Raw genomic sequence first — 57,671 nt, 5'->3', positions numbered from 1 at the left:
TGATGCTGTCACTGGCCGGTATCCCAATGACATTAGGCTTTATCGGTAAGTTCTTTGTCGTGGCAATGGGTGTGAGCGCCAACTTATGGTGGTTGACCGGTGCTGTAGTATTGGGTAGCGCCATCGGCCTGTATTACTATCTGCGCGTGACTGTCAGCTTGTATCTGAGTGCGCCGGAAACCCTGGTTCGTGATACACCAAGCAACTGGGCATTGACTGCCGGTGGTGTGGTAGTGCTGATTTCCGCGATTTTGGTACTGGTGCTGGGTATCTATCCGCAACCGCTGATTTCGCTGGTTCAGTTGGCACAACCGCTGATGTAATACGGTGTTAAGTCGATAATTCCAACCCCCTGTCAGCAACCCTGGCAGGGGGTTTTGTTTTATAAGGTATTTAAGATTATTCAAGGCGGCGTAGGGCGAAGCACTGAGGGGAAGAGCTATTTTATTCGGTTATTGTTATGGCCGATTATTTCACTCTATTTTTAAGGATATTTATGAAACTATCATGTTTTCCCTCGCCCACAGTTCTTGTTAGCTCCTCTAATAAAAAACTGACCGCTATAACTCAATCACCAAAGCATCCTGCTGAAATAAAGTCATCCAAAAGCAAGCAACTCCAACAAACAGATTTCAACTGTTTTGAAGAACAGAACTTAAAAAATATTATTTCCGAATTGGAGAAAACATTTAACTACAACGATAGCTATGACAAACATTTCCCTATTTATCTGCAACTCTGGAATGAAATAAATAAAAGTGACGACCATCGTAATTATGTGTTATGGGAGGCTCAAGCAGGCAAAGGTAAACGCAGCGAAGCACTCTGTTGTTTCCTGGTAGAGTACCGCTGGCTCCTGACACACTCGAGTATGGAATCTTCGTCAAAAAGTCAAGTTCTTGACGATTTTCGCCGGGAAGCCCTTTGTGAACAGGCTCTTAGAAAATTAGTAACGAGAGGAATACAAAATGTAATAGTATCCATTGTTGACAAAAAGAATCACTCGCCAGCTTGGGAAGCGAATAAAGAACAAGAGAAGCAAGAAAATATTATTTCACAAATATCGTACATCTTAGGTTTGACGACAGACAAAAATAACGGTGCTAAAAATCGCTTAGGCATGGATCCTATTTCCAATGTTATATTTACTTTTGCGAGTCAGGATTTGATTTTTATTCAGAAACTAGTTGGTGGGGAAAATCCAGCTTTAAAGATAACGCATACAATCGCTGATTCTTATTATAAAATCCATAGTAAAAAAGAAAAGTTACCCAGCAAAGAAATTATTGACCGTGTGCAGAATGAAATAATAGAAACCATCTATAGAAACAGTGAAATATCCATTCACAATGCATCACCTTCTATTAATCAAGAATCCAATACGTATAGAATTATTTCTAAAGCCATACTCGACCCGGCCATTAGCAAGAAGCATCAGCAACAGATGACATCAAAAATACGGGCTAGCACTTATCGTGAAAATAATGGGGAGAAGAAGAGAACTACTGCAGAGATACAAAAAGAATATTTAGTGGTAGATGAAACACTGGACTTGAAGAGTAGCCAGCTTTATAAAGATGTTAATAATTATTTACTGAGTATTAATAAAAATCTCACTGAAAATGATATTTCGTTATGCGCTGAAGATTATTATGAATTTTACCGTGAGCGATTAGATCTTAATGTTCCTCCTCTGGCACTACTGAAGTTTTTTCAATCGCAAAGAGGCATTCAGAATAAAAGTGGCATTCAGAATAAACGCGATGGTATCGTTTTGACCAATAATTAATTTTTTGTGACAAGAATCACACTTATGATGTAATTCAATTATTTTTATCATTGGAAGTGTGACATAAATCGATAAAATTCATCTCAGTTCAGGTAAGCTGCGCAACTTTCATTCAATGCATTTTCTCTTCTAACGTTTTGCGCAGGTAAATACTGATGAACATTATTCTGATGATTGCCATCACCACCGGCATTCTCTCAGGTGTCTGGGGTTGGGTTGCGGTCAGCCTGGGGCTTATCAGTTGGGCTGGGTTTCTGGGCTGCACCGCCTACTTTGCCTGCCCGCAAGGTGGCTTGAAAGGGCTGCTTATCACCCTGCTAACCTGTGTGAGCGGGGTGTTTTGGGCGATGATGATTATTCAGGGAAGTGCCTTGCAACCGGAGTGGGCGATCCTTGGTTATGTTCTGACGGGCATCGTGGCATTTTTGATGTGTATTCAGGCCTGCCAGCAGTGGTTATCCTTTGTCCCCGGCACCTTTATCGGTGCCTGTGCTACCTTTGCCGGTAATGGTGATTGGAAACTGGTGATAGTTTCGCTGTTAGTCGGGGTGGTGTTTGGTTACGCCATGAAAAATAGCGGGTTGTGGTTGGCGGCGCGGCGTGATCGGCAAGAGAGTAGCCCCTTGGGAGCTTCTGTTGATAGCTGATGTTGATTGGATGATCCGGTTCGGTTGGTATTCGCTCAGGTTATCGGTTCGGTTGACATGAGATCGGTGTTCACTTGACCTCCTGCTCGGTTGAGGCCGCTGAGGTAAGGGGATAACTGAACGACTATCAACCGAATCTATTCACCAATCAATATCAACCGAAACATTTTCACCAAATCAAACCTGAACTACCCTGGATCACAATAAATGATTTGCCACTTTAACCACTATCTTACGCAGCGGCGCAACGTCACCTAATGTGCCCATTGGGCGGTGCAACTCACCTGGGAACAGCAAGGCGATATCACCTGGAGCTAAAGTTAATAAAGTTTCGGTGGTAATGCCTTCAAATAATCCGTAATCCCGTTCGCTATCAAAATCCATTGTTGGGCGCTGACCCTGAGCTGATGGTGAAGCACCAATTACCTCACTGCCTTCCAGCAGGATATGAATATCAATGTAATAACGATGCAATTCAGGTGCTTGCTCATACAATGGTTTAGATGAGGCAATAATGTGATTTAAATAAATCTCACGGCCTTCAATGTCTAGTTCACCGGCGGGCAAATGGGCTAAATCCATCTTGCTGATGGCGGCCAGTGTGCGACGAATAGCATCCGGGTAAAATGGGTTATTCACCGCACTTTTCAGTTCATCAAGTATCATAACTATTCCTATATTTCTGCGTATGCATCATGCCGAGGATTTAAGCACAGTGACTGACGTTATTTTCCTGCTCCAGCGCGGCAATACAGTGTTTAACAACACCGGCGATGTCAGGCGATATATCGATTGGAATGATGTCCGGTTCACGGGCATCGGGTGCTTCCAGTGTCGCGAACTGGCTCTTTAACAGACTTTCCGGCATAAAATGCCCCGCCCGTTGCTGCATTCTGTGTAATACCAAATCGTAATCGCCGGTTAGCCACAAAAAGCGAACACCCTGATTGCCCTCGCGCAGACGGTCGCGATACTGTTTTTTCAGCGCCGAACAGACTAAAAAACCGACTTCATTTTTTTGTTGCAGGCTATATGCCACGTCACTTAAACGTTCAAGCCACGGAGCGCGGTCACTATCATTAAGCGGCTGACCTGATGCCATCTTTTGGATGTTGGCGCGTGGGTGCAGATCATCGCCATCAATAAATTTGGCGTTAAGTGCCTGTGCCAGCGCTTGCCCCACACAGGATTTACCGGTGCCGGATACGCCCATCACAATAATGCATTTCCCAGACATAACTTTCCCCTGATGCTTATCAGACTGCAACTAACATCCCGCCATCAACAAACAGCAGATGACCATTAACAAAGTCTGATGCTTTGGAGGAGAGATACACTGCTGCACCAATCAACTCTTCCGGATCTCCCCAACGGGCAGCTGGCGTACGTTTACACAACCAATCGGTGAAGGCCTTATCGTCCACCAGCGCTTTTGTCATATCGGTTTTGAAATAACCTGGGGCAATACCATTGACCTGAATATTGTAACGGGCCAGTTCAACACACATCCCACGCGTCAACATTTTTACTGCACCTTTAGAGGCAGCATATGGCGTGATAGTGTCGCGACCTAATTCGCTTTGCATTGAACAAATATTAATAATCTTTCCGCGTTGGCGTTTAACCATATAACGGGAAACTGCTTGTGAAACCAAGAATACAGATTTCTGGTTTACCGCAATGACATCGTCCCAATCTTTTTCTGGGAATTCGGTAAAAGCATGGCGGCGTTGAATGCCAGCATTATTAATTAAAATATCAATAGCACCAATGCTACTTTCAATTTGTGCAATTGCATCATTCACAGCATCATGGTCAGTCACATTAAAAGCGGCTGCATGAGCAATAAAACCACTGGCACGTAATTCAACAACCGCTTTCTCTGCTCGTTCCGCAGTTATATCATTAATTATTATTTCTGCACCAAATTCAGCAAGACCTTTTGCTAATAAAAAACCGATACCTTGAGCTGAACCGGTAATTAATACTTTGCGGTTTTCTAACGAAAATAAATTTTTCATAATTAATTCCTGATGACGCGAATTAAGCGACATATAAAATAAATATAATTGACTAATGACTGTTTAATTAAATTAGTCAGTAAATAGCGCACTACCAACAAACATCACCGCTTGAAAACATGTGCTTATCAGACCGTTTTCCGTCTTATCAAACTGTGATGAAGATCACTTTAAATCATGTTACGGGAAACTGTTACCGCTAACGTGAGCGACATCGCCTTGATGACGAGAAAATAGGAATATTTGTGTGGGCTTTGGTCATCAATGGGGGGCGTAGTGACTTAACTTATTGATAATAAAACAACTCAATAATATGAATCACGATTGTTATTGCATTTTAAACCAGTAACATGCTTTTCATTATCTTCGCTAACAGTGCATAATCACTTCATCCCATCCCACACTCTTGTTCCAGGTATATGCCATGAAAAACCAGCGTGTTACGTTACAGGATATCGCGTTACTAGCAGGCGTGACTAAAATGACTGTCAGCCGCTACTTACGCACGCCGGAAAAAGTGGCTCCAGAAACCGGTGAACGTATTGCTCAAGTGATGGCTGAAGTCAATTACAGTACTGATTCCGAAGGAGAAACTAGCCTCAACCAAAAAAGCCCGAGAATCGGTATCTTGGTTCCCTCCTTTAATAACCAAATTTTCTCTGATTTACTGGCCGGCATTGAGTCGGTCACTGCCGCCAGTGGCTATCAAACGCTGGTTGTTAACTATAACTACAATAAAGAACGCGAAGAAGAACAAATAGTTAATCTACTTTCTTGCCAGATTTCCGGACTGATACTCACTGATTCTGAACATACCTTACGTGCGGATAAATATCTGAATGCTTCAGAGCTTCCGGTTGCGCAAGTGATGGACTTAGAGCCCCAGTTCAACCGTATTACGGTCGGTTTTAATAATTATCAGGCCGCTTATGATATGACGGCCACGTTGCTGGCAAGCGGGAAGCAAAATGTTGTCTATTTCGGTTCCATGTCTGATGTGCGAGATCGTAAACGTTATCAAGGCTATAGCCAGGCAATGACGGACGCGGGGTTTGCACCACTACATATTACACCTAATAAAGTTTCATCCGTCTCTATTGGGGCCGGGATGTTGGCATTGGCACGACAAATGTATCCGCAAGTCGATGCTATTTTCTGTACCAATGATGATATGGCGGTAGGCGTGTTACAAGAATGCTTGAAATTGGGCATGGTGGTGCCAGCAGAAATAGCAATTTCCGGTTTTCATGGGTTGGATATCGGTCAGGCGACTACCCCTGTACTGGCCAGTGTCACCACTCCGCGTTTTGAAATGGGCAAAGTGGCTGCTGAAATTTTGATTAAGAAAATCAAAAAAATCCCGACAATTGAACAGGTTGACCTGCATTATCGTATTTCACTCGGTGGAACTATCTAAGTTTTCTGCGGTTGTTGAAATACATTTAGATTATCCATAACTGCCATTGTGTTATTGAATGGCAGTGAATGCTCCTCTGTGATAGCCCACCATAATAATATCCCTGGCGTAACAAATTGTGCCAATCCATAACATTTTGATTAAGGCATTACATAAGTCATTAACGCTGGCTGGCTTAGCTGAAACAATTCAGCACCTGCAATGATAGGTTGATCACGTTACCGGTAACACGTTTTCTTAACATGATTTACAGTGACCTGCATCACAAAATAAAACATTGAAAACAGGTCTCATAATGACATTCGCTAAATGGCTTAATCATCTGATGACTATCCACTGCCATTTTTGGTTTTTGATTTATTGACATGATCAGGTACTCGTTATGAAAAACAGCAAACCATCTTCTTTCAAACAGGCCGTATTAATTATTGCCCCGGTAATGGACTATTTGACCGAGAAACTGGAACAGAATTTTACTGTTCATAAGCTCTTCGACGTTACGGATACTGCTGAATTTTTTGCACAACAAGGCGAGAATATTAAGGGTATTGTGACCCGTGGTGATATTGGTGTGACCAACGAAGTACTGGCTTCATTACCTGAAGTACAGATTATCTCAATATTTGGTGTAGGGACTGATGCGGTCGATTTGGACTATACCCGTGAGCGCAATATCATCGTCACCACCACCCCTGGCGTATTGACTGATGATGTAGCCGATACCGCTCTGGGGCTGATTATCGCCACTTCACGGCGTCTCTGTCAGGCGGATAAATTCCTGCGTGCAGGTCAGTGGCCACACAGCAGCTTACCATTGGCCTCTAAAGTCACCGGCAAACGTCTGGGTGTTTTTGGTATGGGCCGCATTGGTCAGGCTATTGCCCGCCGCGCAGCTGGTTTTGATATGCAAATTGCTTATACCGACACAGCTAAAATTGAAAGCCTGCCATATCAGCATGTTCCGGACTTAATCAGCCTTGCCAGACAAAGCGATATTCTGGTTATAGCCATATCGGGTGGCAAAGACAGCGTTGGTCTGGTTGATAAAACCATTTTTGCTGCGATGCCAAATCATGCTCTGCTGATTAATATTGCTCGTGGCAGTATGGTCAATCAGGATGATTTAATCCGTGCATTGCAACAGAAAGAAATAGGTGGAGCAGGTTTGGATGTATTTGCAGATGAGCCTAATGTGCCGCAGGCATTAATCGAAATGGATAATGTGGTATTACTACCCCATATCGCCAGCGCCACCATCGAAACCCGAATTCAAATGAGTGATATTGTATTTGCAAATATTCAAGCTCACTTTGCGGGTGAAAAAGCACCCACTGCTATTACTTACTAATTAAGAAAAAATGAGGGTTAATTAAATTGATCCTCAAATTATTATAATAAAAATAAAAGACCACATCGTGCATTCTAAATAACTGGCAAATTACCCTAATTTGTTGGCGGCATTCTCTACGCTATTTTCTGAATGGTGTGGGAATTATTCAGCTAGAGAAAGAGGCGTGTTTATATGGACAGTAAGATCCCTAATGCCCGTTGGTTCCGTGTTATTGTGCCAATAATGATTGCTTGTATTATTTCTTTTATGGACCGGGTAAATATTAGTTTTGCGCTACCTGGTGGTATGGAAAGCGATCTGGCTATTACCAGCCAAATGGCTGGTTTAGCCGGTGGTATTTTCTTTATTGGTTATTTATTTTTACAAGTACCGGGTGGCCGTATTGCTGTTCATGGCAGCGGCAGAAAATTCATTGCTTATTCCCTCGCCGTCTGGGCTGTCGTTTCCATTTTGACGGGCTTTGTGACTAACCATTATCAGTTGTTATTCCTGCGCTTTGTGCTGGGTGTTTCTGAAGGCGGTATGTTGCCTGTAGTGTTGACCATGGTCAGCAACTGGTTCCCTGAACGCGAAATTGGCCGCGCCAATGCTTTCGTGATGATGTTTGCCCCTATCGGTGGCATGTTCACTGCGCCTTTATCTGGTTTCATTATCAATGCGTTAGATTGGCGCTGGCTGTTCTTCCTCGAAGGTTCACTGTCAGCCGTCGTGTTGATTATGTGGTGGTTTGTTATCAGTGACCGACCTGAAGAAGCTAAATGGCTGTCGAAAAAAGAACGCGATTATCTGGTCACCGAGCTGGCACGTGAGCGGGCAGAGCGGATGCTGGATGCGCCAGTCACTAATGCGCCATTAAAAGCGGTATTTCTGAATAAAGGTTTGATGAAACTGGTTGCTCTGAACTTCTTTTATCAGACCGGGGATTATGGCTACACCTTGTGGTTGCCGACTATTTTGAAAAATCTGACCGGCGGTAATATGGCCTCGGTTGGTATTCTGGCTATTCTGCCGTTTATTGCTACCACCGCCGGTATTTATGTCATTTCTTCGCTATCAGATAAAACCGGTAAACGTCGTTTGCTGATAATGATTTCTCTGTTCTGCTTTGCCGCGGGTCTGGTGACATCCGTTATTTTCCGCCACAACGTATTGGTCTCTTATCTGGCTCTGGTGGTGTGCGGATTCTTCCTCAAAGCTGCAACCAGCCCATTCTGGTCTATTCCAGGCCGTATTGCTGTGCCAGAAGTGGCCGGTGGCGCTCGCGGTGTGATTAATGGGTTAGGTAATTTGGGCGGGTTCTGTGGCCCGTATCTGGTTGGTGTCATGATTTTCTTCTACGGCCAAAGTGCAGCAGTTTGCATGTTAGCTGGCTCATTAATTATTGCCGGGCTGATTACCTTAACCTTGCCAAAAGAGTGTGATGTTGAAGTCGCAGCGAAGGGAAAGGGTATTGCTGACAAAGGCTTAGCCAAAGTAAAACGCGCTTAAGCCGCCAGGCGGTCTTTATTGCAACAGGCATGACCGCCGCCATTTATCACCGGAGAATCTCATGAATTTACAACAGCAACTTACCCTCAGCCAGCAGCATCAGCAACGACTGCAATTGACCCATTTCAATCATGAAATCGCCTGGCAGTTGGGCGAAAAAATCAAGCAACAGGCAGAGCGGCAAGGGGTGGCGCTGGCTATCAATATCCAGGTCAATGGGCAGACTTTATTGAGTTACGCCATGCCGGGCACCAGTGCAGAAAACGCTGACTGGCTGCGGCGCAAACGTAATGTGGTGGAGTTACTGGGCACCAGCTCCTATGCCGCAGGGTTGATGTTACAGCAGCGCCAAACCTCCCTTGAGGAGCGGTATGGTGTCAGCTTGCGTGACTATGCCGCGTTAGGCGGCGGTTTCCCGTTACAGGTTAAGCAAGCAGGTATTATTGGCAGCGTAAATGTCTCCGGCGCGCCACATTTGGATGATCACAATTTGCTGTTGCAGGTACTGGCGGATTTCATTGGCCTTCCTGCGGGCAGTATTGAACTTTTGGCTCCGCTGACTGAATAAGGAATGGCGATGAACCCCACTCTTACCCGTGTGACGCAGCGTATCATTGCGCGTTCTGCGCCGACCCGTACCGCCTATCTGCAACGCATCAGTGCGGCAAAAGAAAATACCGTTCACCGTTCACAATTGGCCTGCGGCAATCTGGCTCATGGTTTTGCCGCTTGCCAGCCCGAGGATAAAGTTTCTCTGAAGAATATGGTGCGTAGCGATATCGCCATTATTACCTCCTACAATGACATGCTGTCAGCTCATCAGCCTTACGAGCATTATCCGCAACAACTTAAAGATGCGCTGCATCAAGTGGGGGCGGTCGGGCAAGTGGCGGGGGGCGTTCCTGCAATGTGTGATGGCGTGACGCAAGGGCAGGATGGCATGGAATTATCGCTGATGAGTCGCGATGTGATTGCTATGTCGGCAGCTATCGGCTTATCGCACAATATGTTTGATGGCGCATTGTATCTCGGTGTGTGCGACAAAATTGTGCCGGGGTTGCTGATGGCGGCGTTGTCATTTGGCCACTTACCGGCGGTTTTTGTACCAGCAGGGCCAATGGCCAGCGGCCTGTCCAATAAAGAAAAAGTGCGAGTGCGCCAACTGTATGCCGAGGGCAAAGTTGACCGACATGCACTATTGGAAGCCGAGTCTGCCTCTTATCACAGCGCCGGTACTTGTACATTTTATGGCACCGCCAACTCGAATCAGATGGTCATGGAAGTGATGGGGCTGCATTTGCCCGGCTCCTCTTTTATCCAGCCCGATACGCCACTGCGCGATGCACTGACCGCCGCGGCGGCACGGCAAGTTACGCGCTTGACGCAAACCAGTGGTAATTATTTGCCGGTCGGCCAGTTGGTGGATGAAAAAGTGGTGGTGAATGGCATTGTGGCGCTTCTGGCCACCGGAGGTTCGACCAACCACACCATGCATTTAGTGGCGATGGCGCGCTCGGCGGGCATAATCATTGATTGGGATGATTTTTCTGAGCTGTCGGAAGTGATTCCGCAGTTGTGTCGTATTTACCCTAATGGCCCGGCGGATATTAACTATTTTCAGGCCGCAGGCGGCGTGGCTTTGTTGATACAAGAGTTATTGCAAGGCGGTTTGTTGCACGAGGATGTTCATACGGTGGCCGGGTTCGGCCTGCAACGTTACACGCAAGAGCCTTATCTGGACGCGGGTCAGTTGCAGTGGCGCAGTGGGCCAGAGCGTTCATTGGATGACAGCGTCATTGCCAGTCTGAGCAAACCTTTCTCACCTCATGGCGGCACTAAAGTGTTGAGTGGCAATCTGGGCAGAGCGGTGATGAAAACCTCAGCCGTACCGCATGATCATCAAATTATTGAAGGGCCAGCCGTGGTGTTTGATAGTCAGCATGATGTCGGGCCAGCGTTTGAATCCGGTGCGCTGGACAGAGATTGCGTGGTGGTGGTGCGCTATCAGGGGCCGCGTGCCATTGGTATGCCGGAATTACATAAATTGATGCCGCCACTGGGGGTATTACTGGATCGCGGTTTTAAGGTGGCGTTAGTCACGGATGGCCGTTTGTCCGGTGCATCCGGTAAAGTGCCATCGGCCATTCATGTGACACCAGAGGCTTATTGTGGTGGGTTGCTGGCAAAAATCCGCAATGGCGATCGGGTGCGGGTTGATGGCGTCAGCGGTGAACTTTCGCTGCTGGTGGATGACGCCGAGCTGGCCACTCGCCACCCAGCATTACCCGATATCTCGGCTTTCCATGTGGGATGTGGTCGTGAATTGTTTGGCGCGTTGCGCGAACAATTGACTGGCGCAGAGCAGGGGGCGTGCTGTATTAGGTTTTAATGAGAGTTCAGCGGCAAAGGGCGCTCACTCCTTTGCCGCTGTTTATCACCGCTATTTCTTGGTTTTACGGCGCTTTTTGCCTATAACAAATATCAACGCTAACAGCACTATCACCGCCGCAATCATCGCCGGAGCCATATAGGGCTGAAGCCTTGCCAGCAGTGGCACAGGCCCGCCAGCACGCAGTTCTGCTACATCCGCTTCACTGACGGTGACCGCTGGGTTGCCGTAACTGTGCAGAACATAATTGGCAATCAGAGCGATCTGTTTATCATTCAACGGATTAACATAAGATTGCGGGCCAAAATGTGGCATCAGTATATGCTCATCACCCACTTTACGATCCACCCCAAACAATATGGCGGAAACCAGATTGGCCGGGTTAGAAGAGCCGGTGGCGGTGTTATTGAATAAGGAAGGATAAGCCTGATTTTTACTGCCGCTACCGTCGGGCTGATGACAACTGGCGCAGTTGCCACTGAACAACGCCGCACCGCTGTCTAGCGTGTTATTCGCCGTAGACGGGTGCTTGCCGCGTAGGCCGATCTCCACATTCAACGCCTTGCCAAAACTGTCGGCGGGTTGAGTATCTTGCGGATCACGTACCGGTGTGGTGCTTTTTAGGTAAAGGGCGATCGCCTGTAAATCACTTTCCGGCAGATATTGCAGGCTATTTTGTACCGCTTCTGCCATTCCGCCAGCCGCCTGATTTTTACCGGTAACGCGCCCGGTTTTCAGGTATTCCACCAGCTGAGCATTACTCCAGCCACCAATGCCACTGATGGCATCTGACGTAATATTCGGTGCATACCACGGCCCGACCATACCACCGGCAAAGGCTTTGCCAGTATCTTCACCCATCAATAAGTTACGTGGTGTATGGCAGGTATCACAGTGACCCGGCCCATTAACCAGATAAGCACCGCGATTCCATTGATCACTCTTACTACTATCCGGTTCGAAGCGGCCTTTATCCAGGAACATCATGTTCCAGCCCAGCATGGCAAAGCGCATATTGAACGGGAAGGGAAGTTCGGTGGGAATATTCTCTTCATCAATTGCTGGCACCGCCTGCATAAAGTAAACATACAGCGCGTGAATGTCTTCATCACTTAGCTTGGTGTAAGAGGTATAAGGCATCGCCGGATAGAGGTGGCTGCCATCAGCACGAATGCCATCACGAACCGCGCGAGCAAACTCTGCTTCACTGTACTTGCCAATTCCGTCAACTGTGGATGGGGTGATATTGGTGGAATAAATCATCCCCATCGGCGAGCTGATACCATAACCGCCGGCGAAAGGTTTTCCGCCCTCAGGTTTGGTATGACAGGCCTGGCAGTCAGAGGCGATAGCCACTTGTTCGCCTTTTTCGATCCACTGCTGTTCGCTGAGTGATGTATGCTCTGATGCACACACGCCAGTGGCGAATAAAAACAGTGAAAACAGGCTGGTTCCGATCAATTTTTTCATCATTTGCCCGCCAGTAAACGCGCCATATCATCGGCGGCTTTCAGCCCTAATGCAGCCATGGTCAATGTGCTGTTGACCACACTGGCTGACGGAATAGCACCGCCACCGGGCAGCCATAAGTTGGCATGGTCATAGGTGCGGCAATTGCCATCAACCACTGAGTCTTGCGGGTTGCTGCCCATAATGGTGCCACCCATGATGTGGTTATTGGCATTCAGGCTGGTGGTGATTTTGAATTCATCCGCTTCAAACAACTGGCCGATATGCTCCAGTTGCTTATGTGCGGCTTCGGCACCTTTGCGCACATAATCACCGACATCGTAATGGATATCCGGGCAGGGCAAGCCATGAGCATCTTTGCGGGTTTTACTTAATGTCAGGCGGTTGTCTGGATCTGGTAGCGGTTCAAGGCTTATCGACAAATCAGCGCCATAAGCAGCCCGGCGGCGGATCTCTTCATCCAGCGCTTTGCCCACCAGCCCCATTTCCAGCGCCTGTTGTGTGGCGGGTAATACACGGTTGATATTATTGAGGATCATTTTGTTTGCTGAGTAATCTTTGCGGAATTCGCCGTCACGCGGCCCGACCAGACAACTGCTTTGTGCTGGCCCACGCCCCAACCACAGCGGCTCTTTGGCTAAAAATGTACAGTGGAAACCGGAGTGATCCATCATATTGCGGCCAACCTGATCGGATGAATTGGCAATACCGTTCGGGTTTTTCTCATTAGCAGCCATCAGCAACAGACGCGGGGTTTCAATACCGTTACAGGCCAGCGCGAACACTTTGCCGGTCGCTTGATGAGACAGTTTTTGGTTATCCAGCCAATGGACCGCAGTAACCTGGTTTTGGTCATCGGTATCAATTTTGTAAACCACGGCTTCGGCTAATACCACCGCACCTTTCATTTCCGCACGTTCTATATGATGGATGCCGTTATACATAGCGCCGATAGGGCAAATAGGTTGGCAATTATTGTTACCACAGCAGGTTGGGCGGCCCTCCCACGGGCGGGTACTGCGCCCCTGCGGAATAGGCACCGACTGGTAACCGTGTGGATTCACCACTTCGGCAAAACGGATATCACCGTGCGCCCAAGGCACCATATCCATTGGATAAGGCTTGCTACGCTCTGACGGGGATTGCAGCTTGGGATCGTTCGGCCCGGCGACGCCAATCTCGTCTTCAGCGCGGCAATAATAGGGCTCCAACTCATCATAAGAGATGGGCCAATCGCGACCGACGCCATACAGTGTTTTCATCTGAAAATCGTTGGGAACGTGCCGCCAGCAGGAGGCCGCCCAATGCCAGGTGGTGCCACCGACGGTGCGCAGATAACCCTGTTTAAAACTGCTGGCACTGGGGCCGGTCAGCTCGACATAGTTATTTTCCGGGAAGTAGAGTGGGGCGGTGGCAAATTCAGATTGTGGATATAAACCTTGGTAATCAGAACCGGCTCGATTATCGAAAGGCATATTGCGCCAGTTCTCAACCGCCTGACCGCGATCGATACGCAAGCCCGCTTCTAATACCAATACCGAGTAGCCCTGAGCAACCAGTTGGTCTGCCATCATGCCGCCGACAATGCCGGAACCGACAATAATGACATCTGCCGAGGCATTGCCGTCGGCACTAAAAATAGGTTTTTTCATCAGGAATGGCTCTCGTTGACAGGTTTTGGCAGGTTGATATCCGGCGGGGTGGCAGTCCACCACAGCGGGCCATTGCCGCAATAGGTGGGGACGACCAAGGCGTCACTGGCGGGGCGGTACATCAGCGCATCTTTATAGGCAATCAAAATCGCTTGCTGCCCATGACCGACAGTACCGGTATACCAGGCAGCAACAATTGCACTGACGGTTTTTTGTAGCTGGTGCTGCTGCGCCAGTGCTTGCAGTTGTTGAGCACTTTGTCCGTCTTGCATGAGAGCCGTCAACCGACTGATTTTAGAGGGGAATTGGCCGTCGCTGTTATGCAGTGCGGTGAAGATACGCGCTGACATGCCTTGGTCAATATCCTGATGCTCGGTCAAGGTTTGCGACAATTTAAAGAACCGGGCAAAAGCCAGTGGGTTAGCGGCGGTGGTCTGCTGCTCGGCTTGAGTTAAAAACGGATAGCCCAATAAGGAAGTGGCAACCATTGTAGAGGCCAGGCCCACTAACAGTTCTCTGCGGGTAAAACCGGTTCCATTTTGATCACTGAAAATGGTCGTGGCAGGTGCGTTTTTTTCCATCGAGAGTTTCTCTTGGATCGGGTGATTACGCGAAGTGGTCGCGACTAAAAATAAATTATTCTTATATTTTGTAGTGTTTTTAGAGGTTAGATGGCCGCGAGATGGGCAGGGTCATTAACTATTATTCAGATAAATTAACAATTTCTTAAAAATTCTTCAATGTAATTAATTAGCGTGAGAAGTATTTGTTGGTATTTTCAACAAACCCACACCTAAACGGGTTCGCTATCGTCAGCACGCCGTCGACACCTGCTCCGGATTAATCCGGAAAACCCTATCCTTGCCGTGAATAACCCTTGTGCTGATTATTTTCGACTAACCTTAAGGAATGCACTTTTTTCACTCATGGAGAATTCACATGAACCGAGATAAAGAACAGCAAACTTCGCTGGATGACGATCTGACCATGTTAACCGATACCCTGGAAGAGGTACTGCGTGCTTCTGGTGATGCGGCGGATGAAAGTTATAAAGAAATCAAAGCGCGCGCGGAGAAAGCGTTAAAGGAGGTGCAGTACCGTTTGAGTGGCCGCAGTGAGTGCTATATCAAACGGGCAAAAGCGTTGGCGTGTTGCACCGATGATTATGTGCGCGACAAACCCTGGTGCAGTGTAGGAATTGGCGCAACTGTTGGATTGGTTATTGGATTGTTGCTGGCGCGGCGTTGAGAGACAACATCCACCTCAAAAGGGGCTGCTATTGCTGATAAAGTTAAATGAAGGGGAATCGTGCCGTTGGGGTCGTAACGGCATAAGCCGTCGAAGTGCCCCAAGGTGCGGTAAACCCTTCACTCACTGATCTATCAGCAACCTTGTCATTACCTCGACGGGTTACAGCCCCTTTTCACAAACAGAGTTGAACTCGTCCTGCTAAATACCCCTTGTTGAGTATATAAAAACATCAATATCAAATATTAGTGTGATAACTAACAATAACTTTTCAATCTGACTTTTCTTATTATTCATGCCCCGTATAATCCCACTCTTTCTGTTGATTTGCCGAGGTGGTCGTGAAACAACTTTCTGGTTTGTTGGGCGAATTACGGCAAAAGCTACGCGCCAATTTCCCTGACCAGGCCGGTATTCGGCAAATTATCTTGCCTGCACCGGGACAAGTGGGAAATCAATTGCTTGAGTGGCTCGCGGCTCAAAGGCATTTTCCTCAATTCTACTGGCATCATCGCGAAGGTCATGAAGAGGCTGCAGCCTGTGGTCAAACCCGGCAATTCAACGATGTACTATCGGCAGACCAATTTATTCAACAGCACCGCACTGTTGCGGGGTTGCGTGTTTGGGGGCTAAATGCTTTTGAGCCAGTCAGCATGGTCGAACCCTCTCCCGATTCGCCCCAACAAACCCAGACCAGTTTCTTGTTTTTACCGCGTATTGAGATTTTACGATGTGGTAAACATACCCATTTGACCCTAAATCTGGTCAGCGACGACTCCCTCGCGCAAGATGCCTTACTCGCCATCGCCTTTATTGATCAACTGGTTGCCGCCAAACCCTTGCCTGCATTGGATGTGGTGGTTGAAGCTGCCAGCCATATGCCGGAATACCCGCAGTGGCATCACCTGATTGAACAGGCATTGGGCAACATCGCGCAGCAAAAAATGGAGAAGGTGGTTCTGGCTCGGGCGACTCGCTTGATGCTGGATAAGCCTCTCTCGTGCGGGGCTTTTATGGCCGCCAGCCGTCAGGTGAATCATCACTGTTTCCACTTTATGCTGCGCTTTGATGGCTTGCGGGCATTTTTGGGTTCCAGCCCTGAGCGCCTGTATTTGCGCCAGCTTCAACATCTGGAAACAGAAGCGCTGGCAGGAACTGCGTCAAATGATGACGATATCGTTCATGCCACTGAATTGGCTGATTGGTTGATGCATGATGAAAAGAATCAACGCGAGAATTTGCTGGTAGTCGATGATATTTGCCAGCGTTTACAAGGCGGGGTGGTCGCGGTGGATGTCATGCCGCCTGAAGTCATTCGCTTGCGGAAAGTACAACATCTGCGACGCTGTATCCATGCGCAACTTAACCGCGCCAATGATGCTGACTGCTTGCACCGACTGCAACCAACGGCGGCGGTGGCGGGGTTACCACGCAATGTTGCCCGGCAGTTTATTACAGAAAACGAGCCTTTTTCTCGTGGTTGGTATGCCGGTTCTGCCGGTTATCTTTCTCTCAAGCAAACTGAATTCAGTGTGACATTGCGTTCGGCCTGGGTAGAGGATAAACAGATTCATCTGTATGCCGGTGCCGGTATTGTCGCTGGTTCTGACGCAGAGCAAGAATGGCAGGAAATTAATAATAAATCAGCGGGATTACGTACTTTGCTGGCAAATTTGAAGTCAGATAATAATCATGAAGTATGATAATTAACCGCACTCATTATGTGGGCTGATTGTCGCCCCCATGCAGCAGGTGTAAACTGTCAATCTGAGCCAATGCACGCCGGTTTTGTTGTAGATAACGGTAAAAATTTAACCATTAATCAGTCACTCCGGGCTTTTTCAGCGAATAGTTTGGTTCCTCACGCTGATCATCGGGGTCGCAGTGTCTGTTAACTGACTTTTGGGCGAACCATGTCGACAAGCGTTTTTAACCGTCGTTGGGCGGCATTACTACTGGAGGCGTTGAGTCGCCACGGTGTGCGTCATATCTGTATCGCACCGGGTTCCCGTTCGACCCCGCTCACCTTGGCGGCGGCGGCGAATCCGTCGCTGGTTTGCCATACCCATTTTGATGAACGTGGCTTGGGGCATCTGGCATTGGGTTTGGCGAAAGCCTCAACTGAGCCGGTGGCAGTGATTGTCACTTCCGGCACCGCGGCGGCCAATCTTTATCCAGCTTTAATTGAAGCCGGGCTGACCGGTGAGCGCTTAATCTTCTTGACCGCCGATCGGCCACCAGAATTAATTGATTGCGGTGCTAATCAGGCGATTCGCCAGCAAGGCATGTTTGCCAGTCATCCGACCGTCAGCCTTAATTTGCCTCGCCCCACACCGGATATTTCTGCCAGTTGGCTGGTTTCTACCCTCGACAGTGCAATGGCGCAATTGCACCACGGCGGCTTGCATATTAACTGCCCATTTGCTGAACCGCTGTATGGTGGTGATGAACAATGCTATGCCGACTGGTCTGCCGCTTTGGGTGACTGGTGGCAAGATTGCCATCCCTGGCTGCGCCAATCCCGTTCTTTACCTCAAACAGAGCAAGCCGACTGGTTTTTCTGGCGGCAAAAGCGTGGCGTGGTGATTGCCGGGCGCATGACCGCCGAAGAGGGCGAACAACTGGCGCAATGGGCCGAATTACTCGGCTGGCCTCTGATTGGCGATGTGCTGTCGCAAACCGGCCAACCGCTACCTTGTGCCGACCTGTGGCTCGCACACCCAGGCGCACAACTGGTGCTGGCTCAGGCGCAGATTGTCTTACAGTTTGGCAGTAGCTTAACCGGTAAACGTCTGTTGCAGTGGCAGGCACAATGCCAGCCGCAAGAATACTGGCTGGTGGATAACATCGCGGGTCGTCTTGATCCGGCGAATCACCGTGGTCGCCGGATTATCTCTCCGGTGAATGAGTGGTTAGAACACCATCCGGCGCTACGCCGCACACCCTGGGCTTCCGAGCTGATTATATGGTCGGAAAACGCTCATGCGCATGTTGAACAAGCGTTGAACGAACAATTCAGCGAGGCGGCAGTGGCCCATCGCCTGGCCGAGTTGTTACCGGAAAACGGTCAACTTTTTGTCGGCAACAGTTTGATTGTCCGTTTGATTGATGCGCTGGGGCAGTTGCCTGCGGGGTATCCGGTTTACAGTAATCGTGGAGCCAGCGGGATTGATGGTTTGTTATCGACCGCCGCCGGTGTCCAGCGCGCCACCGCTAAGCCAACGCTGGCGATAGTTGGGGATTTATCGGCGCTTTATGACCTTAATGCTCTGGCGCTATTGCGTCAAAGTTCCGCTCCTACGGTGCTACTGGTGGTGAACAATAATGGCGGGCAGATTTTCTCTCTGCTGCCGACACCTGAAGCTGACCGTCAGCGTTTTTATTGCATGCCACAGAATGTGAGTTTTGAACATGCTGCTGCGATGTTTGGTTTAGGTTATTCCCGGCCAGAAAGCTGGTTGATGCTCAAACAGCAAGTCGATCAATGCTGGCTGCGCGGTGGAGTTACACTGATTGAAATAGAGGTGCCGTCGAGTCAGGGAGCCGAAACACTGCAACAACTGGTACAACAGGTGGCCCAATTATGACGCTGGCATACCGTAAGCTCGATCCACATCCCCAATCTCCGGCACGGCAACATACCGGGCCGTGGCTGGTCTGGTTGCATGGTTTATTGGGCAGTGGTCAGGACTGGCTACCGGTGGCGGAATTATGCGGCGATTATCCCTCACTGCTTATCGACTTGCCGGGACACGGTAACTCTGTCGCTCTGACGACCACTGGCTTTGAAGATATCAGCCGCCAGATAACCGAAACATTGCAGGCTAATGGTATTCGCGAATATTGGCTGGCGGGCTATTCTTTAGGCGGCAGAATTGCGATGTATCACGCCTGCTATGGTCATCAGGTTGGTTTGCAAGGGCTGCTGGTCGAAGGGGGCAATCTCGGGCTGGAAAGCGAAGAGCTGCGAAAAGCGCGCTTTGAGCAAGATTGCCAATGGGCACAGCGTTTTCGTCACGAACCTTTGCCACAGGTGTTGGCTAACTGGTATCAGCAGGAGGTATTTGCTGATTTGGATTCGCAGCAACGGGAACAATTGGTCGCGCTGCGAGCCAATAATCATGGCCCGGCGGTGGCGGACATGCTCGAAGCCACCTCACTTGGGCATCAACCCTGGCTATTACCGGCTCTGCAACGCCTGAGTGTCCCGTACACCTATCTGTGTGGTGAGCGTGACTACAAATTCCAGCAATTGGCTCATCAATATAAGTTGCCATTACGGACACTAGCCCGTGCGGGGCACAATGCGCATCGGGTAAATCCCGGTGCTTTTGCCGCGCAGGTGCTTTCATTTTTATCACAGTCTTCATTTTTACCACCCTCCCGTTAAAGGAACGCTACTATGCTTTATCCGAGCGAAGAACAACTGTACGCCGCCATTGAATGGCAAGATTGCTCCGCTGGGTTTGAAGATATTCGTTATCACAAATCCAGTGATGGGATCGCCAAGATAACCATCAACCGCCCTCAAGTGCGTAACGCATTCCGCCCATTAACGGTGAAAGAGATGATTCAGGCGCTGGCTGATGCCCGCTATGATGACAATATCGGCGTCATTATTTTGACCGGCGAGGGTGAAAAAGCCTTCTGCTCCGGTGGCGACCAGAAAGTCCGTGGTGACTACGGCGGCTATCAGGATGCCAGCGGTACTCATCATCTGAATGTACTGGATTTCCAGCGCCAAATTCGTACTTGCCCTAAACCAGTTGTAGCAATGGTTGCCGGTTATTCTATTGGCGGCGGCCATGTATTACATATGATGTGTGACCTCACCGTTGCTGCTGATAATGCTATTTTCGGCCAGACTGGGCCAAAAGTGGGCTCATTTGATGGTGGTTGGGGGGCGGCATATATGGCTCGCATTGTCGGTCAGAAAAAAGCGCGCGAAATCTGGTTCTTATGCCGTCAGTATGATGCTAAACAAGCATTAGATATGGGACTGGTGAACACGGTAGTACCGCTTGCTGATCTGGAAAAAGAGACGGTGCGCTGGTGTCGTGAAATGCTGCAAAACAGCCCAATGGCACTGCGCTGCCTGAAAGCCGCATTAAATGCCGACTGCGATGGGCAGGCGGGCTTGCAAGAACTGGCCGGTAACGCCACCATGTTGTTCTATATGACAGATGAAGGTCAGGAAGGGCGTAACGCATTCAATGAGAAACGCCAGCCCGACTTCAGCAAATTCAAGCGTAATCCGTAATGCGCGCGGCCACACTTTACCGCTATAGCATCCCGATGGAAGCGGGGGTGATACTGCGGCATCAGCGGCTAAAAAGTCGCGATGGATTGTTGGTGAAATTGCAGCAAGGCGAGCAGATCGGCTGGGGCGAAATTGCCCCCTTGCCGGAATTCAGTCAGGAAACGTTACCAGAGGCACAAGCCGCTGCAATGGTTGAGTTACAGCGCTGGGTGAATGGCGAGGAGTTTGATCTCAGCCCTTTGCCCTCGGTGGCTTTTGGCCTCAGTTGCGCGCTGGCGGAGCTTGAGAAATTATTGCCACTGTCGGCGGATTACCGCAAAGCCCCGCTGTGTACCGGTGACCCTGATGAGCTGTTCGCCGTGTTACAAGCATTACCGGGCGAGAAAGTTGCCAAGGTGAAAGTTGGGTTATATGAAGCGGTGCGCGATGGCATGATTGTCAATGTGCTGCTGGAGGCGTTGCCTGATTTGAAACTGCGGCTGGATGCCAATCGCAGTTGGACGCGGGCTAAAGCAGATGGTTTTGCCAAATATGTTAATCCTGAATTGCGCTCACGCATTGCGTTTCTGGAAGAGCCTTGTAAAACCCGCGCCGAATCCCGTGAATTTGCCCGTGACACCGGCATTGCTATTGCCTGGGATGAAAGTGTGCGCGAGGCGGATTTTCAGGTGGAAGCCGAACCGGGTGTCGCAGCCATTGTCATCAAACCGACGCTGGTAGGCAGTATCGCGCGTTGCCAGCAATTGGTGCAGCAAGCGCATCAAGCAGGATTGGTGGCGGTGATCAGCTCCAGTATTGAGTCGAGTTTGGGTCTAACTCAGTTGGCTCGCCTGGCGGATTGGCTAACCCCAACAACAGTGCCGGGGTTGGATACATTGAGTCTGATGCAGGCGCAATGTGTCCGTCAGTGGCCGGATAGCACGCTGCCGGTGATGACTGTCGATCAATTGGATGTGCTATGGCACAGCTAACTGGTTGGCCTTGGAAGGATTTATTTCCATGGCAACATTGGGCTAATCTGCAACCTCGGGCGACGGCAATTCGCTCGGGGGCGCAACGGATCAGTTGGCAACAGTTAGCCACCGATATTAATAATCTGGCCGCTGGCTTTCAACAGCAAGGTGTCACCCCCGGTTGTGGCGTGGTGTTGCGCGGTAAAAACAGTTATTCATTGTTGCTGGCGTATCTGGCGGCATTGCAGTGCGCCGCGCGTGTTTTACCGCTTAACCCCCAATTGCCAGAATCACTGTTGACGCAACTTTTGCCGCAGCTTGATATTGATTTTATGCTGAATCTGGCCGAACCACTGCCTGCGCAATTGTGCTTTATCCCACTGAATTTCACGCCAGCACATGCAGCGGAAAATACTCCGGCATGGGATAGTCAACGGCTGGCGACCATGACACTGACCTCTGGCTCTTCAGGATTACCCAAAGCGGCAGTACATACATCGGCAGCGCATCTGGCCAGTGCCGACGGCGTATTGCGACTGATGGATTTCACCGCTAATGATTGCTGGTTGCTATCATTACCGCTATTTCATGTCTCCGGACAGGGTATTGTCTGGCGCTGGTTAAGTGCTGGAGCGACTCTTGCTGTACAAACGGGCGTGCCGTTATCTGATGCGTTGGCAGGTTGCAGCCATGCCTCGTTGGTGCCAACCCAGCTTTGGCGTTTGCTTGAAAGTTCAGCACAACCACTCAGCTTGAAAGAGGTGTTGCTCGGGGGGGCGACTATCCCTACTGCGCTGACCGAGCAAGCAGAAGCGCGCGGAATTCGCTGCTGGTGTGGCTACGGACTGACGGAATCAGCTTCAACTGTGTGTGCAAAGCGCGCTGATGGTTTGCCTGGTGTTGGTGTCGCCCTGGAAGGGCGACAGGTGAAATTAGTCGAGGGCGAAGTCTGGGTGAAAGCCGCGTGTCTGGCCGCCGGTTATTGGCAGCAGGGGCAATTACGACCTTTGACTGACAGTGATGGTTGGTTCCATACCCGTGACCGTGGTGAATGGCAGCAAGGCGAATTACGTATTCTTGGACGGTTGGATAATCTATTTTTCAGCGGTGGTGAGGGTATTCAACCTGAAGATATTGAGCGCGTTTTACTGCAATATCCGGGGGTACAGCAGGCTTTTGTTATTCCTGTCGCTGATACTGAATTCGGTCACCGGCCCGTTGCTGTGCTTGATGCTGATGATTCGGTGAATGACGCCGTATTAGCGGATTGGTTAGCGCCACAATTGGCGGCATTCCAGCGCCCGGTGGCTTTCTATCGTTTACCGGCAGAGCTTAAAACGGGGGGGATTAAGGTCTCGCGGCGCGGGGTGGCGGATTTTGTGGTTAAGTTGAGTTGAGTTAGTGATCGGGTTCGGTTGTTAATCGATTGGGTGATTGGGTGATTGGGTGATCGATTCGGTTGTTAGAGCAACTGAGTTAACTTAACCTCCGATGAACCAACCGCCAAAGGGGGCAGCGGCCCCCTTGTGGAATCCCGCGCTTTCGCACGTATCGCTTGCCCACTGCGTGGGTTCCCTCACTCATCATTTCGCTGACGGACCGGGCCGATTCGCATCCATGCTCAAGCGGCCCTTGCTCGGCATCCCTGCCTCGCGTCCTACCTTCATTCTTCACTCGGCTGCTCAAATGTGCTTTTAAAGTCAAAAGAGAAAATCAAAATCTAAGGGCTAGGGTTTTGATTTTGAGCGCAATCAGAGATATTGCCGACAAGGATGGAGGGTAGAGGGAGCGGCCAAGGATGGCCGCGAAAAGCGCGCTTGAGCATGGATGCGAATCGCGCTGGCTCGTCAGCCCGAAAGACGCAGGCGGTTTACCCGTAGGGCAATATCTCGCGCAAGCGCGGGATTGCATAAGGGGCCACGCTTATGGCCCCTTTGCCGGTTGGTTCATCGGAGGTTAAGTAAACACTGAAGTTTTAACAACCGAACCTGATCACCAAGCAACCGAACCTGATCACCTGACAATCATCAACCGATCCTGATCACCTAATCGACTACAACAATAACCCTAATTTAACCCCAGCGCCTTCTTCACCCCAGCACCATAATCTGGATGCACTTTCTCAAACAGTGCTACCTGACGGCGTTGGATCTCTTCCGGAACTTGGGACAACTCACCGGCAATACGAGTAAACATCCGCTGATGCTCTTCTGCACTGAGCAAGTTAAATAATGCCCGTGGTTGGGAGTAGTAATCATCATCTTCCCGGTGATTCCAGTGATCTGCTGCGCCTTCCAGTGTTAATGGCGGTTCGCTGAAATCAGGTTGCTCCTGGAACAGACCAAAACTGTTTGGCTCATAAGTCGCACCATTACCACTGTTACCATCAACACGCATAGCACCGTCGCGATGATAATTATGGAATGGGCATTTAGCACTGTTCACTGGGATCTGATGATGATTCACCCCTAAACGATAACGAGCTGCATCGCCATAGGAGAACAGACGGCCTTGCAACATACGGTCTGGGGAGAAGCTGATACCGGGCACCACGTTAGCAGGGTTGAATGAAGACTGCTCCACTTCAGCAAAGTAGTTTTCCGGGTTGCGGTTCAATTCGAAGAAACCCACATCAATCAATGGGTAGTCGCCGTGCGGCCACACTTTGGTCAGGTCAAATGGGTTATATGGGGTTTGTGATGCTTCATGTTCTGGCATCACCTGAATTTGTAGTTTCCAGCGCGGGAAGTCGCCGCGTTCAATGGCGTCATACAGATCACGTTGGGAGCTTTCACGATCCTGACCAACCAACTTTTCAGCCTCATCATCCATAAGGTTCTCAATACCTTGCTGGCAGCGGAAATGGAATTTAACCCAAAAACGCTCATTGGCTGCATTGATAAAGCTGAAAGTATGGCTGCCGAATCCGTGCATATGACGATAAGATTTTGGCAGGCCACGGTCACTGAAATCGATAGTGAGCTGGTGTAAGGATTCAGGCAATTGGGAGAAGAAATCCCATTTATAAGTTGGATTGCGCAGGTTGGTGCGTGGATCACGTTTAACCACGTGGTTCAGATCCGGGAATTTCAGCGGGTCACGTAAATAGAATACCGGCGTATCGTTGCCGACCAAATCCCAGTTACCTTCCTCAGTGTAATATTTCATAGCAAAACCACGGATATCACGTTCGGCATCGGCCGCACCACGTTCACCCGCTACCGTTGAGAAGCGCACAAACATTTCGGTTTGTTTACCAATCTCAGAGAAAATTTTTGCGCGAGTATATTGGGTAATGTCGTGGGTGACGGTGAAAGTACCGTAAGCACCAGAGCCTTTAGCATGCATACGGCGTTCCGGGATTACTTCACGATCAAAATGGGCCAGTTTTTCCAGAAACCAGACATCCTGCAACAACATCGGGCCACGTCGGCCAGCAGTCACAACATTATTATTATCAACGACAGGAGCACCAGCTGCGGTGGTTAATCCTTTCTTTTTGCTCATCATTTTCTCCAGTATGGCTGTTGAATTGATTGCGTATCGGGTATTTTGCAGTATGAGATTTCGCCAAAAGTCCGATTGGCAAAATAATAACTTAAACAACATCAGCGGTTTATTCTTTGATCTCCACACTAGTTGTAGCCTTATTACCTGTATTCAGCAAATAGGCACACCTTATCGTTACTATTGCTAACATAAGACATGTCAATTGCATGAGTATTTACAATCATTTGAAATACTGTGGTATTTAATCGGTTTTTACGTGTGTTTATGTGGTTTTTTTCGGTTAAACTCGGGGCGGAAAAACCTGTGAGTGAGAATGGGTTCACAGGTGACATCATGGATAATGAGAGAATAATATGAATAAATATTTAGCCGCGTGCGCAGCCAGTCTGCTGCTTGTGGCAGGTTCAGCCAGTGCAATAAGTTTTAATGGTGAAGTGGGTAGTGATTATTCCAACCTCGGTTTTGGTATGGGCACTAACACCGGCGGCCTGGCTATCAGTGGCAACTGGGCGCGCAGTGACCACGATGGTGATGTTTATGGGTTAGGTTTGGGCTTTAACTTACCGCTTGGCCCATTGATGGCAACTGTCGGCGGTAAAGGCATTTATATGTCACCGGAAGATGGCAGCAGTGGTGGTGCAGTCGCCATTGGTGGCGGGTTAACTTACCCAATCAACAAATCATTTACTTTGTACGGTGAAGGCTATTTCGCTCCTGAAGAACTGACCAGCGGGATGAAGTCCTACAGTGAAGCCAATGGCGGCCTGCGCTGGAATGTATTCCGCCCATTAACTGTTGATGTCGGCTATCGCTATATCAATATGGAAGGTAAAGAAGGGCATCGGGATAATCGCGTAGCGGATGGTGTGTATATCGGCGCTGGCCTGAACTTCTGATTATCCTTCGTCCTTGACGCTACAGCGTTGTTAGCTGCATTCACTCACCCGAATCACTGACATGAGTCAGCTCATCGGGATTTGTTCATTTGCTGCCTAGCTGTAACGCCAATGACTTTGGCTAATATATTGGTGGTGTTGATTAAAGCAGGGCGCACTCCTGACGGGAGATGCGCCTTTTTGTATTTATGGACTGAATTACCCGACTGCGGGTAATGCGCCGGTCACTATTCCTACCTGAATGCCAATCACCAGAACACCACAAGCAAATACGGCGGCCAACGCCGGTTTTCCACCCCAAACGCGATAATTTCCCTGATGGATTTTACGTGCTTTCCACGCCAGCATCGCGGGTAGGATTAATGCCAGGACGGATAATGCGACCGCCGCAAAGCCCAGCGCCATAATAAAACCACGTGGGTAAAATAGCGCGAATAATAGCGGTGGCACAAAGGTAATCGCGCCGGTTTGCAGACGGCCTCGCACTGAATTACGGCGTTTAAATAAATCGGCCAGATAATCAAACAGACCCAAGGCGACCCCAAGGAATGAGGTTGCCAGCGCCAGGTCAGCAAACAAGTGAACGGCCAGCTCAACATGAGGGGAGGCCACCACATCGCGTACGGCTTGCAATAGACCATTCAAACCAGCTTGCTGTGCCAATATTCCGACAAATGTATGGGAGGAAATAGCGCCTAATGTCGCTAACTGCCAGAAAATATACGCAATTAATGGGATGGCGCTGCCGATAATAAACACCCAGCGCAGTTTGCGAATATTGCCACCCATATAATTGACAATACTGGGCACGCTGCCATGAAAACCAAATGAGGTGAAAATCACCGGAATAGCAGAAAGCGCTAACCCTTGCTCCAGCGGTAACGTCAATAAATTGGTTTTTTCGATATGCGGCATCATCAGTGACAGCATGACTATCAGGAAGATAATTTTGGCGCTGAATAAGATGCGGTTGAATAAATCAACAGAATGAGTACCGATACAGACCACACCGCCGGCCACGAGTGTAAACAACAATACGCCGAGGTAGGTCGGAAACGATTGTTGAGTCCATTGGCTGATGCTGGTAGCCAGTAACTCACCGGCACCGCTGATATAGGCGGCAGTCAGCGCATACATCAAAAACATCATACTAAAACCGGTGAGCCATTGCCCCCGATTGCCGAGATAGCGCTTGGCTAAAGTACCAAGCCCGGTATCTGCCGCTTCGTGCTGATAGACTTCTACCAACAATAATGCGGTGTAACACATTAATACCCAAAGAAAAACTAATAGTGCGAGGGTGACGCCGAAACCGACTCCCGCCGCCGCCAGTGGCATTGCCAACATGCCAGCACCAATAGTGGTGCCAGCAACGATAAATATACTGCCCAGAGTGCGATTCTTCACGCTTTCCTCTACTACATGACAATTTATTGAAATTATTGAGTGCAGCAGGGTAGTAGATCGCTCCATTTGTGTCAAATCGGCGTTACGCAAGGTGTAAACTTATAATTACGGTGATTCAGGTGCGGAAATAGAGGCTTTTGCCATTGTTATTCATTCTGATAATGGATAACGATTGTGTTTAGGCAGGGAGCTTCATAAAGTGAATGTATAAGCACCAACGGAGAAGAAAATGATCAGAGTTGAAATGTTGAGTACCGGGGATGAAGTGCTGCATGGGCAGATTATTGATACCAACGCGGCATGGTTGGCAGATTATCTATTTAATCAGGGATTGCCAATCAGCAGTCGGGAAACCGTCGGTGATTCACTTTCCGCTCTTATTGAGGTGCTGACGGAGCGGAGTCAGGTGGCTGATGTGTTGATTGTTAATGGCGGCCTTGGGCCGACCAGTGATGACTTGAGCGCGCTGGCAGCAGCACGTGCTGCCGGGACGGAACTGATTGAGCATCCAGAATGGATTGCGCGGATGGAGGCTTTCTTTCAAGAACGCGGTCGCGTGATGTCATCGACTAACCGTAAACAAGCCCATATTCCGGCGAATGCGGAAATGCTGGATAACCCGGTTGGAACTGCCTGCGGTTTCGCTTTACGGCTCAATAAATGCCTGATGTTTTTCACCCCTGGTGTGCCGTCAGAATTTAAAGTGATGGTTGAACAGCAGATTATGCCGCGCTTACGTCAACATTTTGATGTGGCAGAGCCGCCATTGTGTTTGCGCATGACCACCTTTGGTCGCTCAGAAAGTGATTTGGCCCTCGAATTGGACTCATTATCTCTCCCGGACGGCGCAGTGCTTGGCTATCGCTCATCTGCACCTATTATTGAGTTGAAACTCACCGGGCCAGCTTCGCAGCAAGCGGCGATGGAAGCGGTCTGGCAGCAGGTCAGGGCAGTGGCGGGTGATAGCACGATATTCGAAGGCACGCGCGGTTTACCGGCATTGTTGAGTGAGCAATTGACCCACCGTGGATTATTGTTGGCAGTTAGTGAACAATTTACCGCTGGCTTGCTGCACTGGCAATTACAAAGCGCCGCAGCACCCTTGGCTGGGGGCGAGCTGCTACCGGCCCATTGTCAGGAGCCATTAGCCGAGGTGGCGGGTCGCGCGCAGTCATTATCGATGCTATGTGGTGCGCAAGTGGTGCTGGCGGTAGGTGCCATGCAACATGATTGTCTGAGTGTTGCGCTGCATACCCCTGATGGAACTTTTGCTCAGACGGTGCGTTATCAGGCCAGCCGACATGGTTTGCGCATTCGTCAGGAAAGTAGTGCCATGCTGGCATTAGATATGTTGCGCCGCTGGTTAAAAAAGAGTGACTCGATTTGTGGTCAGCACGGCTGGCTGGAAGTGGTTGAGACTTTGCGGCTACCATTGCGGGTACTATAGCGTGACAACGAAAAAGGCAGAATCTGTGTTCTGCCTTTTGTTAATATCGTTGTTAGCGCGATTTACTTCACCTGCGCACTTCTAACGTCTTTTCCTGCTTCCCAAATCCGGTATTTCACATCAACGCCCTGCGGTACATAAACCACAATTGGCAAGCGACTGTTATAGCGCTGCATGGCGGTATCACCCAGATTGGCGGCGATAAATTGTGGACGGCGGGTGTTATCCGGGCAAGCCATCATGGTTGAGGCGGGTTCGGAGATTTTATCCATCACCAAATAGTCAAAGCCCCAGCCCGACAAGGTTCTGGTTTCCAGATTGCCACCGAGCATATGGCGATTGCAGTCAACTTCAATGGTTTTACCGATGAGCAATTCAACTTTGAAGCGGCTTTCGTCTTCTTGTGGCTCGAGGAAAATGACCTGGCGGCTCATGCCTTTTTCAGCTTGTGGATAAGGCGCAATCTTCTCTAACGGCTGTTGTTGATTAAGTGGCGGCTCTGTAGCGGCAATAGTACTGGCAGAGGCGGCCATTAACAGGCTGGTTATGGCGATTGACAGTCTTTTCATCTTTTGTCCCTATGATTTTAATTCCAGATGCAAAAATATCATCTATTCAACAGGCTGATTATAGGTGAAATCCGATTGGCTGATTTATCTATTTGATACCCTAAATAATTCGAGTTGCAGGAAGGCGGCAACTGAGCAACAAATTGGTCGGGAACCGATTTGAACAGCATTTATGCTAGCCCGCAGGGTGAGCCTCAAGGATGAGGCTCATTAATCCTCAGGAGCTTACACTGGTAAGTGACTGGGGTGAACGAAGGCAGCCAACGCACAAGCAGCTTGAAGTATGACGGGTATATTAAAGCTCGATTTCAATATCGCCCTTTGGCTGACAACAACAGGGCAGGATCTCGCCAGCCTGGATAAATGCCAGCGGCTGCTGCTGATAGCAGACTTCGCCTTTCAGCAAGCGCAGGCGGCAGGAGCCACAATAGCCAGAGCGACATTGATATTCGATTTGCACCTGATGATATTCAAGCGTTTCTAGCAAGTTACGGCTGTTAGCGGGGCGGTTAAGTCGAGCACCGCTGGTGCTCAACGTCACAATAGATTTCATGGATTACAGCTCGAAATCACTCAGGTCATCAGCACTGACTTCTGAATCAATCTGACCGACCAGATAAGAACTGACTTCAACTTCCTGCGGTGCAACTTGTACGTTATCAGACACTAACCAGGAGTTGATCCATGGAATGGGGTTGGTACGGGTATTGAATGGTATGCCCAGACCCACAGCTTGCATGCGGATATTGGTAATATATTCCACATATTGGCACAGGATTTCTTTGTTCAGACCAATCATCGAGCCGTCACGGAACAGGTATTCTGCCCACTCTTTCTCTTGCTGTGCGGCCAGAACAAACAGTTCATAGCATTGTTGCTGGCATTCTTCAGCAATTTCAGCCATTTCTGGATCGTCTTCACCACTGCGCATCAGATTCAGAATATGTTGAGTACCGGTCAGATGCAGGGCTTCATCGCGGGCAATCATTTTGATGATTTTGGCGTTACCTTCCATCAGTTCGCGTTCGGCAAAGGCAAAGGAGCAGGCGAAGCTGACGTAGAAACGGATGGCTTCCAGCGCATTCACACTCATCAAACACAGATAAAGCTGTTTTTTCAGCTCACGCAGATTCACCACGACAGTCTTACCATTCACCTGATGGGTGCCTTCCCCCAACAGATGGTAGTAGCTGGTCATCTCAATCAAATCGTCATAATAGGCTGAGATATCTTTTGCGCGTTTGAGGATCTCTTCGTTGGTCACGATATCATCAAAAACAATCGACGGATCGTTAACGATATTACGGATGATATGAGTGTAAGAACGTGAGTGAATGGTTTCTGAAAATGACCAGGTTTCAACCCAGGTTTCCAGCTCAGGAATAGAGATAAGCGGCAACAGGGCGACGTTAGGGCTGCGGCCCTGAATGGAGTCCAGCAACGTTTGGTATTTCAGGTTACTGATAAAAATGTGCTTTTCGTGATCTGGCAGGGCGTTGTAATCAATACGATCGCGGGAAACATCAATTTCTTCCGGACGCCAGAAAAACGAGAGTTGTTTCTCAATCAGTTTTTCGAAAATAGCGTGTTTTTGTTGGTCGAAACGTGCCACGTTGACGGATTGACCAAAGAACATCGGTTCGAGTAACTGATTGTTTTTATTTTGCGAAAAAGTGGTATAGGCCATGATTTCCTCAGGGACAGCAAAGGGCAAATGAAGATAGGCCCGTGATGACCCCTTGTGGGATCATCGGAAGGGCCTGAACTCAAAATCAGATCTTACATGCACCGCCTTCACAGTCGTCATCACCCGGCTGACTTTGGATATCTTCCTGCACATCATCAGCACCATCGCGGGTGTTTTGATAGTAAAGGGTTTTTACGCCAAATTTGTAGGTGGTGAGCAAATCTTTCAGCAACTGCTTCATCGGCACTTTGCCTGACGGGAAGCGGGTTGGGTCATAATTGGTGTTAGCTGAAATCGCCTGGTCGACGAATTTCTGCATCAAACCAACCAGTTGCAGATAACCATCGTTATTTGGCATATCCCACAGCAGTTCATAAGCATCTTTCAAGCGCTCATACTCAGGGACAACCTGACGCAGGATACCATCTTTCGAGGCTTTGATACTGACATAGCCGCGCGGTGGTTCAATACCATTGGTGGCATTGGAGATCTGCGAGGATGTCTCGGAAGGCATCAGTGCTGACAGCGTGGAGTTACGCAGGCCATGAGTTTGGATATCCTTACGCAGCGTTTCCCAATCGTAATGCAGAGGCTCGTCGCTGATGGTATCCAAATCTTTCTTATAGGTATCAATCGGCAAAATACCCTGTGAATAGGTGGTTTCGTTGAACCACTGGCAAGCACCTTGTTCACGGGCCAGCTCATTTGAGGCTTTCAGCAAATAGTACTGAATAGCTTCAAAGGTGCGGTGAGTCAGATTGTTGGCGCTGCCATCGGAGTAACGAACACCATTTTTCGCCAGATAATAGGCAAAGTTAATCACACCGATACCCAAGGTACGGCGACCCATCGCCCCGCGTTTTGCTGCGGCAATCGGGTAATCTTGATAATCCAGCAATGCATCCAGCGCGCGTACAGCCAGCACCGCCAGATCTTCTAAATCATCAAGGCTGTCAATCGCACCCAAGTTGAACGCCGACAAGGTACAGAGTGCGATTTCACCATTTTCGTCGTTAATGTCATTTAACGGCTTGGTTGGCAAAGCAATTTCCAGACACAGGTTTGACTGGCGCACCGGCGCAATTTTCGGGTCAAACGGGCTGTGGGTGTTGCAGTGATCTACGTTCTGAATATAGATACGGCCAGTAGAAGCACGTTCTTGCATCATCAAAGAGAATAACTCAACCGCTTTGACACGCTGCTTACGGATGCTGTCGTCTTGTTCGTATTGGGTATAAAGGCGCTCAAATTCGTCTTGATCGGCGAAGAACGCGTCATACAACCCCGGAACGTCAGATGGGCTGAACAGGGTGATATCTTCACCTTTCAGCAAGCGTTGATACATCAGTTTGTTGATTTGTACGCCGTAATCCATATGACGTACGCGGTTGCCTTCCACTCCACGGTTGTTTTTCAGCACCAACAGGCTTTCAACTTCCAAATGCCACATTGGGTAGAACAGGGTGGCCGCACCACCACGGACACCTCCCTGTGAGCAGGATTTCACCGCAGTCTGGAAGTGTTTGTAGAACGGAATACAACCAGTGTGGAACGCCTCACCGCCGCGAATTGGGCTACCCAGCGCACGAATGCGGCCCGCATTGATGCCGATACCGGCGCGTTGTGACACATATTTCACAATGGCGCTGGAAGTGGCATTGATGGAATCCAGGCTGTCACCACACTCGATCAACACGCAAGAACTGAACTGACGGGTCGGGGTGCGGACGCCGGACATAATGGGGGTCGGCAATGAGATCTTAAAGGTAGAGATCGCATCATAGAAACGCTTGATGTAATCCATGCGGGTTTCGCGCGGGTAGTTAGAGAACAGGCAGGCGGAAACCAGGATATACAGGAATTGGGCACTTTCATAGATCTCGCCGCTGACGCGGTTTTGCACCAAATATTTACCTTCCAACTGCTTAACAGCAGCATAGGAGAAGTTCATATCGCGCCAATGGTCGATGAAAGTGTCCATCTGTTCGAACTCTTCTGCGGTGTAATCTTCCAGCAGATGTTTATCGTATTTGCCCATCTCCACCATTTTCGTCACATGGGCGAATAATTTTGGTGGTTCAAACTGACCATAGGCTTTTTTGCGCAGATGGAAGATAGCCAGACGCGCGGCCAGATATTGGTAATCCGGTGCATCGCGCGAGATCAAATCTGCGGCGGCTTTGATGATGGTTTCGTGGATATCAGCGGTTTTGATGCCATCATAAAACTGAATATGTGAACGCAATTCTACTTGAGATACTGAGACGTTATGTAAACCTTCTGCGGCCCAGTCGATGACCCGGTGGATTTTATCCAGATTGATGCGTTCTTTACTGCCATCGCGTTTAGTAACAAGTAGACTTTGGTTCATGTGTTCGTGACCTTTGTTCCCCTTACTCAGTGTTTATACAGCACAAATTTACGCTCTCCATGATTAAGATAATCACTGAGGTCGTAGTGTGTTGTTCAGTATGTAAACACAATATATAGGGGGTGGGTAGTAGATAGATAACAAGATAGTGAGTATTGAGACTTTTGGCAAGTGAACAAGATCGCTAAATTGTGTGGATAACTTGGGGGTGAATTGTTACGAAAGGCTCACAGGCTGCGTCATTACTGGGGCTTACCGCTCGACACTCTGGGGGATAAGATTTTGCCGAAAATCTTAAAATCATGATCGTTTGCCGGTTTATTAAACATTAGAAAAAAACGGCATAACTTATCGCTTTTATTGTTCAAAAAGACGCTTTCTGCCGAATTTTCTGATTGACGCGGCATAAAGCGACAAAATGGTGCACGAAGACACAAAAAATGGATACATTAAGGGCAATTTGCTCCATCAGAGAGCAATCAAGTGACTGGCTCTCTGACAGTAATAATCTGCGCTTTATGCTTCATCCCGTTGAGTATGCACCATATAATTCACATCAACATTGCGGCCCAGCTTGAAATGGTCTGTTATCGGATTGTAATGCAACCCAATAATATGGCGTTCGCGCAGTGGGGTTTGGTCCACCCAACCAATCAGTTCTGACGGGCGGATAAACTTTTTCGCATCATGGGTGCCTTTCGGCACCATCTTTAAAACGTATTCAGCGCCAACCACGGCCATCAGCCATGATTTGGTATTGCGATTAATGGTTGAAAAGAAAACGTGGCCACCGGGTTTGACCAGTTGTGCGCAGGCACGAATAACCGAAGCAGGGTCAGGGACATGCTCGAGCATTTCCATACAGGTCACAACATCGTAATACTGCGGATGTTTTTGCGCGTGGCTTTCGACCGTTTCCTGAACATAATCGAGCTTGGTGCCGGTTTCCAGTGCGTGTAATCGAGCCACTTGCAGCGGTTCGTAACCCATATCCAGCCCGGTAACCTGCGCACCTTCACGCGCCATGCTTTCAGCTAAAATGCCACCACCGCAACCGACATCCAGCACTTTCTTATCGAAAATACCGCCAGCGCGCTGCAAAATGTAATCAAGGCGCAGCGGGTTGATGCGATGGAGTGGCTTGAATTCGCCTTCTAAATCCCACCAGCGGGAGGCAACTGCCTCAAATTTGGCGATTTCTTGTTCATCGACGTTGTGATTAAGGGCGGTGATATCTGCGCACATGATAGAATTCTCACTGTTTTGTTTCTTTGCGCGGATTATACATAACTCGTTTCGACAAACATCATGCAGTTTCGCCAAAATCTGCGATTTGTGATATAGTTTCGTACCTTTAAATCCGGTAATTAGTAGAGGGATAGCGGCTCAATGAGCGACCTTGCCAGAGAAATAACACCGGTCAACATCGAGGAAGAGCTGAAAAGCTCCTATCTGGATTATGCGATGTCCGTTATTGTCGGACGTGCGTTGCCAGATGTCCGGGATGGACTGAAACCGGTGCACCGTCGCGTACTGTATGCGATGAATGTACTGGGTAATGACTGGAATAAGCCATACAAAAAATCGGCCCGTGTAGTCGGGGACGTTATCGGTAAATATCACCCGCATGGTGACAGCGCGGTCTACGACACAATTGTACGTATGGCCCAGCCGTTCTCACTGCGCTATATGCTGGTGGATGGGCAGGGTAACTTCGGTTCCGTTGATGGCGACTCCGCTGCGGCGATGCGTTATACCGAAATCCGTATGTCTAAAATTGCTCACGAATTGTTGGCGGACTTAGAAAAAGATACCGTCGATTTCGTGCCGAACTATGACGGTACGGAGCAAATTCCTGCCGTAATGCCGACCCGAATTCCTAACTTGCTGGTTAACGGCTCGTCAGGTATTGCCGTCGGGATGGCAACCAATATTCCGCCGCATAACCTTTCTGAGGTTATTGATGGCTGTCTGGCTTATATCGAAGATGAAAACATCACCATTGAAGGGTTGATGGAGCACATCCCGGGGCCAGATTTCCCAACTGCTGCGATTATCAATGGTCGTCGTGGTATTGAAGAAGCCTATCGTACTGGCCGCGGTAAGGTGTATATCCGTGCCCGCGCAGAAGTGGAGGCTGATGCTAAAACTGGTCGCGAAACTATTATTGTTCACGAGATCCCGTATCAGGTGAACAAAGCGCGGTTGATTGAAAAAATCGCTGAACTGGTTAAAGAAAAACGCGTAGAAGGCATCAGTGCGTTGCGTGATGAGTCTGATAAAGACGGCATGCGTATCGTGATTGAAATCAAACGTGATGCTGTCGGGGAAGTGGTTCTGAACAACCTCTACTCTCTGACGCAATTGCAGGTGACTTTCGGTATCAATATGGTGGCTCTGTCTCAAGGGCAGCCTAAATTGCTTAACCTGAAAGACATTTTGGTTGCTTTCGTGCGCCACCGCCGTGAAGTGGTGACTCGCCGTACCATTTTCGAATTGCGTAAAGCACGTGACCGCGCACATATCCTTGAAGCGCTGGCTATTGCACTGGCTAACATCGATCCGATTATCGAATTGATCCGCCGTGCAGCAACACCTGCCGAAGCGAAAGCCGGTTTGATTGCCAGCCCATGGGAGTTAGGCAACGTTGCAGCCATGTTGGAACGTGCCGGTGATGATGCAGCCCGCCCAGAATGGCTGGAAGCTGAATTCGGTATCCGTGACGGCAAATATTACCTCACCGAGCAGCAAGCTCAGGCGATTTTGGATCTGCGTTTGCAGAAACTGACTGGCCTGGAGCATGAAAAACTGCTGGATGAGTATAAAGAGCTGCTGACCTTAATTGGTGAGTTGATCTTTATTCTGGAAAATCCAGAGCGCTTGATGGAAGTTATCCGCGAAGAGTTAGTTGCTATTAAAGAGCAATATAACGACGCGCGTCGGACTGAAATCACGGCGAATACCTCTGACATCAATATTGAAGATCTGATTAATCAGGAAGATGTGGTCGTAACATTATCCCATCAGGGCTATGTCAAATACCAACCTCTGTCTGATTACGAAGCTCAGCGCCGTGGTGGTAAAGGTAAATCGGCTGCGCGCATCAAAGAAGAAGACTTCATTGATCGCCTGCTGGTCGCCAACACTCACGATACTATTTTGTGCTTCTCCAGTCGTGGCCGCCTCTATTGGATGAAGGTCTATCAGTTGCCGGAAGCCAGTCGTGGCGCACGTGGTCGTCCGATCGTCAACTTGTTACCGCTGGAGCCAAATGAGCGTATCACCGCCATTTTGCCAGTGCGGGAATACGAAGAAGGTCGTCATATCTTTATGGCCACCGCCAGCGGTACTGTGAAGAAAACTGCACTGACTGAGTTCAGCCGTCCACGTAGTGCCGGTATTATTGCCGTCAATCTGAATGAAGGCGATGAACTGATTGGTGTCGATCTGACCGATGGCACTAACGAAGTCATGCTGTTCTCGGCTTTGGGTAAAGTGGTTCGCTTCCCTGAGTCGCAGGTTCGTTCGATGGGCCGTACCGCGACCGGTGTGCGCGGTATCAACCTCAATGGCGACGATCGGGTTATTTCTCTTATCATCCCTCGTGGTGATGGCGAAATCCTGACTGTGACTGAAAACGGTTACGGTAAACGTACCGCAGTGGAAGAATATCCAACCAAGTCCCGTGCGACTCAGGGGGTTATCTCCATTAAAGTCAGTGAGCGTAATGGTAAGGTTGTTGGCGCTGTGCAAGTGGCACCGACCGACCAAATCATGATGATCACCGATGCAGGTACACTGGTGCGCACTCGCGTATCAGAGGTGAGTGTTGTGGGGCGTAATACCCAGGGTGTGACACTTATCCGTACCGCTGAAGACGAGCACGTCGTTGGTCTGCAACGTGTTGCTGAGCCGGAAGAGGATGATGATATCCTTGAGGGTGAATCATTAGAAGGTGACGAGGGCAGTGAGAATGATGCTGTACTCAACACACCAGCAGATGAAGATGCTGCTGACGAAGCAGAAGATGAAGACAACGCATAATGCGTAGATGAAATAGAAGCCAGCTTACGAGCTGGCTTTTTTATGAGTCGTGGGTAGTGTATTCTGTTATCACGCAGCCTGCCCGGCGATGCTTTCATCATGGTATCAGATTGAAATATCTTTCTTCATTTCGCACGACACTGAAAATATCCCGTTACCTATTTCGGGTATTGGCGGTCATGTTATGGTCACTCGGCGCACTGCTGACCACTTTTTATATCCTGAACATCCTTAACGAGAAAAAATCCGATATTCGTCAGGAATATAATACTAACTTCGAGCAGGCGCAGAACTATATTAGGCACTCTTCTGACATTATTCGTGATATCAAATATATGGCGGAAAACAGGCTCAATAACAATACCGCTAGCAGTGATATTGCAGCCGGTACTTTTATTAAAAACAAAACCACACCCAAATATTACCCACTCAATTCGGAAGCCGATTGCGGCACACTTAATTCGTCTCGCCATTCATCATTAGATTCTCTCAGCAATCTTATTTTGTATTGGAAAGAGAACTTCGCTGCTGCCTATGATCTTAATCGAATATTTTTTATTGGCAGCGACACCATGTGCATGGTGGACTTCGATATTCGCAATGTTCCGATGGAGCAAGAAAGTTTACTTAAGTCGTTGAGTGAGCATATTACACGGTATCGTGAGGCTAATAATCAAGATAAAGACAGCCCGCTATATTGGATAGTCCCCGGTGTGCGCCCTGACATAGGCACCTTATATGTGCTTAGCCCGCTTTATGTGGGGAATAAGTTAGAAGCATTAGTGGGCACGGAGCAGACTATTCGTCTGGAAGATTTTATCTCCTCCGGCCCGTTGCCTATTGGAGTGACTTTGCTGGATCAAAATAATCAGCCAGTATTGCGCCTGGCGACGGGTGAACGTTATGCCTCAATGTTGGATGACTACCCAGATACTCCCTCTTATTTTGGCTATGTGGACGATTATAATTATCTTATTCTTAAAAAGAACTTACTGCCTTCCAGTCTGAGTATTGCCTATTCTTTGGCGGTTAAAACCATAATCGAGATATTTAAATTATTAATTTTTAATGCGTTACTACTGAATACTCTTTCTGCTGTGGTGATATTCACTCTTGCCTGGTTGTTTGAGCGAAAAATGTTCCATCCCGCTGAAGATAATGCCTTGCGATTGGAAGAACATGAGCAATTTAACCGTAAAATTGTAGCTTCCGCTCCGGTGGGTATTTCCATTCTGCGGATCAGTGACGGCACCAATATCCTCAGTAATGAGCTGGCACACAACTATATTAACTTGCTGACCAATGAAGACCGTGAACGCATTACGCGTATTATTTGTGAGCAACAGGCGAATTTTGTCGATGTGATGACCAGTAATAACAACAATCTGCAAATCAGCTTTGTTCATTCCCGTTACCGTAATGAAGATGTGGCGATTTGTGTGCTGGTGGATGTCAGTTCACGGGTAAAAATGGAAGAGTCATTGCAGGAAATGGCGGCTGCGGCAGAGCAGGCCAGCCAATCGAAATCGATGTTTTTGGCAACGGTCAGTCATGAACTGCGAACGCCCCTGTATGGCATTATTGGTAACCTCGATTTATTGCAAACCAAAGAATTGCCTCACGGCGTTGAGCGCCTGGTCACGGCGATGAACAACTCGTCCGGGTTATTGCTCAAAATCATCAGTGATATTCTCGATTTCTCCAAAATAGAATCTGAGCAACTGAAAATTGAGCCAAGTGAGTTTTCTACCGTTGAGGTGATAACACATATCACCGCGAACTATTTACCGCTGGTGGTGAAAAAGCGTTTGGGTCTTTACTGCTTTATTGAAGCCGATGTTCCACGACTGATGTTGGGTGATGCGGTTCGTTTACAACAAGTTATCTCTAACTTATTGAATAACGCCATCAAATTTACCGACACGGGTTGTATCATTTTGCAGGTGAGGGTACGTGGCTATTATCTGGAATTCCGCGTGCGCGATACCGGTGTGGGGATAAATTCACGAGAGATAAATCAGCTATTTGATCCTTTCTTCCAGGTGGGAACTGGGGTGCAGCGCCATTTCCAGGGAACCGGATTAGGGTTGGCAATTTGTGAGAAATTGGTCAACTTGATGGATGGGGATGTTGAAGTGGTTTCAGAACTTGGGATGGGCAGTATTTTTGCGATTCGTATTCCTTTGTATTTGGCCGAAAATAAAAGCCAGGCGCAAAATGCAGTATTGCCAGAGAGTGACCGCTGGCAAGGGAAAGTTTTATGGCTGGATATTCGCAATGCTCGTCTGGAGAGTTACTTACTCGAACTGTTAAGCCATTTTGGTGCGACTATCCAACGCTATAGCAATGAGCAAAAATTGCAGGATCAAGTGCTTATTTGTGATTACTTACCACAAATAAACGCGCCATTATCGACATGGATTCAGCTATCCATCGAGCATATTGGTTTACCACAAGAGACTCGCCCTGGTTATTGGTTGTTGAGTACATCTACACTTTTGGAAATCGTGCCGTTATTGGATCACATCTTGCTGGATCAACAAGTGACCGACGAGGCACCACTCGCCTTACCAGCGCCGAAAACCAATCTGGATGAGAATGCTGATCTGCACATTCTGGTGGTGGATGACCATCCTATTAACCGGCGTTTGTTGGCTGATCAACTGACAACTTTAGGTTATCGGGTCATTACGGCGAATGATGGGCTGGATGCTCTGGCGGTGTTGAATTCTAATAGCATCGATATTGTGCTAACTGACGTGAATATGCCGAATATGGATGGTTATCGCCTAACTCATCGCCTGCGAGAACTAAATCATAACTTCCCGGTGATTGGTGTTACGGCTAATGCCTTGGCCGAGGGTAAGCAGCGCTGCATTGAAGCAGGTATGGATAACTGTTTATCTAAGCCGGTAACATTGGATACGCTGCGCCAGATGTTGCGATATTATGGTGATAAGGTGCGAAAAACTCGCTAAAGCCTTCGTACTTGAAGCTGCAGGGGTGTTAGCTACACTCGCTCACCCAAATCACTTACTTGAGTAAGCTCATTGGGATTCGCTCCTTGGCTGCCTACCTGCAACTCCAATTACTTTGGCTTATGGTGTCGAGCTTGAAGCTGAAGTTTCAAATATGAAGGGGATAATAAACCCGGCACTGCGGAGCAATACCGGGTTGGGGAACAGAAATTATTCTTTGTCCTGGCCAATAGTGACAGAGGAAAGATAGTTTAACAGGGCAATATCATTATCCACGCCCAGTTTCAGCATCGCCGACTTCTTCTGGCTACTGATGGTTTTGATGCTGCGATTCAGTTTTCTGGCAATTTCAGTTACCAGGAAACCTTCAGCAAATAACCGTAAAACTTCACTTTCTTTCGGTGATAAACGTTTGTCACCGTAGCCATTAGCGCTGATTTTCTCCAACAGCTTAGCCACACTTTCAGGGGTGAATTTTTTCCCTTTCTGTAATGCTGCCAAGGCTTTAGGTAAATCAGCTGGAGCGCCTTGTTTTAGTACGATCCCATCAATATCCAAGTCCAAAACTGAACTGAGAATAGCAGGGTTATTATTCATCGTTAGTACTATTATGGCTAAATCCGGGTAATGCCTTTTTATATATTTTATCAATGTGATGCCATCACCGTACTTATCACCAGGCATGGAGAGGTCGGTAATTAACACGTTGGCATCAAGTTTAGACAAATTGTTAATAAGCGCTGTAGAGTCCTCAAACTCCCCAACGACGTTTACCCACTCAATTTGCTCAAGTGACTTTCGGATGCCAAACAACACAATTGGGTGGTCATCAGCAATAATTACATTAAGGTTGTTCATGGTTATGGGTTACCTTGCTGCAACAGTCTGGTGACGAAAGAATCAATTTGACTGATGCTATTTTCGATCTTCAACCGATCGCCATCTGCGATATGCTGTTCTAATGTTTCACACAGTTGTTTGCCGATAAGCAAATTCAACATAGCAAATACGCCTTTCAATCGATGTGCGGTCTGCGAAAGCGATATGAAATCACGTTGCTGAAGTTCAGTATACAGTTTCTTCAGATCTACCGGTACTGTCTCAACAAATAAGGAATAATAGTCACTGGATTTTAGTTGTTGCTCGTAAGCATTTATATCATCAGCAGCAATGGGTTCAGACTTTTCCGTGTGCTCATCAGATGAAATCTGATGTTCAATTAATAATAATATTGCATCAATGACCGCACTGCCTAAATTATAATTTACCCGAATATAATTATCCTGCAACTGCTGCATTCCTACTTCGTCAGATGCAAGTAATAAAGTAAATTTATCATAGTGTTGCGGGTTGTCAGTCACCGTCACATCATAGTCTCTACCCGGCAAACGATCATCAACAATAATGCAGTTAGCGCCAAATGAATTCAATAATGTTGTGATGATAGAACGCACTTCTTCCGACGTTATATCTAATAATACCGTGACGCCATCCAATAATTTCTCTTGTTCCTCCTCCTGCTCATTTTGGATAGCAATTGTAACTCGGATTGTATAACGAGTACCTATATCAACTTTGCTACGAATCTCTAATTGACCGTTTAATTTTTTACATAATTGGTTACATAAAAAGAATGTTAACCCCGAACTGTGATTGTATCTGTCGGCTAATGTTTGGCTGAGGAAAGGATAATTAAGATTACTAATTTCTTCATCAGAAATACCCACACCCGTATCGATAATTTGAATAACCAGTTGTTCCGGGTGCCCAGGTTCATGGCTCACATTCAACGTTATCTTGCCGTAAGACGTGGTAATAACAGAATAATGCAGTAGCAACGAAAGTATTTTACGTAATACTTTTTCATCACCAATGTAATTTTGGTCAAGATCAACAAGATAATGATTAAACAGAGTTAATCCTTTCTGATTAATCGCAGGCAGCATCTCTAGTAGCAGCCCATCAATGAGTGCCGACAGGGAGAAGTTATGTTGTTCTGGTTGCCAATCCTGAGTTTCTAAACGTGTCAGTAAGGTAATATTATCAATTAGCTCAATGATACTTTCAGATTGTTCTGCCAGTTTGCTCGTTAATTCATGTTGCAACGCCGGGTCAGTGGTGTTTTGTAATTCTTTGGCCGTTTGATTGAGGTTATTAATGGGTTGATTCAGTTCAATTCCCAGATTATGGAGCATTAGCTTACGTGCTTGTAGGCTTTTGTCGTATTCACGTCTGGCCTGTTGTAGGCGTTTATTGACCAAAACTTCTTTATCCTGATCATGGAGCAGGAAAAGATAGGTTTCAGGCGAAAACTTACTGCGGAACATCCTGATCTCGTAAACTTCATTATTCACCGTGCCCTGAATCACCCCGTGATGCTGTTCCGCCATATGGGCAATTTTTTGCAGGTTAAGGTGAGGCATCAAGTTATCGGCTATCTGATTGCTGGCGACTACCGCATTGCTACTGAAATTATAAACCAGTAGTCCTTGTGGCAAGCTGGTAATAATTTCCTGACTCAGTGATTTTTGCGCTTCTAACTGGTCAAGAATGTCTGTACTAGGGCGCACGAATTGGCGACGAATAAAATAGATCCCCAAAACAGCCAGAGCCAACAGCAATATATTGGACAAGATCAACCAGAAGTTATTTCTCAGCAAATCAATGGCCAACACGGTCACTGGAACACGATAAACAATTCTCAACGAGGCGTTGGCCAGTGGCGCTGAAATTTCAACCCAATAGCCATTGAGTGTCACGCTGGCGGCGGCAGTATCCTCCGGGGCCATCCCCTCATTAATCGGTGTTTTATCCGGTTGCAGCAGGAAGTTCGAGCGTGCCATATTCGGCGGAATTAAGTCATTAATCGGCAGATCAAAGGCAATGACTGTTGCCAGATGGCCGGGATGATTAAAGGTGGTTCGAATTGTGAAGTAGTAGGCGTTCTGGAATCGTAATTTCCGTAATGGCGAGAAACTCTCGCGCTCATCTAGCGTATTGGCCTGTTGGAGCATTTCTGCTCGGCGAGACTCGGCGGCGGCGGTCAGGTAGCTTTCTTTAAAACGCGACGTCACTTCCTTTAAGGCCTGGGTGGTGATGAGGGTCAGGCTATTATCCTGGCCGTTTAGATAATACATCGAGTAGGTATCATTTTGCGCTCCCCAATGGCTGTCAAGATAGTCTGACAACTGCAAAGTCATGGCGAGAGTGACGGGCTCATGATTACCAAAAATGACGGCGTCAGTTTTTCTGCGCGGTTTTTCAATATAGTAAATATCGGGGCGCAGACGCACTTCTTGCGCGGAAAGAATATCTTTATCAGAGATATTCGGGTTATTGGCAAAATCATATATCTGGTAGGTATGGTAACGATAATCATCGATACGTTGCTGTAAACCGGTGGCAATATAGCTCAATGCGTGTTTTTTTTCTGTCAGATACGCATTGGTATAGTTGTAGCCATACAGCCCAATAGTGATGAGCAGCAAGACGATAAACAGCCAGAAGCAGCGAGTGATGTTAGCTGAACTGGTAGATAACGAGTTATTTTGCATAACGATAATGCATATTCCTTGGTTAGCGCGTGACGGCTTTGGCGCTGGCTGTCACTGTGAGCAACAGGACGGCCACGCAGCCAAAAGCGACCGATAAGTTACTGAGTTGGGCAACAAAACCAATGGCTGCGGGGCCTGCCAGTATACCGGCGTAACCGATAGTGGTGATGGAGGCAACAGCTAAATTAGCAGGCATGACAGTTTGGCTGCCTGCGGCAGTGAACAGGATAGGCACCACATTGGATGCACCCAACCCCACCAGCATAAAGCCAATAAGGGCGGCGATTGAGCTATTGACGCTTATCGCGATGATAATCCCTACAGCAGCACATAAGCTGCCGCCTAATAATACCTTGTATCGGCCCAATCCGTTGACAATCCGATCACCATTTAACCGGCCCAGCGTCATCGCAATAGCAAATACCGCATAACCCATTCCCGCTTGTGAGGGTTCCATATCACGCAGTGTGGTCAGGAAAACCGCGCTCCAGTCAAGCATTGAACCTTCTGCCAGGAACATCACAAAGCACAAGAAACCGATAAACATCACCCATCCGCGCGGCAGAACAAACAGTGGGCCATCATGAGGCTCTCCGCTGCCCTGTAACAGGTTTTTATTGGCAGTTAGTAATAGAATAGCCATTAACGCGACGGTGGCAATGATGGCTGTGAGTGGGCTTAATCCCAGCCACAATAATGCACTGACACCGCCAGCACCGGCAATCCCACCGACACTAAATAACCCATGGAAACCGGACATCATTGCGCGCCCACTGGCCTTCTCAACAATGACTGCCTGAATATTCATCGCGACATCTATTATGCCCATTGCCGCACCGAAGATGAGTAAGGCCAACGCCATGGTGACGGGGGTATTCATCAATACCAGCAAGGGGAGGTCGAGGCAGAGTACTGCTCCTGCTAACAAAATCACCGCCCGACATCCCCATTTTGCCGTGAGCACTCCCGTTAGGGGCATAGCGAGCATCGATCCGACACCAATGCACAGTAATAGTAAACCCAGTGAGGCATCGTTAAGACCTATCCGCTCTTTGGCAAATGGCACCAAGGGTGCCCAGGCGGCCATTCCCAATCCGGAAATAAAAAATGCGAGCCGAGTCGAGATTTGCTGTGCAACACCTGGCTGCAATGAAGGTTGGTGTGTTTTGGCGGTCATGAGGTATAGGGTCTGCGGTTGATACGAATAATAAATATAGACAGACGGTTCTATCACAAAGCGAAATGCGGGTCGAAGGGATTTATCTGGATTAGCTGAAACTTAGCTGCCTTATTTATTTTGTTGCTTATTTTATTATCACAAAGGTTAATATTTGAACAGTGCACATCTTCAGTAGAATAATTCAATAAATCTAAACTATGACAAAATCCCCTCGTCCTTATGTTGCACAAATGTAACTTGAATACATTAATTTTAATGGTTATTTCTTTGTGTAAATAATTAACATTATTATGGTTTTATTCTGTAATAGATGTCATTGCTGAAACGATTAAAATGATATTTATCATTACGTTATTGTTTTTGTTTTAGCGATCTTCATTGGTTTTTAGCAGGTGTTTATTATTTGATTTATTAATGTTTGTAAATTAAATGAAAAATTTTATTGTACAGTTGTAACATTATCTACTTATATTTAAGTAGTCTCCATCAGCTAGTTGATGGAGATCACATAAAAAAAATAAAACAAATCCTGATTGCGCTGATTTCTTTGCTGTTGTTAACCACACCAGAAACAAGGTTAAACCCTCTTTAGCGAGGTGTTTATTTACCCTCCTGCGTCCGACTTATCAGTCCCCCGATAAGCTCTTACGTGGAGATAGTGACTTGCTTGATTTTTGAGGTTTTCCATGGCGAATTCAGCAGTTGGCGCAATTGATATTATTTCGCGGCAAAACGGGGCATTGATTTCAGAGGTTGCTGGTAATCAGTCGGTCGTGGCGCTTAACGGGTTGAGCATCGTGCGAATCCATGGCTCGGTAGACAGTGTTGCCAGCTATGAGCGTCAGGGTAATGACCTAATTTTACACATGAAAGATGGCACCACTGTGCGTTATCAGCACTTTTTCACCGCTGATGCTGAAGGAAATTACAGCGAATTGGTGTTTGATGATGGCGTCAATCCACCGGTACATGCCACTTTCCCTGCAGCTATGGGAGGGGCTACTGCGGGTGATGCTATTCTGGTGCCACAATTTACCACAATCGATGGTGTGGCAGGCTTAGCGCTAGGGGAAAGTGCCAGCACAGCTGGGTTATTGGCGGGCGCGTTGGGCTTTCTGGCGATTGCCGGTGGTATCGGTATTGCCGCATCACACAGCAGTAATGGCAACTCAAGCGGTAGCAGTTCGGGGGGGAGCAATGGAGGTAATAACGGCGGTGGTGTTAATCCTCCTACGGATAATGGCGGCAACCCGAGCCCTGCACCGACATTAACAGTCAACCCATTGACTGGCGATAACCGTCTCAATAGTAGCGAAGTGAATTCTAACCAAACTTTGAGCGGTACAACAACGGGTGTTGCCGCCGGGCAGTTGGTGAATGTCACCATTAATGGCACCAGTTATACGGCGAAAGTTCAAGCTGATGGTTCGTGGAGCATTTTGTTACCGGCCGGTGTACTGCAAGGCTTACATGACGGTAGTTATCCGGTGGTGGTCACGGTAGCTAATGGTAACGGCCAGACTGCGCAGCAAACTGTCACGCTGGTGGTTGATACTACCGCGCCAACATTGACCCTCTCACCGGTTGCCGGTGATGGCATTATCAATGCAGCCGAAGCCAAAGCAACAGTGGCTATTGGTGGAACATCCTCAGCCATTGGTGCAACCGTCACCGTGGTATTTAACGGGAAAACCTATACCGGCACGGTACAAAGTGATGGGCGCTGGAGTGTGGATGTTCCGGCCAGCGCGCTGGTTGGGTTAAAAGACGGTTCACAGTCGATATCGGCTACGGTGAGCGATAGTGCGGGTAACAGCGCCAGTGCCAGCGGGAGTGTGATGATTGATGCTGATCCTGCTAACTTTCCAACTTTACTCGTCAATTCATTTGCCAGCGACAATCATCTGAATGGTGCAGAGCAGAAAGTCAGCCAGACATTGAGTGGTGAAACCACCCATGTCGAAGCTGGCAGGTTAGTGCTCATCACGCTGAATAATAAGACCTATAGCGCGACGGTTGGGGCGGATGGCAAATGGAGTACTCAGATCCCACCCGCTGATTTGGCGATGCTCGCCAATGGGTCGGCCACTGTCCATGTTGAAGTCACCAATGCCGCGGGCAATCCGGCCAGCAAAGACAGCGTTTTCACTGTTGATAGCACGCAGGGCGGTTTGGGGATAAACCCGGTATCAGGTGACAACCTGATTAACGCCAATGAAGCGCAAACTGACCTCACCGTCACCGGGACATCGGCAGGGCTGGCGGCGAATACGCCAGTGAAGGTCACATTAAATGGTGTCACTTATAACGGCACTGTGGATGCCAATGGCAACTGGAGTGTGCTAATCCCGAAAGGGGATTTAGGCAAACTGACTGATGGCCCGATAACTTTAACGGTGGAAGCCGCCGGGTTACCAGATGCCGCCTTGCCGCTCGGGATTTATATCAATAATCTACCAGTGGCGGCATTCAACACGCCTTTTGGTGATGGAAATCTCAATGGCGTCGAGGTGAAGAGCGACCAAACACTCCAGGGTTCAACGGGGGTGAATGGGGCGGGGCAGACGGTAACAGTGAGCTTTAATGGCGTGACATACCACCCGGTGGTGGCGCTGGATGGCACTTGGTCGTTGGTTTTCCCCAGCGCGGTATTACAGATGCTGGGACAAGGGAATCTTCCACTGCTGGTAACCGTCAGTGATATAGCAGGGAATAGCAAAAGTCAGCTACTGACCGTGAATGTGGATACTCAGGCTCCAACACTGACGGTCAATCCGGTTGCCGGTGACGGCACCATTAATGCTATTGAAGCTGCCGCACCGATAACCCTTAGCGGTCGAAGTTCTGAGATTGGTGCGACAGTCGTCATCACTTACGAAGGGAAATCTTATCAGGCCGTGGTCCAAGCGGACGGTTCCTGGCATGTCGATATTCCTGCTGGCACATTAGCGGGGATTGCTGATGGTGGCCACCCGTTAACGGTGACGGTAATGGATGCCGCGGGTAACATCACCAGTGTCACCTCGAATGTGACGTTGGACGCCAACCCTGCCAATCTGCCCACTTTGTCCATCAATACCTTTGCGGGTAACAATATTCTTGATGCTGCGGAACAGCGCGTTGACCAGATAATCAGTGGCACTACCACCCAAGTGGAAGCCGGCCGTGTGGTCACTCTCTCGCTGAACGGTAAAACCTACCAGACCACGGTGGGGGCCGATGGCAGTTGGAGTGTCAAAGTCAGTGCCGCTGATCTGGCTCTGCTGGTCAATGGCAATGCCAGCATCACCGCAACCGTCACGGATGCCAGTGGCAATGCCGCCACTGAAACTCATAATATTATCGTTAATGATAAGTTAACCGGGCTGGGTATCAATCCGGTGACGGGCGACAACCTGATTAATTCGACTGAAGCAGCGGCAGGCGTGACGGTCAGTGGCACATCATTCAATGTGAATGCCGGGAAAACTATTACCCTGACATTGAATGGCAAAACCTATACTGCGCAGGTGGGGGCAGACGGGCGTTGGAGTGCCCAGATCCCAGCGGCTGATCTGGCTCAATTAGCGGATGGCAGCGCGGTATTAACCGCCAGTACCACGGATGCTGGCGGCAATCCTATTAGCAGCTCGGCAAATCTGGGTATTTATACCCATACACTACCCACCGCCAGCCTGACCCCACCTTTTGGCGACGGCACACTCAACAGTACGGAAGCGGCGCTCGGCCAAACATTAACTGGCAGTACCGGTGTCACTGGCAGTGGTCAGAAGGTGAATGTGACCCTTGGCGGGGTGACCTATGCCGCCACGGTTGCCGCGGACGGCAGTTGGTCATTACAGCTCCCAGCCAATGCATTGCAAGGATTAGGGCAAGGCACCCAGCCGCTGGCGATTACTGCCAGCGATGCAGCCGGTAACAGCAATACACTGAACACTCAATTTAAAGTGGATACTCAAGCCCCGACGTTATCTGTTGCTCCTGTTGCGACTGATAACATTATCAATGGCGCAGAGGCCGCTGCCAGCATTACCGTTCGGGGGACCAGTTCGGAAATCGGCGCTATCGTGAAAGTCAGTATCGGCGGGCAACTCTACTCCGGCAAGGTGCAGCTTGATGGTAGCTGGAGTGTCACTATTCCGGCCGGTGCGCTGTCATCGCTGGGTGATGGGCGTTATGTAATGAGCACGCAGGTTCAGGATACGGCCGGTAACAGCACCACCGTGACACAGGATGTCATGCTGGATGCCGATCCACGTAATTTCCCCACCTTGTCTATCAATGCCTTTGCGGATAACAATATTCTGGATGGTGCTGAACAGAAAGTGAACCAAACTGTCAGTGGCAGTACCACCGGCATTGAGGCTGGGCGAACGATTACGATATCCCTTAACGGGAAAACCTACAGCGCAACTGTGGATTCCGCCGGTAAATGGAGTACAACCATTCCGACGGGAGATTTGGTGTTACTGACCAATGGCATGACCAATATTACCGCAACGGTCAGTGATGTGAATGGTAATGCTGCCAATAGTAGTCACACCATTATTGTTAATAATACTCAAAGCGGGATTGGTATCAGCCCGCTGACCGGCGATAACCTGATCAACGCGCAGGAAGCGGCGGCAGGTATTACGGTAAACGGCACTTCCAGCAATTTGAATGCCAACCAGACCATTACGGTGACGCTGAATGGCAAAACCTACACCACCACCACCGGAGCGAATGGGAATTGGAGTCTGGCACTGCCCGCCGGTGATTTGGCCTTGTTAGCCGATGGCAAAACTACACTGACTGCTACCGCGACGGATAGCGCGGGGAATACGGTCTCCACCAGCAGCGAACTTGGGGTTTATATTCATAATCTGCCCGCGGTTGTGACCAACCCACCCTTTGGCGATGGTACTCTCAGCCAAACTGAGGCCGGTATCAGCCAAAGTTTAAATGGCACCACCGGTGTGACGGGCGCGGGGCAGTCGGTGATGATAACCATCGGAGGAACAACCTATCAGGCAGCCGTGGGAAATGACGGTCAATGGTCATTAACATTACCACCGAGCGTGTTACAAGGGTTGGCGCAGGGCGGGCAGTCAATTAAGGTGCAAGTGACTGATGCTGCGGGGAATACCAATAGCGCCACTACCGCCATTTCAGTCGATACGCTGCCGCCTGAGTTATCGGTAGGGCCGATTGCCGCCGATGGTGTCATAAATGCCACTGAAGCGGCGACCAATATTCCGGTATTTGGTACGTCCAATGAAGTGGGCGCGGCAGTTAATGTGGTTATCAACGGCCAAACCTACAGCACCACGGTGAGCAATACTGGCAGTTGGAGTATTAATATCCCGGCTAATACCCTCAATTTGTTGGCCGATGGCAGTTATCCCATCACCATTACGATTCAGGACAGTGTCGGCAATACCACCACCGTGACTGAGAATATCAAGCTGGTCACCCAGTCGGTTCCGAACCCCACACTGACTACGCCGTTTACTGATGGCTATCTCAATGCCACAGAAGTTACCTCCAGCCAAACATTAAGCGGTAGCACTGGTGTGAGTGGCGCGGGGCAACAGGTGGTGGTGATGGTGGGCGGGGTAAGTCATACGTTGGTGGCGGATAGTCAGGGCAACTGGCAATTAACCCTGCAACCGTCAGAATTACAAAATCTGCCCAATGGCAATCTGGTGATTTCAGTTACCGCGACCGACAGCGCAGGCAATAGCAACAGTTATACTGGCAGCGCGACGGTGGATAAAATTGCCCCCGCGCTGGTGGTTAACCCTATCAGTAATGACAATATCATCAATGCAACCGAGGCCCTGAGTGCCGTTAATATCACCGGGAGTGCGCCGCAGTCTGAGGCAGGGCGAACGGTGTCGGTGCAGCTAAACGGAGTGACTTACAGCAGTTTGGTTCAACCGGATGGCACCTGGAGTATTCCGCTGAGCAACAGCGTGCTGCAAGGGCTGGCGGATGGTAACTATCCGGTGCGGGTGACAATCAGTGACAGCGCCGGTAACCAAACCACAGTCGACCGCACTCTAACCATTGATGCCTCGCCGGCCAACCTTCCTACGGTCACAATTAACAGCGTCTCAGGTGATAACTTTATTAATCGTGTTGAGTCCACCAAAGATGTGTTGATCAATGGGGTGTCCAGCCATGTTGAGGTCGGGCGCACCGTCAGTGTGATGCTCAATGGCAAAACCTACAGCGGCACGGTGCAAAGTGACGGCAGCTGGCAAGTGACGGTTCCGGCAGCCGATGTCAGTAAGTTACCGGAAGGAGCCTTAACTGCGCAGGCGACCGTGACTGATGTGGCGGGAAACCCGGCGAGTGATACTCATCAGGTCACGGTGATTGCCTCTCTGGCAGACCAACCTGTCTTGACGGTCTCCACAGTCACCAGTGATGACATCATCAATTATCAGGAAAGTCAGTCAGCACTGACCATCAGTGGTAATAGCCAGCGGGTGCAAGCAGGGCAAACCGTGACCGTCAGTTTACACGGCAAAAATTACCAAGGCGTGGTTCAGGCTGATGGCAGTTGGAGTGTGTCGGTTCCGACGGGGGATGTGCAGGCATTGCCACAAGGGAATAATGTTATCGGTGCCACCGTCAATGATGTGGCGCAAAATCCTGCCAGTTCGACCCATAATGTCACGGTTGATACCCAGCCTCCGCTACTGACTGTTGATGTACAAACCAATCTCGACAATGTATTGAATCTGGCCGATGCCTTGTTAGGGCTGGTGGTGAAGGGTACTTGTGCCGGTGAGGCCGGACTCACCGTCACCGTGACGCTAAATGGTCATGATTATAAGACGCAGGTACAAAGTGATGGCAGTTGGAGCCTGACTATTCCTTCTGCTGATCTGTTGCTGTTAGGGGATGGCCCATTAGCGGGCGGGGTGAAGGTCAGTGTGACCGACGCCGCCGGTAATGAAAGCCACGATATCACTAACCTCAACGTTGCGATCAATGCTCTACCGACACTGACCTTAGCACCATTATTTGGCGATAACGTATTAAGTGTCGGTGAGATAAGTGCCAATGCCACTCTGACGGGGAGTTGTAGCAACTTAGCGGTCGGTACTGCGGTGGTGGTATCGATCGGTGGTAAAAATTATAGCGGCAGTGTGACCTCAGCCGGTGTCTGGTCAGTCAATATCAGCGCCGCAGCCCTGCAAAGTTTGAATGACGGCATGACAAAAGTGACGGTGAGCGCCACTGATGCGGATTCAGGTAACAAAGCCTCGGCTAGTGCTGACCTGGATATCTTAATTCATAATGTGCCGAACATTACCCTGCCAGCATTGCCGTTTGGTGATGGTTATCTGAACAAGTTAGAGGCCGCCGCCAGCCAAATTCTGACTGGCAATACCGGAGCTACCGGCAGCGGGCAGACCATTACCTTGAAAATTGATGGGGTGACCTATCTTGCCACGGTGGCCTTGGATGGCACCTGGATCTGTGCGCTACCGGCGGGGGCATTAAATGGTTTAACTGACGGCTCGCACACTATTTCCATCACCGTGACTGACCGGGTAGGTAACAGTGATACCGAGTCAGTGACCTTCAATTCTGCATTGAACATTACCCCAGCGCCGACCTTTGACGCAGGATCAATTATTGGTGGCATTCTCAATGCGGCTGAAGCGGCGGCAGGCGGGCAATTAACCGGCAGTACCGGGATTGTTGGTGATAAGTTGCAACAGGTTACCGTGACCATCAATGGCACCGGTTATGCGGCAACGGTGACCGCAGACGGGAAATGGACGTTAACCTTGTCACCTGATGCGCTGAAAGCCTTACCGGAGGGAACCTGGGATGTCACGGTCACTGCCAAAGATGCCGCCGGTAATAGCGGTTCGCTGACCAGTCAGGTTGAAGTGCTGACTCACAATTTACCCCATCCGACACTGGTATTGCCGTTTGGTGATGGGGTGCTCAATCATGCTGAAGCCGCGATTGATCAGACATTGAGTGGTAGCACCGGCGTAACCGGCGTCGGTCAACAAGTGGCTATCTCAATAGATGGCAAACTTGTACAAACCATTACGGCAAATCCTGATGGCAGTTGGTCATTACCGCTACTGACCGGATTACTCGCCGGGTTGGCAAATGGGCCACACACCATTGGGATAAAAGTCACGGACCGTGGTGGTAATGAAGTCACTATTTCACCCGAGATGACATTTACCTCACAACAGCAGGTGCCAACGCCATCTATCGATACACTTTCCTTCGGTGCCAGCATCAATATTGCCGAAGCCGCACTGGCGACCACTATCAGCGGTAAAACGGGGATAACCGGCAATAATCAAAATGTGCAGTTGCAGATTGATGTGGGGGGCATTAGCTATAGCGGAGTGGTTGATGCTAACACCGGTAACTGGACGGTGACTCTTCCCGCCGGAGCCTTAAATGGTCTGACAAATGGGCAGCATCAAATTAATGTCACCGTGACTGACTCCGCCGGTAACAGCAGCAGCCAGTCAGCCAATTTTGACAGCTTCCTGACACTGCCCGCGCCCACCATTAGCACCCCTCTGTTTGGGGCGACCTTGAATCTGACTGAGGCTGGAAGCGATCAATTACTGACCGGCACCACCGGCCTGCTTAATACGGCGCAAACCGTGAAAGTGACAATAAATGGAGTGGTGTATAACGCCAATGTCAATATCACCACCGGAGCGTGGAGCGTCACGGTACCGACGGCTGATTTAAAACAGATTCCTGATGGCGCACAGCAACCGATCAGAGTGGATGTCACTGATGGTGGCGGCAATACCGGCAGCAGTTCACTCAATATCGGCGTCGTGACCCATAACTTACCGACTGTTACCGTCGATGCGCCGCCATTTGGCGCGGAGCTGGACTTTACTGAAAGTAAAACCCCCCAACTGTTAAGTGGTTCTACCACCAATATGGCGCAGGGAAGTCTGGTCAATATTAGCTTCGGTACCCTCAATCTCACCGCAATTGTGGGGGCAGATGGTAAATGGAGCGCGCTGGTAAACAGTGCTCAATTGGGCACTTTGAGCGGCTCAGCCACCATCAGTGCCACGGTGACCGACAGCGCCGGTAACGAGGGCCATACCACTAATCCAATCAATGTTAACGTTAATCTCAGCCCACCAGCGGTGGTGCTGACCATTAATCCCATAGCTACTGACAATATTATCAATGCTACTGATGATCCTTTGAGTATTACCATTAGCGGTAAGGTCACGGGGGCGGGAGCACTGGGTGGCACAGTGCTAGTGAGTATCAATGGGATTCCACAGATTGCCCCGATTGTTTTCGGCGCGGATGGTAACTGGTCGGTGACATTACCGAAGCTCAGCTTCCCCGATGGCAATTATCAGATAACGGCCAGCGTAGTGGGGGGCACAGCCTCTGAACAGGTCGGATTGCTGGTTGACCGTTCGCCGCCGACCTTGACTCTTTCGCCTTTTGCCGACAATAACATCCTGGATGCTCTTGAATCCAAATCGCCACAGTTAGTGAGTGGTGTGGCTTCAATCGATGATATTGGGCGCACCGTGACCGTGACGCTAAACGGTAAAAACTATTCGGCCCTGATCGGAGCGCAGGGTCAGTGGAGTGTCAGCATCCCAGCGGCGGATCTACAGGTGCTGGCGCAAGGCTCCCATACTCTGAAAGTGACACTGACTGATCTGGCGGGTAATCCTGCCGAGAAAACGGCCACCATCGTCGTTGATACTATCCCGGCGCTTATCACACTGGATGTCGCGGCACCGGTTCTTAACAGTAATGTGCTGGGTTCAATACTCTCCGGCACCGCTTTGGGGGCGGAGGGTAAAACCTTAACCCTCACCTTGGGCAGCACCATACTCACCACTGTTGTCGGTAATGATGGTAAATGGAGCATTACTGTTTTGCCGGGCAATTTGAGCGGAATTGTTGATGGCCCGCTGGTGGCGGGATTAAGTGTGACCGATACCGCCGGTAACCCTAGCAGCAGTAATGTCACGGTGAATGTGGCGCTCAATCCGGCATTGGCACTGACAGTCGATCCGCTGTTCAATGGCGGCTATCTCAATGCTGTCGGTGCGTTGGTCGATCAAACCTTGTCCGGCACCGTATTGAATGCCGGTCTGGGAGCCAAAGTGAAGGTCACCATTAACGGTCACGAACAGATTGCTGAGGTGGGGGCTAATGGTAAATGGACCCTGACTCTCCCCGCTGCCGATTTAAGTCAATTGGCGGATGGCGCGTTAACACTGAACATCAGTGTAACCGATGCTAATAACAACGTGGTGCAGCTCCTCCCCGCACCGGTGCTTAATGTGTTGACTCATAACTTACCGACCTTCGGCGCGCTGGACCCCCTGTTTGGTGGCGATGGCATCCTGAATGGTGTGGAGTCTGCACTGACTCAGACGCTGGGTGGGGTGATTAATAATGTCGCCGCGGGGGCGACAGTGACTGTCACCATCGGCACCCAGGTGTTGACCACCCAAGTACAGGCTGGCGGGGTGTGGCATGTTGATTTGCTGCCTTCACTATTAGGCGGGTTACAGGACGGCAGCTTGCAAGTGGGGATTTCGGTAAAAGATGTCGCCGGAAATATCGTCAATACCCAAGTGGGGATTACGGTGTTGACCCACGATCTACCGCTGGTCACTCTGAACCCTATCTTTGGTGATGGTATCCTGAATGCGGCTGATTTACTGTTAAATCAGACTATTAGCGGCACAGTTAAAAATATGCCAGCAGGTGCGGAAGTCACCATCAAGCTGGGTACGGCGCTGCTAAAAGCCATTATCGGTGCTGATGGCTCATTCACTGTGCCGGTTGATAGCCTGACATTGAATGGATTGCTGGCCGGTTCACTCAATGTTACCGCCTCGGTGACTGACTCTGCGGGGAATACCAATACGGCAACCCGCCCATTGCTGGTGGATGTCACCCTGCCGGTTATCTCACTGAATCCTGTTTTTGACGACGGTAAGCTCAGCCTGGCGGATACCGCCATTGCGCAAATCATCGGCGGTACGGTCAGCGGGGTGGAGGCGGGGACTCAGGTGAAAGTCACTCTGGGGGGGAAAACCTTCTTTGGCACCACCACGGCAAACGGCAGTTTCACCATTGCGGTTCAACCAACGGATTTAACCGCATTATTGAATGGCAATCTGACCGTAGGTGTGTCGGTGACCGATTCCGCCGGTAACACCGGAATAACCTCCGGCAGCGTCAATGTCATTATTAATAATGTGCCTAAGTTGATTTTAAATCCGATTTTTGGCGATGGGTTATTGAGTATTGACGATAGCAAAGTGACGCAAATCATCAGCGGGACGGTGGTGAATGGCACTGTGGGGGCGCAGGTTCTGGTGCAAGTTGGCAGCAATCAATTGACAGCAATTGTCGGCACGGGTGGTGGCTGGAGTGTTCAGGTTCCGAGCAATATATTGAACGGATTGTTGGATGGTAGCCAAACCATCAGCGCATCCTTGGTGGATAGTGCCGGAAATGCCACCAGCGCCAATGGATTGGTCAATGTGTTGATTCATGCCCAGCCGACACTGTCTGTTAATCCTATTTTTGGTGATGGCATCCTCAGTGTGGCGGATTTACTGGTAGCGCAAACCATCAGCGGCACCACCACCAATGTGGCGCTGGGAACTCAAATCAATGTGGTTCTCAATGGCAAACCCTACACCGCGACGGTGGGGGCGGGGGGCAACTGGAGTGTGCTTATCCAGCCGGTGGATTTAAAAACGCTGGTGACCGATGGCCCACTGACAGTGAATGTTTCACTGCAAGATGCAGTGGGCAACCAGGCCAGCACTTCTGGCGCGTTGAGTGTCATCGCCAATGCACTGCCAACCCTGTCACTGGACCCTGTTTTTGGTGACGGCCTGCTCAATGCTGCTGATGCACTGTTAACCCAAACCATCAGCGGTCACAGTACCTCTGCTGCCGGAGCCAATGTGACGGTGAAAGTGGGTAATCTCACCTTGAATACCACCGTCAAAGCTGATGGCAGTTGGAGCATTGCGGTGCCGCCATCGGCGCTGGCAGGTCTGCTGGATGGCAGTTTTACCGCCAGCGCCAACCTGACCAATGCCGCCGGGCACAGTGCCAGTGCCACAGCACCGGTCACGGTTGGCATAAGTTTGCCGACCTTAACACTGAACCCATTCTTTGCTTCGGATAGCTACCTCAGTGGGGCTGAATCGACCACGGCCCAAGTGATTTCTGGCACCAGCACCCACGCCGCTGGCTCGCAAATCACCGTGACTGTTGGTGGCGCGGTCTTGACCGGCATTATTGGCAGTGATGGTCACTGGAGTGTGCCGATTACGCC

The 57,671-nt window shown here is 49.1% G+C and carries 36 protein-coding genes (2 of these 36 only partly in view); 20 read left to right on the top strand and 16 right to left on the bottom strand.

Going from position 1 to position 57,671, the window contains the following annotated elements; all coding sequences use genetic code 11:
• From nuoN to FTB31_RS03675, 3 genes are all read left to right on the top strand, one after another.
• On the top strand, positions 1 to 323 hold the 3' end of the coding sequence (nuoN, locus tag FTB31_RS03685; RefSeq protein ID WP_227731106.1) for an NADH-quinone oxidoreductase subunit NuoN. Its footprint begins 1,135 nt before the window's first position; the window shows 323 of its 1,458 coding nt (coding positions 1,136–1,458); its start codon lies beyond the left edge, outside the window; its stop codon occupies positions 321 to 323.
• A 173-nt stretch (positions 324 to 496) separates the two neighbouring features.
• Entirely contained in the window at positions 497 to 1,789 is a 1,293-nt protein-coding gene (locus tag FTB31_RS03680; protein ID WP_227731105.1) for a hypothetical protein, read from the top strand.
• Positions 1,790 to 1,944: 155 nt separating this feature from the next.
• The gene (locus tag FTB31_RS03675; protein WP_050078316.1) at positions 1,945 to 2,436 is read left to right on the top strand and encodes a DUF1097 domain-containing protein; all 492 of its coding nucleotides are present in this window, start codon (positions 1,945 to 1,947) and stop codon (positions 2,434 to 2,436) included.
• A gap of 198 nt (positions 2,437 to 2,634) precedes the next feature.
• On the opposite strand, the gene FTB31_RS03670 is transcribed toward FTB31_RS03675, so the two are convergent.
• Genes FTB31_RS03670 through idnO form a run of 3 tightly spaced genes read right to left on the bottom strand, consistent with a single transcriptional unit; the run spans position 2,635 to position 4,457 of the window.
• Positions 2,635 to 3,102, bottom strand: a complete 468-nt coding sequence (locus FTB31_RS03670) for a YhcH/YjgK/YiaL family protein (protein ID WP_077295126.1) — start codon at positions 3,100 to 3,102, stop codon at positions 2,635 to 2,637.
• A gap of 40 nt (positions 3,103 to 3,142) precedes the next feature.
• A complete protein-coding gene (locus FTB31_RS03665; RefSeq protein ID WP_050078314.1) occupies positions 3,143 to 3,673 on the bottom strand; it encodes a gluconokinase in 531 nt (176 codons plus the stop codon).
• 19 nt (positions 3,674 to 3,692) lie between these two features.
• Entirely contained in the window at positions 3,693 to 4,457 is a 765-nt protein-coding gene (gene idnO / locus FTB31_RS03660; RefSeq protein WP_050078313.1) for a gluconate 5-dehydrogenase, read from the bottom strand.
• A 424-nt stretch (positions 4,458 to 4,881) separates the two neighbouring features.
• On the opposite strand from idnO, the gene FTB31_RS03655 reads away from it, so the two are divergent.
• The 5 genes from FTB31_RS03655 to edd all read left to right on the top strand — a co-directional run bounded on the left by FTB31_RS03655 (position 4,882) and on the right by edd (position 11,102).
• Positions 4,882 to 5,874, top strand: a complete 993-nt coding sequence (locus FTB31_RS03655; RefSeq protein WP_050078312.1) for a substrate-binding domain-containing protein — start codon at positions 4,882 to 4,884, stop codon at positions 5,872 to 5,874.
• A gap of 382 nt (positions 5,875 to 6,256) precedes the next feature.
• A complete protein-coding gene (locus FTB31_RS03650; protein ID WP_077173840.1) occupies positions 6,257 to 7,222 on the top strand; it encodes a 2-hydroxyacid dehydrogenase in 966 nt (321 codons plus the stop codon).
• A 174-nt stretch (positions 7,223 to 7,396) separates the two neighbouring features.
• Positions 7,397 to 8,713, top strand: coding sequence for an MFS transporter (locus FTB31_RS03645; protein WP_077173841.1), 1,317 nt, complete (start codon positions 7,397 to 7,399; stop codon positions 8,711 to 8,713).
• Between the two features lie 61 nt (positions 8,714 to 8,774).
• Positions 8,775 to 9,281, top strand: a complete 507-nt coding sequence (locus FTB31_RS03640; protein WP_050078308.1) for a heme-degrading domain-containing protein — start codon at positions 8,775 to 8,777, stop codon at positions 9,279 to 9,281.
• 9 nt (positions 9,282 to 9,290) lie between these two features.
• Positions 9,291 to 11,102, top strand: a complete 1,812-nt coding sequence (gene edd / locus FTB31_RS03635; protein WP_227731104.1) for a phosphogluconate dehydratase — start codon at positions 9,291 to 9,293, stop codon at positions 11,100 to 11,102.
• Positions 11,103 to 11,153: 51 nt separating this feature from the next.
• On the opposite strand, the gene FTB31_RS03630 is transcribed toward edd, so the two are convergent.
• From FTB31_RS03630 to FTB31_RS03620, 3 genes are read right to left on the bottom strand one after another with little or no spacing between them, the layout of a single operon-like run.
• Positions 11,154 to 12,572 carry a cytochrome c gene (locus FTB31_RS03630; RefSeq protein WP_227731103.1) on the bottom strand — a complete coding sequence of 473 codons (1,419 nt, stop codon included), beginning with the start codon at positions 12,570 to 12,572 and terminating at the stop codon, positions 11,154 to 11,156.
• Positions 12,572 to 14,224 carry a GMC family oxidoreductase gene (locus FTB31_RS03625; protein WP_077295122.1) on the bottom strand — a complete coding sequence of 551 codons (1,653 nt, stop codon included), beginning with the start codon at positions 14,222 to 14,224 and terminating at the stop codon, positions 12,572 to 12,574. The genes FTB31_RS03630 and FTB31_RS03625 overlap by 1 nt, the downstream gene beginning before the upstream one ends.
• Positions 14,224 to 14,805 carry a sorbitol dehydrogenase family protein gene (locus tag FTB31_RS03620; protein ID WP_227731102.1) on the bottom strand — a complete coding sequence of 194 codons (582 nt, stop codon included), beginning with the start codon at positions 14,803 to 14,805 and terminating at the stop codon, positions 14,224 to 14,226. The genes FTB31_RS03625 and FTB31_RS03620 overlap by 1 nt, the downstream gene beginning before the upstream one ends.
• Before the next feature lie 358 nt (positions 14,806 to 15,163).
• On the opposite strand from FTB31_RS03620, the gene FTB31_RS03615 reads away from it, so the two are divergent.
• The 7 genes from FTB31_RS03615 (at position 15,164) to menE (ending at position 23,082) form a co-directional block, all read left to right on the top strand.
• Complete coding sequence (locus tag FTB31_RS03615) at positions 15,164 to 15,472, top strand: DUF883 domain-containing protein (RefSeq protein WP_019082034.1); 309 nt, start codon at positions 15,164 to 15,166, stop codon at positions 15,470 to 15,472.
• A 341-nt stretch (positions 15,473 to 15,813) separates the two neighbouring features.
• Positions 15,814 to 17,175, top strand: a complete 1,362-nt coding sequence (menF, locus tag FTB31_RS03610; protein WP_227719380.1) for an isochorismate synthase MenF — start codon at positions 15,814 to 15,816, stop codon at positions 17,173 to 17,175.
• A 210-nt stretch (positions 17,176 to 17,385) separates the two neighbouring features.
• Positions 17,386 to 19,059, top strand: a complete 1,674-nt coding sequence (gene menD / locus FTB31_RS03605) for a 2-succinyl-5-enolpyruvyl-6-hydroxy-3-cyclohexene-1-carboxylic-acid synthase (protein WP_050078300.1) — start codon at positions 17,386 to 17,388, stop codon at positions 19,057 to 19,059.
• A complete protein-coding gene (menH, locus tag FTB31_RS03600; RefSeq protein WP_139343711.1) occupies positions 19,053 to 19,862 on the top strand; it encodes a 2-succinyl-6-hydroxy-2,4-cyclohexadiene-1-carboxylate synthase in 810 nt (269 codons plus the stop codon). Before menD ends, menH begins: the two co-directional genes overlap by 7 nt.
• A 12-nt stretch (positions 19,863 to 19,874) precedes the next feature.
• On the top strand, positions 19,875 to 20,732 hold the full coding sequence (gene menB / locus FTB31_RS03595) for a 1,4-dihydroxy-2-naphthoyl-CoA synthase (RefSeq protein WP_050078297.1): 858 nt from the start codon (positions 19,875 to 19,877) through the stop codon (positions 20,730 to 20,732).
• A complete protein-coding gene (gene menC, locus FTB31_RS03590; RefSeq protein ID WP_077173847.1) occupies positions 20,732 to 21,703 on the top strand; it encodes an o-succinylbenzoate synthase in 972 nt (323 codons plus the stop codon). The genes menB and menC overlap by 1 nt, the downstream gene beginning before the upstream one ends.
• Complete coding sequence (menE, locus tag FTB31_RS03585; RefSeq protein WP_227731101.1) at positions 21,691 to 23,082, top strand: o-succinylbenzoate--CoA ligase; 1,392 nt, start codon at positions 21,691 to 21,693, stop codon at positions 23,080 to 23,082. Before menC ends, menE begins: the two co-directional genes overlap by 13 nt.
• Positions 23,083 to 23,752: 670 nt before the next feature.
• Here the strand turns inward: menE and katA are convergent.
• A complete protein-coding gene (katA, locus tag FTB31_RS03580; protein WP_175627974.1) occupies positions 23,753 to 25,192 on the bottom strand; it encodes a catalase KatA in 1,440 nt (479 codons plus the stop codon).
• A gap of 356 nt (positions 25,193 to 25,548) precedes the next feature.
• Between katA and FTB31_RS03575 the strand changes: the two genes are divergently transcribed.
• Positions 25,549 to 26,091 (top strand): YfaZ family outer membrane protein, encoded by a 543-nt coding sequence (locus FTB31_RS03575; protein WP_050078293.1) that lies wholly within the window; start codon positions 25,549 to 25,551, stop codon positions 26,089 to 26,091.
• A 198-nt stretch (positions 26,092 to 26,289) separates the two neighbouring features.
• Here FTB31_RS03575 and tyrP read toward each other — a convergent pair whose 3' ends face one another.
• On the bottom strand, positions 26,290 to 27,498 hold the full coding sequence (gene tyrP, locus FTB31_RS03570) for a tyrosine transporter TyrP (protein WP_019082042.1): 1,209 nt from the start codon (positions 27,496 to 27,498) through the stop codon (positions 26,290 to 26,292).
• Positions 27,499 to 27,727: 229 nt separating this feature from the next.
• On the opposite strand from tyrP, the gene FTB31_RS03565 reads away from it, so the two are divergent.
• Positions 27,728 to 28,945, top strand: a complete 1,218-nt coding sequence (locus FTB31_RS03565) for a nicotinamide mononucleotide deamidase-related protein YfaY (RefSeq protein WP_227731100.1) — start codon at positions 27,728 to 27,730, stop codon at positions 28,943 to 28,945.
• 62 nt (positions 28,946 to 29,007) lie between these two features.
• On the opposite strand, the gene eco is transcribed toward FTB31_RS03565, so the two are convergent.
• From eco to ubiG, 5 genes are all read right to left on the bottom strand, one after another.
• Entirely contained in the window at positions 29,008 to 29,514 is a 507-nt protein-coding gene (eco, locus tag FTB31_RS03560) for a serine protease inhibitor ecotin (RefSeq protein ID WP_050078290.1), read from the bottom strand.
• A 295-nt stretch (positions 29,515 to 29,809) separates the two neighbouring features.
• Positions 29,810 to 30,067 carry a class I ribonucleotide reductase maintenance protein YfaE gene (gene yfaE / locus FTB31_RS03555; RefSeq protein ID WP_139344282.1) on the bottom strand — a complete coding sequence of 86 codons (258 nt, stop codon included), beginning with the start codon at positions 30,065 to 30,067 and terminating at the stop codon, positions 29,810 to 29,812.
• 3 nt (positions 30,068 to 30,070) lie between these two features.
• Positions 30,071 to 31,201, bottom strand: a complete 1,131-nt coding sequence (gene nrdB / locus FTB31_RS03550; RefSeq protein ID WP_050078282.1) for a class Ia ribonucleoside-diphosphate reductase subunit beta — start codon at positions 31,199 to 31,201, stop codon at positions 30,071 to 30,073.
• 85 nt (positions 31,202 to 31,286) lie between these two features.
• The gene (gene nrdA, locus FTB31_RS03545; protein ID WP_050078280.1) at positions 31,287 to 33,572 is read right to left on the bottom strand and encodes a class 1a ribonucleoside-diphosphate reductase subunit alpha; all 2,286 of its coding nucleotides are present in this window, start codon (positions 33,570 to 33,572) and stop codon (positions 31,287 to 31,289) included.
• 516 nt (positions 33,573 to 34,088) lie between these two features.
• The gene (gene ubiG, locus FTB31_RS03540; RefSeq protein ID WP_050078279.1) at positions 34,089 to 34,817 is read right to left on the bottom strand and encodes a bifunctional 2-polyprenyl-6-hydroxyphenol methylase/3-demethylubiquinol 3-O-methyltransferase UbiG; all 729 of its coding nucleotides are present in this window, start codon (positions 34,815 to 34,817) and stop codon (positions 34,089 to 34,091) included.
• Positions 34,818 to 34,961: 144 nt separating this feature from the next.
• Here ubiG and gyrA point away from each other — a divergent pair, with 144 nt between their 5' ends.
• Together gyrA and rcsC are read left to right on the top strand one after the other, a co-directional pair.
• Positions 34,962 to 37,616 carry a DNA topoisomerase (ATP-hydrolyzing) subunit A gene (gene gyrA / locus FTB31_RS03535; protein ID WP_050078278.1) on the top strand — a complete coding sequence of 885 codons (2,655 nt, stop codon included), beginning with the start codon at positions 34,962 to 34,964 and terminating at the stop codon, positions 37,614 to 37,616.
• Between the two features lie 110 nt (positions 37,617 to 37,726).
• Entirely contained in the window at positions 37,727 to 40,594 is a 2,868-nt protein-coding gene (gene rcsC, locus FTB31_RS03530) for a two-component system sensor histidine kinase RcsC (RefSeq protein WP_077173851.1), read from the top strand.
• Positions 40,595 to 40,804: 210 nt separating this feature from the next.
• On the opposite strand, the gene rcsB is transcribed toward rcsC, so the two are convergent.
• From rcsB to FTB31_RS03515, 3 genes are read right to left on the bottom strand one after another with little or no spacing between them, the layout of a single operon-like run.
• Positions 40,805 to 41,452, bottom strand: coding sequence for a response regulator transcription factor RcsB (rcsB, locus tag FTB31_RS03525; protein WP_004389433.1), 648 nt, complete (start codon positions 41,450 to 41,452; stop codon positions 40,805 to 40,807).
• Positions 41,453 to 41,454: 2 nt separating this feature from the next.
• A complete protein-coding gene (rcsD, locus tag FTB31_RS03520) occupies positions 41,455 to 44,148 on the bottom strand; it encodes a phosphotransferase RcsD (protein ID WP_077295115.1) in 2,694 nt (897 codons plus the stop codon).
• Positions 44,149 to 44,170: 22 nt separating this feature from the next.
• Complete coding sequence (locus FTB31_RS03515) at positions 44,171 to 45,325, bottom strand: MFS transporter (RefSeq protein ID WP_050077982.1); 1,155 nt, start codon at positions 45,323 to 45,325, stop codon at positions 44,171 to 44,173.
• Positions 45,326 to 46,014: 689 nt separating this feature from the next.
• Here FTB31_RS03515 and FTB31_RS03510 point away from each other — a divergent pair.
• A protein-coding gene (locus FTB31_RS03510) for an Ig-like domain-containing protein (RefSeq protein WP_227731099.1) crosses the window boundary here: on the top strand, positions 46,015 to 57,671 show its 5' portion. The gene runs 1,045 nt beyond the window's last position; the window shows 11,657 of its 12,702 coding nt (coding positions 1–11,657); its start codon is at positions 46,015 to 46,017; the stop codon falls past the right edge of the window.

This window comes from Yersinia proxima (assembly GCF_902170785.1).
GTDB classification, from domain to species: domain Bacteria; phylum Pseudomonadota; class Gammaproteobacteria; order Enterobacterales; family Enterobacteriaceae; genus Yersinia; species Yersinia proxima.
The sequence above is the reverse complement of the archived record's forward strand: the minus strand, read 5'-3'. Positions and strand labels throughout refer to the sequence as shown.

Bases quoted from the DNA above. Each gene is read 5' to 3' on its own strand.
- menD (WP_050078300.1), top strand. From the start codon at position 17,386: ATGTCGACAAGCGTTTTTAACCGTCGTTGGGCGGCATTACTACTGGAG.
- FTB31_RS03645 (WP_077173841.1), top strand. From the start codon at position 7,397: ATGGACAGTAAGATCCCTAATGCCCGTTGGTTCCGTGTTATTGTGCCA.
- FTB31_RS03615 (WP_019082034.1), top strand. From the start codon at position 15,164: ATGAACCGAGATAAAGAACAGCAAACTTCGCTGGATGACGATCTGACC.
- rcsB (WP_004389433.1), bottom strand. From the start codon at position 41,452: ATGAACAACCTTAATGTAATTATTGCTGATGACCACCCAATTGTGTTG.
- rcsD (WP_077295115.1), bottom strand. From the start codon at position 44,148: ATGCAAAATAACTCGTTATCTACCAGTTCAGCTAACATCACTCGCTGC.
- FTB31_RS03515 (WP_050077982.1), bottom strand. From the start codon at position 45,325: ATGACCGCCAAAACACACCAACCTTCATTGCAGCCAGGTGTTGCACAG.
- menC (WP_077173847.1), top strand. From the start codon at position 20,732: ATGCGCGCGGCCACACTTTACCGCTATAGCATCCCGATGGAAGCGGGG.
- FTB31_RS03675 (WP_050078316.1), top strand. From the start codon at position 1,945: ATGAACATTATTCTGATGATTGCCATCACCACCGGCATTCTCTCAGGT.
- eco (WP_050078290.1), bottom strand. From the start codon at position 29,514: ATGAAAAGACTGTCAATCGCCATAACCAGCCTGTTAATGGCCGCCTCT.
- nrdA (WP_050078280.1), bottom strand. From the start codon at position 33,572: ATGAACCAAAGTCTACTTGTTACTAAACGCGATGGCAGTAAAGAACGC.
- FTB31_RS03680 (WP_227731105.1), top strand. From the start codon at position 497: ATGAAACTATCATGTTTTCCCTCGCCCACAGTTCTTGTTAGCTCCTCT.
- menB (WP_050078297.1), top strand. From the start codon at position 19,875: ATGCTTTATCCGAGCGAAGAACAACTGTACGCCGCCATTGAATGGCAA.
- FTB31_RS03625 (WP_077295122.1), bottom strand. From the start codon at position 14,224: ATGAAAAAACCTATTTTTAGTGCCGACGGCAATGCCTCGGCAGATGTC.
- FTB31_RS03565 (WP_227731100.1), top strand. From the start codon at position 27,728: ATGATCAGAGTTGAAATGTTGAGTACCGGGGATGAAGTGCTGCATGGG.
- edd (WP_227731104.1), top strand. From the start codon at position 9,291: ATGAACCCCACTCTTACCCGTGTGACGCAGCGTATCATTGCGCGTTCT.
- FTB31_RS03630 (WP_227731103.1), bottom strand. From the start codon at position 12,572: ATGAAAAAATTGATCGGAACCAGCCTGTTTTCACTGTTTTTATTCGCC.
- FTB31_RS03640 (WP_050078308.1), top strand. From the start codon at position 8,775: ATGAATTTACAACAGCAACTTACCCTCAGCCAGCAGCATCAGCAACGA.
- FTB31_RS03650 (WP_077173840.1), top strand. From the start codon at position 6,257: ATGAAAAACAGCAAACCATCTTCTTTCAAACAGGCCGTATTAATTATT.
- FTB31_RS03655 (WP_050078312.1), top strand. From the start codon at position 4,882: ATGAAAAACCAGCGTGTTACGTTACAGGATATCGCGTTACTAGCAGGC.
- idnO (WP_050078313.1), bottom strand. From the start codon at position 4,457: ATGAAAAATTTATTTTCGTTAGAAAACCGCAAAGTATTAATTACCGGT.
- nrdB (WP_050078282.1), bottom strand. From the start codon at position 31,201: ATGGCCTATACCACTTTTTCGCAAAATAAAAACAATCAGTTACTCGAA.
- FTB31_RS03670 (WP_077295126.1), bottom strand. From the start codon at position 3,102: ATGATACTTGATGAACTGAAAAGTGCGGTGAATAACCCATTTTACCCG.
- gyrA (WP_050078278.1), top strand. From the start codon at position 34,962: ATGAGCGACCTTGCCAGAGAAATAACACCGGTCAACATCGAGGAAGAG.
- FTB31_RS03575 (WP_050078293.1), top strand. From the start codon at position 25,549: ATGAATAAATATTTAGCCGCGTGCGCAGCCAGTCTGCTGCTTGTGGCA.
- katA (WP_175627974.1), bottom strand. From the start codon at position 25,192: ATGAGCAAAAAGAAAGGATTAACCACCGCAGCTGGTGCTCCTGTCGTT.
- FTB31_RS03665 (WP_050078314.1), bottom strand. From the start codon at position 3,673: ATGTCTGGGAAATGCATTATTGTGATGGGCGTATCCGGCACCGGTAAA.
- yfaE (WP_139344282.1), bottom strand. From the start codon at position 30,067: ATGAAATCTATTGTGACGTTGAGCACCAGCGGTGCTCGACTTAACCGC.
- FTB31_RS03620 (WP_227731102.1), bottom strand. From the start codon at position 14,805: ATGGAAAAAAACGCACCTGCCACGACCATTTTCAGTGATCAAAATGGA.
- ubiG (WP_050078279.1), bottom strand. From the start codon at position 34,817: ATGTGCGCAGATATCACCGCCCTTAATCACAACGTCGATGAACAAGAA.
- menE (WP_227731101.1), top strand. From the start codon at position 21,691: ATGGCACAGCTAACTGGTTGGCCTTGGAAGGATTTATTTCCATGGCAA.